46 protein-coding genes, 1 tRNA gene and 1 riboswitch (1 of these 48 running past the window's edge) are annotated in these 57,671 nt (G+C 63.1%); of the genes, 25 read left to right on the forward strand and 22 right to left on the reverse strand.

Annotation, left to right across the window (positions count from 1 at the left end; genetic code table 11):
• Positions 1 to 182: 182 nt before the first annotated feature.
• The 3 genes from LD110_RS13145 (at position 183) to LD110_RS13155 (ending at position 2,725) form a co-directional block, all read left to right on the forward strand.
• On the forward strand, positions 183 to 695 hold the full coding sequence (locus tag LD110_RS13145) for an SRPBCC domain-containing protein (protein WP_225499281.1): 513 nt from the start codon (positions 183 to 185) through the stop codon (positions 693 to 695).
• Between the two features lie 20 nt (positions 696 to 715).
• On the forward strand, positions 716 to 1,231 hold the full coding sequence (locus tag LD110_RS13150) for a GNAT family N-acetyltransferase (RefSeq protein ID WP_225499282.1): 516 nt from the start codon (positions 716 to 718) through the stop codon (positions 1,229 to 1,231).
• A 66-nt stretch (positions 1,232 to 1,297) separates the two neighbouring features.
• Positions 1,298 to 2,725, forward strand: coding sequence for an FAD-binding oxidoreductase (locus LD110_RS13155; protein ID WP_225499283.1), 1,428 nt, complete (start codon positions 1,298 to 1,300; stop codon positions 2,723 to 2,725).
• 91 nt (positions 2,726 to 2,816) lie between these two features.
• On the opposite strand, the gene LD110_RS13160 is transcribed toward LD110_RS13155, so the two are convergent.
• From LD110_RS13160 to otsA, 4 genes are all read right to left on the reverse strand, one after another.
• Positions 2,817 to 4,229, reverse strand: coding sequence for a DUF4032 domain-containing protein (locus LD110_RS13160; RefSeq protein ID WP_225499284.1), 1,413 nt, complete (start codon positions 4,227 to 4,229; stop codon positions 2,817 to 2,819).
• Between the two features lie 179 nt (positions 4,230 to 4,408).
• A complete protein-coding gene (locus LD110_RS13165; protein ID WP_225499285.1) occupies positions 4,409 to 5,491 on the reverse strand; it encodes an ABC transporter ATP-binding protein in 1,083 nt (360 codons plus the stop codon).
• Between the two features lie 193 nt (positions 5,492 to 5,684).
• Positions 5,685 to 6,524, reverse strand: coding sequence for a trehalose-phosphatase (otsB, locus tag LD110_RS13170; RefSeq protein WP_225499286.1), 840 nt, complete (start codon positions 6,522 to 6,524; stop codon positions 5,685 to 5,687).
• A complete protein-coding gene (gene otsA, locus LD110_RS13175; protein ID WP_308012436.1) occupies positions 6,514 to 8,031 on the reverse strand; it encodes an alpha,alpha-trehalose-phosphate synthase (UDP-forming) in 1,518 nt (505 codons plus the stop codon). The genes otsB and otsA overlap by 11 nt, the downstream gene beginning before the upstream one ends.
• A gap of 206 nt (positions 8,032 to 8,237) precedes the next feature.
• Here otsA and LD110_RS13180 point away from each other — a divergent pair, with 206 nt between their 5' ends.
• Both LD110_RS13180 and LD110_RS13185 read left to right on the forward strand, forming a co-directional pair.
• Positions 8,238 to 9,128, forward strand: coding sequence for a thioredoxin domain-containing protein (locus tag LD110_RS13180; protein WP_225499287.1), 891 nt, complete (start codon positions 8,238 to 8,240; stop codon positions 9,126 to 9,128).
• Positions 9,129 to 9,373: 245 nt separating this feature from the next.
• Positions 9,374 to 9,447: transfer RNA gene (locus LD110_RS13185), tRNA-Thr, on the forward strand.
• A 658-nt stretch (positions 9,448 to 10,105) separates the two neighbouring features.
• On the opposite strand, the gene LD110_RS13190 is transcribed toward LD110_RS13185, so the two are convergent.
• Genes LD110_RS13190 through LD110_RS13200 form a run of 3 tightly spaced genes read right to left on the reverse strand, consistent with a single transcriptional unit; the run spans position 10,106 to position 13,756 of the window.
• Positions 10,106 to 11,578, reverse strand: coding sequence for an aldehyde dehydrogenase (NADP(+)) (locus LD110_RS13190; RefSeq protein ID WP_225499288.1), 1,473 nt, complete (start codon positions 11,576 to 11,578; stop codon positions 10,106 to 10,108).
• A 20-nt stretch (positions 11,579 to 11,598) separates the two neighbouring features.
• Positions 11,599 to 12,921, reverse strand: coding sequence for an MFS transporter (locus LD110_RS13195; RefSeq protein WP_225499289.1), 1,323 nt, complete (start codon positions 12,919 to 12,921; stop codon positions 11,599 to 11,601).
• Positions 12,922 to 12,976: 55 nt separating this feature from the next.
• The gene (locus tag LD110_RS13200) at positions 12,977 to 13,756 is read right to left on the reverse strand and encodes an enoyl-CoA hydratase/isomerase family protein (protein ID WP_225499290.1); all 780 of its coding nucleotides are present in this window, start codon (positions 13,754 to 13,756) and stop codon (positions 12,977 to 12,979) included.
• A 224-nt stretch (positions 13,757 to 13,980) separates the two neighbouring features.
• Between LD110_RS13200 and LD110_RS13205 the strand changes: the two genes are divergently transcribed.
• Together LD110_RS13205 and LD110_RS13210 are read left to right on the forward strand one after the other, a co-directional pair.
• Positions 13,981 to 14,946 (forward strand): hypothetical protein, encoded by a 966-nt coding sequence (locus LD110_RS13205; protein ID WP_225499291.1) that lies wholly within the window; start codon positions 13,981 to 13,983, stop codon positions 14,944 to 14,946.
• Between the two features lie 66 nt (positions 14,947 to 15,012).
• Positions 15,013 to 16,191, forward strand: a complete 1,179-nt coding sequence (locus LD110_RS13210) for an alcohol dehydrogenase catalytic domain-containing protein (RefSeq protein WP_225499292.1) — start codon at positions 15,013 to 15,015, stop codon at positions 16,189 to 16,191.
• Here LD110_RS13210 and LD110_RS13215 read toward each other — a convergent pair.
• Entirely contained in the window at positions 16,122 to 16,970 is an 849-nt protein-coding gene (locus LD110_RS13215) for an IclR family transcriptional regulator (RefSeq protein WP_225499293.1), read from the reverse strand. The two genes, LD110_RS13210 and LD110_RS13215, sit on opposite strands and share 70 nt — an antisense overlap.
• A 94-nt stretch (positions 16,971 to 17,064) precedes the next feature.
• On the opposite strand from LD110_RS13215, the gene LD110_RS13220 reads away from it, so the two are divergent.
• The 7 genes from LD110_RS13220 (at position 17,065) to LD110_RS13255 (ending at position 26,693) form a co-directional block, all read left to right on the forward strand.
• Positions 17,065 to 18,219 (forward strand): glycoside hydrolase family 88 protein, encoded by a 1,155-nt coding sequence (locus LD110_RS13220; RefSeq protein WP_225499294.1) that lies wholly within the window; start codon positions 17,065 to 17,067, stop codon positions 18,217 to 18,219.
• A 49-nt stretch (positions 18,220 to 18,268) separates the two neighbouring features.
• Complete coding sequence (locus LD110_RS13225; RefSeq protein ID WP_225499295.1) at positions 18,269 to 19,486, forward strand: CaiB/BaiF CoA-transferase family protein; 1,218 nt, start codon at positions 18,269 to 18,271, stop codon at positions 19,484 to 19,486.
• A 71-nt stretch (positions 19,487 to 19,557) separates the two neighbouring features.
• Positions 19,558 to 21,255: a class I adenylate-forming enzyme family protein gene (locus tag LD110_RS13230; RefSeq protein WP_225499296.1), complete on the forward strand. Its 1,698-nt coding sequence runs from the start codon at positions 19,558 to 19,560 to the stop codon at positions 21,253 to 21,255.
• Between the two features lie 127 nt (positions 21,256 to 21,382).
• Positions 21,383 to 22,594, forward strand: a complete 1,212-nt coding sequence (locus LD110_RS13235; protein ID WP_225499297.1) for an acyl-CoA dehydrogenase family protein — start codon at positions 21,383 to 21,385, stop codon at positions 22,592 to 22,594.
• Positions 22,595 to 23,360: 766 nt separating this feature from the next.
• Entirely contained in the window at positions 23,361 to 24,728 is a 1,368-nt protein-coding gene (locus tag LD110_RS13245) for an MFS transporter (RefSeq protein WP_225499298.1), read from the forward strand.
• Between the two features lie 156 nt (positions 24,729 to 24,884).
• A complete protein-coding gene (locus LD110_RS13250) occupies positions 24,885 to 25,868 on the forward strand; it encodes a DUF6282 family protein (protein ID WP_225499555.1) in 984 nt (327 codons plus the stop codon).
• A gap of 126 nt (positions 25,869 to 25,994) precedes the next feature.
• Positions 25,995 to 26,693, forward strand: a complete 699-nt coding sequence (locus LD110_RS13255) for a GntR family transcriptional regulator (protein WP_225499299.1) — start codon at positions 25,995 to 25,997, stop codon at positions 26,691 to 26,693.
• Between the two features lie 12 nt (positions 26,694 to 26,705).
• Here LD110_RS13255 and LD110_RS13260 read toward each other — a convergent pair whose 3' ends face one another.
• The 6 genes from LD110_RS13260 to LD110_RS13285 all read right to left on the reverse strand — a co-directional run bounded on the left by LD110_RS13260 (position 26,706) and on the right by LD110_RS13285 (position 34,645).
• Complete coding sequence (locus tag LD110_RS13260; RefSeq protein ID WP_225499300.1) at positions 26,706 to 27,011, reverse strand: DUF1905 domain-containing protein; 306 nt, start codon at positions 27,009 to 27,011, stop codon at positions 26,706 to 26,708.
• A 49-nt stretch (positions 27,012 to 27,060) separates the two neighbouring features.
• Positions 27,061 to 28,185: a VWA domain-containing protein gene (locus tag LD110_RS13265; protein WP_225499301.1), complete on the reverse strand. Its 1,125-nt coding sequence runs from the start codon at positions 28,183 to 28,185 to the stop codon at positions 27,061 to 27,063.
• Positions 28,186 to 28,268: 83 nt separating this feature from the next.
• Positions 28,269 to 30,653, reverse strand: coding sequence for a DUF5682 family protein (locus LD110_RS13270; protein WP_225499302.1), 2,385 nt, complete (start codon positions 30,651 to 30,653; stop codon positions 28,269 to 28,271).
• Positions 30,654 to 30,666: 13 nt separating this feature from the next.
• The gene (locus LD110_RS13275; RefSeq protein WP_225499303.1) at positions 30,667 to 31,776 is read right to left on the reverse strand and encodes an AAA family ATPase; all 1,110 of its coding nucleotides are present in this window, start codon (positions 31,774 to 31,776) and stop codon (positions 30,667 to 30,669) included.
• A complete protein-coding gene (locus LD110_RS13280; protein ID WP_225499304.1) occupies positions 31,773 to 33,320 on the reverse strand; it encodes a DUF5691 domain-containing protein in 1,548 nt (515 codons plus the stop codon). Before LD110_RS13280 ends, LD110_RS13275 begins: the two co-directional genes overlap by 4 nt.
• Complete coding sequence (locus LD110_RS13285) at positions 33,317 to 34,645, reverse strand: SWIM zinc finger family protein (RefSeq protein WP_225499305.1); 1,329 nt, start codon at positions 34,643 to 34,645, stop codon at positions 33,317 to 33,319. Before LD110_RS13285 ends, LD110_RS13280 begins: the two co-directional genes overlap by 4 nt.
• 39 nt (positions 34,646 to 34,684) lie before the next feature.
• On the opposite strand from LD110_RS13285, the gene LD110_RS23905 reads away from it, so the two are divergent.
• Positions 34,685 to 35,890 carry a diguanylate cyclase gene (locus LD110_RS23905; protein ID WP_225499306.1) on the forward strand — a complete coding sequence of 402 codons (1,206 nt, stop codon included), beginning with the start codon at positions 34,685 to 34,687 and terminating at the stop codon, positions 35,888 to 35,890.
• 56 nt (positions 35,891 to 35,946) lie between these two features.
• Here the strand turns inward: LD110_RS23905 and LD110_RS13295 are convergent, their stop codons facing one another.
• Together LD110_RS13295 and LD110_RS13300 are read right to left on the reverse strand one after the other, a co-directional pair.
• On the reverse strand, positions 35,947 to 36,105 hold the full coding sequence (locus LD110_RS13295; protein WP_225499307.1) for a hypothetical protein: 159 nt from the start codon (positions 36,103 to 36,105) through the stop codon (positions 35,947 to 35,949).
• A 9-nt stretch (positions 36,106 to 36,114) separates the two neighbouring features.
• A complete protein-coding gene (locus LD110_RS13300; RefSeq protein ID WP_225499308.1) occupies positions 36,115 to 37,824 on the reverse strand; it encodes a thiamine pyrophosphate-binding protein in 1,710 nt (569 codons plus the stop codon).
• Positions 37,825 to 38,065: 241 nt separating this feature from the next.
• Here LD110_RS13300 and LD110_RS13305 point away from each other — a divergent pair, with 241 nt between their 5' ends.
• The 3 genes from LD110_RS13305 (at position 38,066) to LD110_RS13315 (ending at position 39,548) form a co-directional block, all read left to right on the forward strand.
• Positions 38,066 to 38,245, forward strand: coding sequence for a hypothetical protein (locus tag LD110_RS13305; protein ID WP_225499309.1), 180 nt, complete (start codon positions 38,066 to 38,068; stop codon positions 38,243 to 38,245).
• A 170-nt stretch (positions 38,246 to 38,415) separates the two neighbouring features.
• On the forward strand, positions 38,416 to 38,718 hold the full coding sequence (locus LD110_RS13310; protein WP_225499310.1) for a DUF4193 domain-containing protein: 303 nt from the start codon (positions 38,416 to 38,418) through the stop codon (positions 38,716 to 38,718).
• Positions 38,719 to 39,002: 284 nt separating this feature from the next.
• Positions 39,003 to 39,548, forward strand: a complete 546-nt coding sequence (locus tag LD110_RS13315) for a hypothetical protein (protein WP_225499311.1) — start codon at positions 39,003 to 39,005, stop codon at positions 39,546 to 39,548.
• A gap of 80 nt (positions 39,549 to 39,628) precedes the next feature.
• On the opposite strand, the gene LD110_RS13320 is transcribed toward LD110_RS13315, so the two are convergent.
• From LD110_RS13320 to LD110_RS13335, 4 genes are all read right to left on the reverse strand, one after another.
• Positions 39,629 to 41,176, reverse strand: a complete 1,548-nt coding sequence (locus LD110_RS13320; RefSeq protein ID WP_225499312.1) for an APC family permease — start codon at positions 41,174 to 41,176, stop codon at positions 39,629 to 39,631.
• Between the two features lie 32 nt (positions 41,177 to 41,208).
• Positions 41,209 to 42,234 carry an agmatine/peptidylarginine deiminase gene (locus LD110_RS13325; RefSeq protein WP_225499313.1) on the reverse strand — a complete coding sequence of 342 codons (1,026 nt, stop codon included), beginning with the start codon at positions 42,232 to 42,234 and terminating at the stop codon, positions 41,209 to 41,211.
• Positions 42,231 to 43,250, reverse strand: coding sequence for a nitrilase-related carbon-nitrogen hydrolase (locus LD110_RS13330; protein ID WP_225499314.1), 1,020 nt, complete (start codon positions 43,248 to 43,250; stop codon positions 42,231 to 42,233). Before LD110_RS13330 ends, LD110_RS13325 begins: the two co-directional genes overlap by 4 nt.
• 247 nt (positions 43,251 to 43,497) lie before the next feature.
• On the reverse strand, positions 43,498 to 44,526 hold the full coding sequence (locus LD110_RS13335) for a LacI family DNA-binding transcriptional regulator (RefSeq protein ID WP_225499315.1): 1,029 nt from the start codon (positions 44,524 to 44,526) through the stop codon (positions 43,498 to 43,500).
• Positions 44,527 to 44,681: 155 nt separating this feature from the next.
• Here LD110_RS13335 and LD110_RS13340 point away from each other — a divergent pair, with 155 nt between their 5' ends.
• A complete protein-coding gene (locus LD110_RS13340; protein WP_225499316.1) occupies positions 44,682 to 45,869 on the forward strand; it encodes a Gfo/Idh/MocA family protein in 1,188 nt (395 codons plus the stop codon).
• Positions 45,866 to 46,885 (forward strand): sugar phosphate isomerase/epimerase, encoded by a 1,020-nt coding sequence (locus LD110_RS13345; RefSeq protein WP_225499317.1) that lies wholly within the window; start codon positions 45,866 to 45,868, stop codon positions 46,883 to 46,885. Before LD110_RS13340 ends, LD110_RS13345 begins: the two co-directional genes overlap by 4 nt.
• A gap of 66 nt (positions 46,886 to 46,951) precedes the next feature.
• Here the strand turns inward: LD110_RS13345 and LD110_RS13350 are convergent, their stop codons facing one another.
• The gene (locus LD110_RS13350) at positions 46,952 to 48,325 is read right to left on the reverse strand and encodes an aldehyde dehydrogenase family protein (protein WP_225499318.1); all 1,374 of its coding nucleotides are present in this window, start codon (positions 48,323 to 48,325) and stop codon (positions 46,952 to 46,954) included.
• A 212-nt stretch (positions 48,326 to 48,537) separates the two neighbouring features.
• Positions 48,538 to 50,076 (reverse strand): MFS transporter, encoded by a 1,539-nt coding sequence (locus LD110_RS13355; RefSeq protein ID WP_225499319.1) that lies wholly within the window; start codon positions 50,074 to 50,076, stop codon positions 48,538 to 48,540.
• A gap of 86 nt (positions 50,077 to 50,162) precedes the next feature.
• Here LD110_RS13355 and LD110_RS13360 point away from each other — a divergent pair, with 86 nt between their 5' ends.
• The 5 genes from LD110_RS13360 to glyA all read left to right on the forward strand — a co-directional run.
• A complete protein-coding gene (locus tag LD110_RS13360) occupies positions 50,163 to 50,702 on the forward strand; it encodes a TetR/AcrR family transcriptional regulator (protein WP_225499320.1) in 540 nt (179 codons plus the stop codon).
• A 172-nt stretch (positions 50,703 to 50,874) separates the two neighbouring features.
• Positions 50,875 to 50,970: riboswitch (glycine riboswitch) on the forward strand.
• Positions 50,971 to 51,156: 186 nt separating this feature from the next.
• Entirely contained in the window at positions 51,157 to 54,048 is a 2,892-nt protein-coding gene (gcvP, locus tag LD110_RS13365; RefSeq protein ID WP_225499321.1) for an aminomethyl-transferring glycine dehydrogenase, read from the forward strand.
• 11 nt (positions 54,049 to 54,059) lie between these two features.
• Complete coding sequence (gcvT, locus tag LD110_RS13370) at positions 54,060 to 55,223, forward strand: glycine cleavage system aminomethyltransferase GcvT (protein ID WP_225499322.1); 1,164 nt, start codon at positions 54,060 to 54,062, stop codon at positions 55,221 to 55,223.
• Between the two features lie 770 nt (positions 55,224 to 55,993).
• Positions 55,994 to 56,377, forward strand: a complete 384-nt coding sequence (gene gcvH, locus LD110_RS13375) for a glycine cleavage system protein GcvH (RefSeq protein ID WP_225499323.1) — start codon at positions 55,994 to 55,996, stop codon at positions 56,375 to 56,377.
• Positions 56,374 to 57,671, forward strand: the 5' portion of a protein-coding gene (glyA, locus tag LD110_RS13380; protein WP_308012437.1) for a serine hydroxymethyltransferase. It continues 25 nt past the right edge of the window; 1,298 of the gene's 1,323 nt are visible here — the first part of the coding sequence; its start codon is at positions 56,374 to 56,376; its stop codon lies beyond the right edge, outside the window. The genes gcvH and glyA overlap by 4 nt, the downstream gene beginning before the upstream one ends.

Here is a 57,671-nt window from a genome sequence, read left to right on the forward strand (position 1 = left end):
GAACCCGGAAGCTAAGACCCACAGCGCCGATGGTACTGCACCCGCCAGGGTGTGGGAGAGTAGGACACCGCCGGACATAACCACAACGTAGTCCCCGGACCAAAGACGGCCCGGGGACTACGCATTTAAACCAACAAACGCCCATGGCGGGGACCAGCACCGGGACCGGTAAGGTGGCAGATATGGACAACCTGTTTAGCCATCCGGATCCCGGCATGCAGCCAACTCCTGGGCCTCTTGAGATCCTGGACCCCGTGATCAACTCGGTGGTTGTGCCTGCTACGGTTGCCCATGCCTTCCTGGGATTTACTGACCACACCCACCTGTGGTGGCCGCTTGAGAAACACGCAGTCTTTGGTCCCGGCTCGCACGTCGAGTTTGAGGAGAACCTGATTCTGGAGACCGCCGAGGACGGTCGAACCGCAGTGTGGGGCACCATCGACGACTGGCAGCCGCCCCTGTCCTTCCACGCGAGTTGGTACCCCGGAAGCACTGCCCTGTGGTCAACGGAATTGCGCGTGGCCTTCCGTGCCGTGGACGGCGGCACCGAAGTGCGTGTGGTCCATGATGGCTGGGAGGGGGCCGAGAAGCCGTCAGCCATCAGGGCAGAGTACGACGCCGGCTGGCCGCTTGTGCTGGCTTCGTATGTAAGGTTCATGGGCGGAAGCCCGGAAGCCGCTGAGGGCCAGGCGTAGTGAGTAGGAGCTCGACTGTCGTGACTAAGGTTCGACGGCTTTCTGCCGGGGACTGGCAACTGCTGAAAGCCATCCGCCTGGAGATGCTGGCGGATACCCCGATGGCCTACGTCGAAAGCCTCGAAGCCGCCGAACGACAGACGGATACGCAGTGGCAGGCCCGGGCCGAATCGATGACGGGTCCGGATAGCGTAACGCTCATTGCCGAAACAGCTGAACGCCAGGAAGCGGTGGGTCTCATGCGCGTGGTACTGAGGCACCCCCAGAGACCGGAACCTCCCGTACAGGCCGTGCTGACGGCCGTCTACATTGCCCCTAAGATGCGCGGCCTGGGAGTGGCAGATGAGTTGCTCCATGCTGCTTTGTTTGCCGCCGTCGAACTCGGCGCCGGGACCTTGGAGCTTGCTGTGCATGAAGATAACGCCCGCGCACGCTCGTTCTACCATCGTCACGGGTTTGCGCTCACGGGGGAGAGTCATCCTTATCCGCAGGATCACAGCCGTAGGGAACTGGTCATGGTGCGTCCGCTGGATTAGCACTTGATTCATCTCGTTAGGAAACAACAGGCATGCAAAGAACACTGCAAAGGAGCAGGAACGACCATGGAGCTTGAAGGACGTTCTGTGCTTACTGAGGCCTCGGAAGATTTCCGGCGCTTCGTCGCGCAGTTGGAGGAAGGCCTCACACCAGGGCAAGTGAGTCATGACGAGGGCATCCGGCGGCGCTATGCCACTGATGAGGCTCCGGTGCTGGACTTCCACCTGCCGCTCGTCGTGGTGTGGGCAGAGTCCGTGGTCGATGTCCAGCACTCCGTTCGATGCTGCGCGGCGTTCGGGATCCCCGTGGTTGCCCGCGGTGCCGGCACCGGGGTGTCAGGCGGCGCCCACGCCACGCAAGGCAGCATCGTCCTTAGCCTCGAACGGATGAACCGGATTTTGGCGCTGAACCCGGACGACGAGACTGCCGTCGTCGAACCCGGCGTTGTCAACGCCGAGCTGAACGAGGCGGCCGCAGTCCACGGCCTGATGTACGCGCCGGACCCGGCGAGCTACCGGCGGTCCACCGTGGGTGGGAACGTCGCCACCAACGCAGGTGGACTGCGGTGCGCCAAATATGGGGTCACCCGGGACTCAGTGCTGGCGCTCGACGTCGTTTTGGCTGACGGCTCGCTGATTCACACGGGACACCAGACTTTCAAGGGTGTGGCCGGTTATGACCTGGCCTCGCTTTTCGTCGGGTCCGAGGGGACTTTGGGCATTGTTGTTGGCGTGACTGTCCGGCTCAGGTACCTTCCCCGCGACGTGCACACCGTGGCCGCCTTCTTCCCCGACTTCAAGGCCGCGGCGGCCGGTGTCCTGGCCGTCGGCCGCGCCCGAGTTCAGCCCGCCATAATGGAACTCCTCGACGGCGGCACGCTCGCACAGCTCGACGAACTGCACGGCTCGGACCTCAGCGTTCGTGGCACCGCACTGCTTCTGGTCCAGACGGATGGATTCGGCGCAGCGGCGGAGGCCGCCGTCGTACGTGAAGTCCTCGCCGCCAGCGGTGCGGTGGTCACCATGGAGGTCAGCGAGGAAGCGGAGCGGCTGGTTGAGCTGAGGCGGAGCAGCCGCGGTAGCGAGGTCGACGACGAATTCCGGGTGGGTGAGGACGTGGCCGTGCCGCGGTCGCGGCTGGTGGACTATGTTGCCGAACTCGAGCGGTTGGCCGAGGTCCACAACGTTCGGCTCAAGGTGGTTGCCCATGCGGGTGACGGGAACCTGCATCCGACGTTCTGGGTGGATCGTGAAGGTCGGCAGGACGGATCGCGGGCCTATGTGGATGCGGTGTCCCGCCTCAACGCCGCGCTGGACGAGTCCGTGACGGTGGGTCTTGCCATGGGCGGGACCATCACTGGAGAGCACGGAGTGGGGCAATACAAGCTGCGCTGGCTGGGCTTGGAACAAGCTGAACCCGTCCGTGAACTGCAGCGCCGGATCAAGGAGCTATTCGATCCCGCTGGAATCCTGAACCCCGGGAAGGCGATTTAGCGCAAGGACACTGAAACAGCCAGCGATCCGGTGCTGCACAGCGATCCGGTGCTGCCCTGCGACCCGGGCTGCACGGTGGGCTGGCCGCCCGTTAGTCGTCGACGTCCGGGTACTCGTCCAGGTCACTATAACGGGACTCCTCGGTCTCTGCCTCGAGGATTTTCAGCATCTGTGTGTCCGGGTTGAGGATGATGGCGGCCTCGTCCCTGCGGTGGCGAAGCACGGTGTCGATGTACGACTGCACGGCCTCGGCGAGGGGAGTGTGGCGTTCCTGCTTCTCCGTCATGTACCAGCGGTGTTCCAACACTTCGTGGACAACCTCGGCAGGTTCCAGCTTTCCGGCCAGCTCACGCGGGATGGAGCGGACGATCGGCTCGAACACCTGGCTGACCCAGGCATGGGCGCTGATTTCTTCGTCGAGGTCCGGGTTGTTGTCGGCACGGAACGAGTCCATGTCGTTGAGCAGCCTGCGGGCCTGGTTTTCCTGCGCATCCAAACCGGTAAGCCGCAGCAAACGGCGCTGGTGGTGTCCGGCGTCGACCACTTTCGGCTGAAGCTGAATGGTGGAGCCATCCGCCGTCGTTTTGATGGCGTACTCCTCGACGTCGAAACCCAGTTCGTTGAGGCGGCGGATACGGGCGCTGACGCGCCAGCGTTCGCCGAGTTCGAAGGACTCCTTTTCGGTAAGCTCCGCCCAGAGCCTGCGGTAGGAGTCCATGATGAGCTCGCTGGTGGCCACGGGATCCACCTTGTCCTCGATGAGGCCGCCGTCCAGCAGGTCCATGAGTTCACCGGCGATGTTGACCCGTGCGATCTCCAGGTCGTACTCGCGCTGTCCGGTGGAGAGGTCCGGGTAGAGTTCGCCGGTTTCGGCGTCCACGAGGTAGGCGGCGAAGGCTCCCGCGTCCCGGCGGAACAGCGTGTTGGATAGCGAAACGTCGCCCCAATAGAAACCGATGAGGTGCAGGCGCACAAGCAGGAGGGCCTGGGCATCGATCAGGCGGGTCAGGGTGTCCTTGCGCAGCATCTGGGAGAACAGTGCGCGGTACGGCATGGAGAACTTCAGGTGCCGGGTCACAAGGACCGGATTCAGGGGCTTGCCATCGGGCGTGGTGCGGCCCGTGATGACGGCAACGGGTTCCACACAAGGCACGTCCAGCCGGGCGAGCTTCCGCAGCATGTGGTACTCGTGCCGGGCAACGTGCTCCGACGTTTCCTTGATGGCGATGACAGAGCCGCCCAGGTGTGCGAAGCGCACGATGTGACGCGAGATGCCTCGGGGGAGCGCCGCGAGGTAATCGGTGGGCCAGTCTTCCAGGGCAATGTGCCAGGGGAGGTCCAGAAGCTCAGGGTCTGTTGCAGCGGCAGTGATGTTCAGTGAGCCGATGACGCTGGCCGGGGGCGCGGAGTCCTTGGCGCTGGCCGGTTCGGTGCGCGGCAGCTTGCCGATCTGTTCGTAATCGGTGGGTTCGTCATGCCACTTGGCGCCGGTCTGCTCGGTCATGGCTCAATTCTTCCGTAAGGGGCGTGGGCTCGCACAAAGTTGCCTTCTTCGAGACCGAGGCCGTTGGGTTCTTGGCGGGAAAAGGCACCATGGCGTTAACCCGCACTGGCCGGGCTGCCGGGACCGAAGTCCACGGCAACCCGGCCAGTGCCGGATCAGTTACCTGGTGCCACGGGCAATTAGTCGCCCAGGCGCAGGCCCGTCTTGGTGTCGAACAGGTGCACGTGGCCCGGCTGAGGCGCAACGAAGATGGACTCGCCCTTCATCGGGGGGCGGCGACCGTCGACGCGTGCAACGATGTCGTGGCTCTTGCCGTCCAGCGTGGTGTGGCCGTAGACGTAAGCGTCGGCACCCAGCTCTTCAACGACGTCGACCTCAACCTGCAGGCCCTGGCCGGTGCTGACCGTCTCAAGGTCTTCCGGACGAACACCCAGGGTCACGGTGCGGCCGTGGGCCTCTTCAAGGACGTCGTGCTTGACCGGGTAGACAGTGCCACCGAACTGGACGCCGTCGCCGACGACCGGGAGTTCGAGCAGGTTCATGGCCGGGGAGCCGATGAAGCCTGCAACGAACACGTTCTGCGGCTTGTCGTAGAGGTTGCGGGGGGTGTCAACCTGCTGCAGCAGGCCGTCCTTCAGGACCGCCACGCGGTCACCCATGGTCATGGCCTCGACCTGGTCGTGGGTCACGTAGACCGTGGTGACGCCGAGGCGGCGGGTCAGGGAAGCGATCTGGGTGCGGGTCTGCACGCGGAGCTTGGCGTCAAGGTTGGAGAGGGGCTCATCCATAAGGAAGACCTGCGGGTTACGCACGATGGCGCGGCCCATGGCAACACGCTGGCGCTGACCACCGGAGAGTGCCTTCGGCTTGCGGTCCAGGTACTGCTCGAGGTCCAGAAGCTTGGCTGCTTCCCGAACGCGCTCGGCGCGCTCTTCCTTGGAGACACCGGCGATTTTCAGGGCAAAACCCATGTTGTCCGCAACAGTCATGTGCGGGTACAGGGCGTAGTTCTGGAAAACCATTGCGATGTCGCGGTCCTTCGGCGGAACGTCAGTGACGTCGCGGTCGCCGATCAGGATACGTCCGGCGTTTACATCTTCGAGGCCGGCAAGCATGCGGAGGGAGGTGGACTTACCACAACCAGAGGGTCCAACGAGGACCAGGAATTCACCGTCTGCGATCTCGATGTTGAGCTTGTCGACGGCGGGCTTATCAGTGCCCGGGTACAGACGCGTAGCGTTGTCAAAAGTAACTGTAGCCACAGTTATCGTTTCCCTTCACCGGCAGGTACGTGCCGGACGATCCGTTGTGAATGGTTCATTTTGTTCAGTTGAACTCCCCGGCCGGCAATGCCTAAGCCGAGGAGTATCGCGTGACGCCGCACGGTTAGCTGTGCGCCACGTCACAGAAAGAGTATGTCAGATTATTTGCGGTTGCACGCAAATGTTACGGATGTCACATGTGATCCTGCTCGCCGTCAGCGCCTGCGGCACCACCATTGACTGCCGTGCGTCGTTCGCGCAGAAGCGCTTCCAGCAGCTCGGCAACGTGGATGGGGTGCTCCACACGGAACTCCGCCTGAGTGAAATCCAGGCCGACTTTGACGCCCACATCGCCGGGGGCGAGGTGGGCAATCGCGTCCTCATCCGTGACGTCGTCACCGGCAAAAACGATGGCCGTTGCGCCGGTGGCCTGGCGAAGGAACGTGACCCCCTCGCCTTTGGAAGCGTGCACCACGGACGTTTCCAAAACGCGTTTGCCGGTCTTCAGGTAAACACCGGGACGGTCCTGAAGGACCGCCCGGGCAGCAGCCACGGCGTCCTCGGCGACGTCGTCGTCCGCCATCCGGGTGTGCAGCACGACTCCCGCCGGCTTCTCCTCCAGGACGGTTCCCGGCGCTTCGCTGACGATTTCCTCAAGGACCGTCCGCACCTCATGCAGGCGCTGGCGTTGTTCCGCGTCCAGCTCGAGGCCCGGGGAGCCTGGGCCAAGCCACGCCTCGGCGCCGTGGCTGCCGACAAGCAGCGTGTCCTTCGGTGGTGATGCCACAGCACGCAGGCTGGCGAGGGCCCTGCCGGAGATGAGTGCCGTCGTCGTACGCGGAAGGCTGGCGAGTTCAGCGAAAGCGGATGCTGCACGGGGGACTGGCCTGGCGGCGTCGGCATGGTCAACGATCGGTGACATGGTGCCGTCGAAGTCCATGGCGACAAGAAGGCGTTCCGTGGCTGCAACGCGACGCAGGGCGTCCAGCAATGCCGGGCTCAGCGTCAGGGGGCTGGCCTGCTCAGGAGTCATCCCGGACCACCTTTTCAGCGAGGGCTGAGAGGAAGTCAGCGGACCAGTGGTCGACGTCGTGGTCCAGGATCTGCTTCCGCATGGCCTTCATCCTGCGACGGGACTCCCTAGCGGAAATGTCAACGGCCTTCATGATGGCGTCCTTGAGTCCGTCGATGTCGTGCGGGTTCACCAGGAGGGCCTGCTTGAGCTGGTCCGAGGCTCCAGCGAACTCGCTGAGAACCAACGCGCCGGTATCCTCGGTGCGGGCAGTGACATATTCCTTGGCGACGAGGTTCATGCCGTCCCGGAGGGCGGTGACCAGCATGACGTCCGCGGCCAGGTAGAGCGCCACCATTTCCTCAATCGGGTAGCTGTGGTGCAGGTAGCGGATCGCCGTGTTTTGGATGGTGTCGTAGGTGCCGTTGATGTGGCCCACGGTGCCCTCGACTTCCTCACGCAGGAGCCGGTACTGCTCCACACGCTCACGGCTGGGGCTGGCAACCTGGATCAGGGTGGCGTCTTCCACTTTCAATGAGCCCTCGTCCAGGAGCTCTTCGAAGGCCTTGAGCCGGTGGCGGATGCCCTTGGTGTAGTCGAGCCGGTCCACGCCGAGCAGGATGGTGCGCGGGTTGCCCAAGTCCTCGCGGATCTGCCGGGCGCGTTCGATGATCGCCGGGTCTTTGGCTAGCTTGGTGATCTGGTCCACCGCGATGGAAATCGGGAAGGCCTGGGCCCGCACGACGCGGCTGACACCGCCGTCGGGACCCTTGACGTGAATCTGCTGCTGCTTGATAGTGGCGCCGGCGAAGCGGCGCGCGGAACGTGTGAAGTTTGCCGCGTCACTTGGGCGCTGGAAGCCGACCAGGTCTGCGCCAAGCAGGCCCTCCAGGATGGACTGCCGCCAGGGGAGTTGGGCGAAAATCTCGGGGGAGGGGAAGGGGATGTGGTTGAAGAATCCGATCCTTAGGTCCGGCCGGGCCTGGCGCAGGAGGCGCGGCACCAGCTGGAGCTGGTAGTCCTGCACCCACACCGTGGCACCCTGGGCGGCATGGCGGGCGACGGCGTCCGCGAACTTCTTGTTGACCTTCCGGTAAGCATCCCACCAGGTGCGGTGGTACTCCGGTTTAGCAATGACATCGTGATAGAGCGGCCACAATGTGGCGTTTGAGAACCCCTCGTAATAATGCTCAACATCGTCTGTGCTGAGCTGCACCGGAACCAGGTCCATGCGCTCGTGGTGGAATGGATGGACGGTTTCGTCCGGGGCGCCGTGCCAGCCCACCCAGGCGCCGTCCGTTTTGGTCATCATGGGCGCCAGGGCGGTGACCAAACCACCCGGCGAGCGGCGCCAGCCCTCGGTGGGATTTCCGGCGTCGTCCGTAGTGCTGCAGCGGTCTACGGGCAGGCGGTTGGACACCACCATAAAGTCGTAGTGCGACTGGTGTTGCGCCGCGTTGGCAGAGCGCTCAGGGGCGGTTTCTTCCGCCCCGCTGGTTCTGAGTTTTTCGCTTTCCGGTACTTGCATTTCTGCTCCCTGGTGTTGCTGTGACTCACATCCCACCCTATCCGCCGGGAAACTCGCGGGCTATTCGTCCGTTGGTTTTGCAGGGTGCTTGAGGGCTTTGGTGTCGGCCGGACTCGATTGGTTGAAGCGGCAAGCTCCCAGCTTTCTCACCTAAACTGGCCCTATTGCCCTGCCCGCTCCAAGACGCCGATCGACACGAGGAATTGATGAGCCCCGCAAACGAACCGCGCCTCTCCAAGGCCGAACGCACCGCCCAGGCCCGCGAAGCCGCCCGCAAGATCCGGGAGGAACAGCTGAAGAAGCAAAAGCGCAACAAGCTGCTCATTGGATGGGGCATCGTGGTGCTCGTCGTGGCCATCCTGGCTATTGTGGCGTTGATTGTTACCAATACCATCCGCCAGAATGCGCCAATCGCCGATTCGGGCCCGACGCCGGCCAACGGCAACGTCCACGGCGGCGTTACCCTGCTGGCCAATACCGACTTGGTGAAATCCGACGCGAAAACTGTCAATGCTTCCGACGTACCGCCTGCTCCGGCCTCTGCTCCGGCGGAAATCAAGCCTCCCGGGGCCGAAGCTGAGGCCGGAAAACCGGTAAAGGTTGTGGCGTACATCGACTTCATCTGCCCGGTTTGCAAGAACTTTGAATCCACGTACGGCCAGAAGCTCAATGAGTTGCGGAACGCCGGGAAGATCACCGTGGAGTACCGTGCGTTGGGCTTCCTGGACAGTCGCTCCACCACAAACTACTCGTCCCGCGCGGCCAACGCTGCTGCTTGCGTGGTGAACAGCTCCCCGGACAAGTACGCCGCGTTTGTTGACGCCCTGTTTGCCAAGCAGCCAGCCGAAGGTGGTCCGGGCATTTCCGATAACGACCTCAAGAAGATGGCAAGCGATGTGGGGGCTGCCAACATTGATTCATGCGTGGACGACAAGAAGTTCCGTCCCTATGTGAAGGTGGCTACCCAGGAAGCTGCGGCTATCGGTGTGACGGGTACGCCCACCGTGTTTGTGGATGGTAAGCAGTGGGGCAAGGGCGACACCGCCAACATTCCGTTCGACCAGTTCCTGCAGACAACTGTGGACGCCAAGAAGTAGTTTCTGCTCCTGCTGAAGAGGCGGCCCGCTCCGGTCTATTCCGGGGCGGGTTGCTTTGGTTCTGGGACCGATTTTGGTTCTGGGACCGGTGCTGCCGCCGGGGTGTGGGTGCGTTGGTTCCGGGCCCGACGGCGGTGCTGCCGCCGTCGGGATTTCCGCGCGCGGGAGGTCCTGGTTTAGGCTTAGTTAGCGCCCTTTTACGGGCGGCTCCGGGTTTCCGGAGAGGTCCCGGCCCGCCGGGACGCGCCTCCTTAGCTCAGTTGGCCAGAGCACCTGTCTTGTAAACAGGGGGTCGCCGGTTCGAATCCGGCAGGGGGCTCCGATTGTGGCTTTGATCTGCGGTTTTATTCTCCGGCTGGTGCCGGATTTGGGATCATTCCAACAAGGACTCACTATAAACTCACCATAATCAGTTGCCCAGTGGTGGGCTGGCTGCCTCTTTGAGAGGCCAGGGCCGTCTGCTAGCTCAGGCGTGAAGACCATGAGTGCGGCCCGCTTATCCAGCGCTTCCTTGTATTCCGTCCCGCCGCAGCGTTCCTAGTCACTCTTAACGCCTTTGAAGGTCTCAACGCGGCACGTTGCATCATGCTGGATAGATCCGCGCAGTATGGCTGTCTCTTGGGCGCAACACCATCATGGTCAGTGCCGAAGCGGTGAGGCTTACTTGGCAGAGGCCCAGCAAGGCCCTTGAGAGCCAGATCATCTCCATCGGATCGAAGATAATGAGGGCGAACCCTGCTCCCGCCAAGAGTGCCGCAGCTGAATTCGGCCAGTTGTCGATGTCATGAGGACCACATAGTTGTGGGCGAATTCGGCGTAGGCAGTGGTGCCCAGCCGCCAGACCTGGGCCCTGGTGACGTTGATAGCCGGTGTGTTGGGTTCGGACTTTGTTTTCATGGCGTGTGCATCTCGTTGTGCTCCAGGGTGCTGCTCCCGGGACCTGTGTCGTGGTCCCGGGAACAGTCTGTCTTTTCATGTCAGAGTTGTTGGACGCCGTTGACGCGCCTGCTGATCTCCAAGGGGTTGCCATCCTGGAGTTCCTGGGGCAGGAGGTGCTGGGGCATACCCTGATACGCCACGGGCCGGAGGAACCGGAAGATTGCCGCCGTTCCAACGGACGTCGATGACGACGAGGTTGATGCCGGATAGGGTCCGCCGTGGTGTTGCGCGTATGTGACCGAGACGCCTGTCGGCCACTGGTTCCAAAGGAGGCGGCCTGCCTTCCGGGACAGCAGCCGGATCAGTTCCGGGGCTATCTCGTCGTCCTCCTCGCCGTGAATGGTTGCTGTCAGCTGTCCATCGATGACACGTGCCACGTCCAGGAGTTCTGACTCGTTGTAATAGCTGACGACGAGCGCGGCTGGCCCAAAGCACTCAGCGATCAGGGCCTGAGGGTCGGCTAGAACGCTCGCGGCGGTGGTGTGCATTAGGGTCGGCGCGGGCGGGGCATCGTAGGCGCCTGAAGCTGTGACGAGCGGAGTGACGTCTGGGTGTTGGGCGAGTCGTTCGAGGGCGTCGACGTATCCTGACTGGATGCGGTCATTGAGCAGAGTGGCCGGTGCCGGGTGTTGGATGTCGGCGAGGGACTCCACCATGCCGGAAGCGGCCGGGACAAGCAGTATGCCGGGTTTTGTGCAGAACTGACCGGCCCCGAGAGTGTAGGAGTCTACGAATTCATGGGCGATCTGTTCCCCCCGGGCCTTGGCTGCCTTCCTGGTGACGAAGGTGGGGTTGACGCTGCCCAGCTCACCATAGAACGGGATGGGTTCGGGACGTGCATTGGCAATATCCAAAAGCGCACGCCCGCCTGGGATGGATCCTGTAAAGGAGCTTGCTTTCACTCGTTCGTCCATGAGCGCCACGCGGCCGGATTCCGTGCCAAAGATAATGCTGAAAACTCCGGCGGGTGCGCCGGCTTCTTCCAGGGCGCCCGAAACGATGGCCGCGGTCATCGCCGAAAGCCGCGGATGTCCGGAATGGGCCTTGAGGATTACCGGGCAGCCTGCCGCGAGTGCTGAGCTTGTGTCTCCGCCGGCGACGCTGAAGGCAAAGGGAAAATTGCTCCCGGCGAATACGAGTACGGGACCCATGGGTTCCAGCCTGCGGCGGATATCGGGTCGTGGTCCCATTCCCCAGTCGGGATCTGCATAATCGATGCGGGCATCCGTGTGGCTGCCTTCGGCCACCATCTCGGCGAACAATCGAAGCTGGAAGGTCGTCCGCTTCAACTCGCCCTGCAGCCGTGCCCCGGTCAGATGGGTCTCCTCGTGGGCGACCTCGATCAGACGCTCGGCAGCGTCGTCCAGGCGGTCGGCGACGTGATGGAGGGCGGAGGCGCGCTCTTCGGCTGTGGTTTCCGCCCAGATGGGAGCCGCGGTTTCGGCGCCGGTGAGGATGGCTTCCAGGGCTTGGGCGGTGGTCGGCCCGGGGAGGGTGGTGGTCAGTGCCATGTGCAGTGAATCCTTTTGGTTTAGTTTGCGACGTAGACGTGGCCGCGCTTCTTGGCTGCCCAGTACACAAGGACACTGAGCAGGCAGACCACCCCGCCGTAGACGGAGAACATCCACAGGAGGTGCTGCTGCTGGAGCCAGACCAGGAGGTACGAGGATGTGCCGCCGAAGATCGAAACGCCAAGCGCATATCCCACGGCTACGCCTGTCGTACGGATGTTCCGGGGCATCAGAGTGACTGCGATGTAGTTGTACAGACTCATGTTGATCCCCACGACAGTGCCGCCGAGAAACACCACCAGGGCGAATACTCCGATGCCGGGTTCGGTGTAGAGGAGAATTGTGAAGACAGCGGGAATCAGCAGCAGGCGGGTGATGATGAACGCCCGCGAGGGCCTGATGTGGTCGGCGAAGCGTCCAACGAAGGGGCCCATGATGATCCAGAGGACGCCCATGGCGGTGATGATTCCGAAGACGGCGGTGCTGTTTTCCTTGTGGACCGAGTTGGCGAGGTTTGGCAGGGCAGTTGTCCAGGCATAGTTGGCGATCTGCACGGCTCCAATGACCAGAACAACGCTCAGCAGGGCCAGCCGCGCTTTCCACAGGGCCTTCCACACGTTGCCTGTGGTTGCGTGAATCCGGTCGTGTTCGCTGGCGTGGTGCATGGCCTTTTCGACCAGCGTCTCCGGCAACTCCCGCCGCAGAACGATGACGAAAATTCCCATCAGTCCTCCGATGAGGAACGGTATGCGCCATCCCCATTCAGCCATGGTTGCGGACGGTATCGCCGCGCTGACGAAGAAGCTGATGAGGCTGGAGCCGAAAATTCCAGCTTGGATGAACGAGCCGCTGATCAGCCCTAGGAATCGCCCCTGCTGGCCCGGCGGTGCCAGTTCGATGGCGATCGCATTAGCCACCCCGGCTTCCGCGCCGGTTGCCAGGCCCTGGGTAAGCCGGATGACCAGGAGCACGATGCCGGCGATGATCCCGATCTGACTGTACGTAGGCAGCGCGGCGATGATCAGCGATCCGATCGCCATGGCGGATACCGAGAGCATCATGATCTTTTTGTGACTGAACCTGTCCGCGAGGGGACCGAGGATTGCGGCGCCGAGCGGGCGCGCGAAGAATCCAGCGCCGAAGACTGCCAGTGCTGTCAGGGTCGAGGCCACTGGATCTCCGGAGGGGAAGAAGTGCGGGCCCAGGAAGGCGGCCATGAACCCGTAGACGCCCCAGTCGTACCATTCCAGGAGCACACCGCCCCCGAGCCCGGCCGTCATTTTCCTGGTCGGCGCGGGTCGAGCTGTTGCCCGCTCGGCGTCATTGCTGAGCTGTGTATCCATGAGAGTTGCTCCTTGTTGTTCCGCTCTAAGAGTGTTCTGCGTATGGGAGAAGGATTTACTTGCCGGCAAATTGCGCGGCAGTTCCTGATTTGGCGAGGAAGTGTTCCATGCCGGTCGATTTGTCCTGGCTGTCGAAAAGACGGGCAAAGAGCCGCCGTTCCAACGCAAGTGCCGATTCCAGGGGCGTGTCGAGGCCGTCGTCCACCACCTGTTTGATGGTTTGCAGTGCCGCCGAGGGTCCAGCGCTGAATTGCTGCGCCCAGTCCATGGCGTGGTCCAGGACCTCGTCGGCGGGCACGACGAGGTCCACCAGCCCAATGCGGTACGCCTCGTCAGCGGAGATCTGCCGGCCCGTGAGCATCAGATCCTTGGCCCTGGCCGGCCCGATCAGCCGCGGTAGCCGCTGCGTGCCGCCACATCCGGGCATTATCCCCAGACGGACCTCGGGTTGTCCGAAGACTGCGTTGGCGGCGGCATAGCGCACGTCGGCGCACAGTGCCAGTTCGCATCCGCCGCCTAACGCGTAGCCCGTTACCGCCGCGATCAGTGGCTTCGACAGCCGGGCCAGGTCGTTGAATCCGTGCTGCAGGCCGCAGCTTCGCTTCCGGAGATCCTCCGGCGTCATCTTGGACATTTCTTTGATATCGGCGCCCGCGGCAAAAGTCTTTTCACCACCGTAAATAACGGCACTCCTGATCGCGGGATCAGCCTCTATGGCCTTTGCCGCCACGGCGAGTTCGTCCTGCGCCTGAAGATTGAGGATGTTAAGCGGCGGCCTGTGCAGGCGGAGCACGCCCACGGTTCCTCGGATCTCAACGCTGACAAACTCACCCATCAGACCATTCCCTCTTCGTGTCTTATATATCAGACGCATTCCGATATGTAAGCAATGTTGACATGTGATGGAACCCACGTCAAGAAGCGCAAACTGCGACATCCGGGCGCGGGCAGGGATGTGCTGCCCTCTTGACCTGGAGCTACCCTCCGGTTAGCGTTGTATGTCATAACAGACGTTGTCCGATATATCGACAACCAAGCAGTGATGAAAGACGGTTACGGATGAATACGAGTCAGGCGGCCGGGCCATACTCTCCCGGCGCGGCGTCCTTGGCGGGTTTGGGCTACGTCTCAGGGGCAGCAGCGATTGCCTCATCAACGAAATCCTTTCCCGACGGCGGGGCATGGAGGGTAGAGATCCCGTCCGTTGAAGGACCGGAATCAGTGCGGGCGGCGCTTGATGAAGCCGCCCGTCTGGGTGTTCCCCTGCACCGAATCTCTCAGGGTTCAGGCGTCACGATGCTCACGGACGCTGAAATTCTGGACATGGTGAAGATGTGCCAGGACAGCGACGTCGAGCTGTGCTTGTTTGCACGCCCGGGGGCAAACTGGGATGTGGGAGGAGCGCACCGAAGCGCGGCCGGGTCGATCGGGGCGCGCTCGCGCGGAATAGTCCAGCTCGGTGCGGCCGTCGCAGAAGTGGAGCGCGGTGCGGCGCTGGGGGTCCGCAGTTTCCTAGTCTCTGATGAAGGGCTGCTTTGGGCACTCCAGGGGCTTCGCGAGGCCGGCGCCATTCCAGCTGACGTCCAGTTCAAGACGTCCATCATGTCCGCCCCTGCCAATCCCGCCTCATTCCGGGTGAATGAACTTCTCGGAGCCGACACCATCAACGTGCCCTCGGATCTGTCGATAGCGCAACTGGCAGAAATTCGGGCCTCGAACGATGCCACGCTGGACTTCTATATTGAAGCCCCCGACAACATTGGCGGTTTCGTCCGTCATCACGAGATCTACGAAATCATCCGGGTCGCGGCCCCCCTGTATGTGAAATTCGGCCTGCGCAACGCCCCGGATGTCTATCCGGCCGGGGCGCAGCTGAATTCGATGATCCTTGACTCGACCAGGGAACGTGTCCGGAGGGCGCGCCTTGGATTGGACGAACTAGAGCGCAGTCCCTTCCTTCTGCCGATGTCCCCCACCGGCCGCAGGGACCAACCCCTCCCGAAACGGTTCCCCACAGGAGCCTAAATTCCCGATACAGACTATGTCACCGCCCAAATCCAATGGGCAGGAAATCATAAGGAAAGAGCCTCCATGAAAGCGGCAGTCTTATTTGAAGCCCAAATGCCCTTGCGGATCGAAGATATAGATCTTGAAAATCCAAGGCGGGGCGAGGTAAAGGTGCGGATCCAGGCCGCTGGCGTATGCCACAGCGACCTGCACTACATGAACGGCGACCTGCAGGGGAAGCTGCCGGCAGTGCTGGGCCACGAGGGCGTCGGTATCGTGGAGCGCGTGGGCGAAGGCGTGACACGCGTTGCTCCAGGGGATTCGGTCATCCTGACATGGCGTCCCCGGTGCGGGGACTGCGAATTTTGCACCAGCGGGCGCCCCGCCCTTTGTGCTCTCGGCCGCGTGCAAGGCGCAACCGGCGGCCTGCCCGACGGGACATCACGCCTAAGCCTGCAGGGGCAGAAGATCCACCACCTGATGGGCGTTTCATGTTTCGCGGAAGAATGCGTGGTCTCCGAGCGGTCCGTGATCAAGATCTCGCCCGATGTTCCGCCCGAGATAGCTGCGATTGCCGGCTGCGCTGTGGTGACCGGCGTCGGTGCTGCATTGAACCTGATGAAGGACGCCACAGGAGACGCCGTTGTGGTCATTGGAGCAGGCGGCGTGGGGCTGAGCGCGATGATGGGGTTGAACCTGATCGGCGCTTATCCCATCATTGCGGTCGATACCGTTGACGCCCGACTGGACCTTGCGCGCGAGGTGGGCGCAACTCACACGATCAATTCATCCGACCGTGACCTTGGCTCTGCCCTCGCCAAGATATGCCCCAATGGCATTAAGTGGGCGATGGACGCTGTGGGCATCCGCCAAACGCTGACGCAGGCTGTCGAAAACGTCGGTATTTCGGGAACTGTGGTGGCCGTTGGGCTTGGCAAAGTCGGCGCCACCTTCGAGGTTCCCATCAATGCGCTTGTGCAGCAGGAGAAGCGCATTATCGGGAGCCTCTATGGCTCATCCAATACCCTCGTGCAGCTACCAAAGATCCTGGATCTGTATATGGCCGGCAGGCTTCCCCTCGAAAAGCTGGTCGGGGAGCAGTACGCCCTTTCGCAGATCAATAAGGCCTATGGTGCACTGCAGTCGGGAGCCCCGGGGCGTTCGATCATCCTTCCCTCGTTCACCGGAGAAGACTACCTAGTGGAGAGCCAGCCCAAGTTGGTCGAAAGCTCCGCCGCCCCCTTGACCACCAGGTCAATGTAGTCCGCCTTCTTGCTGTCATCCAGGCGCAGGGTCGGAATGGAGATACTCATGGCTGCAACGCATTTGCCTGATCGGTCGTACACCGGTGCGGAGACACAGGCAACGTTTTCATTTGACTCGCTGTTCTCTTCCGACCAGCCGCGTTTGCGCGTGAGATCAAGCTCTGCGAACAGCCGCTCCCTGGTGCTGATGCTGTTCGCGGTCATGGGTTTGAGGGCCTCATCGTCGGGGAACAGCAGGTCGATTTCTTCGGCAGGCAGGGCCGCGAGGAGGGCCTTGCCTCCTGCGGTGCAGTACGAGGGGAGGCGGCTGCCAACGTCGGACACCAGACGGATCGAGTGCGTGCTGTCGACCTTGACGATGTACACGACATACCGGCCGTCGCGAACAACGATTTGCACAGTTTCGCCGCACTCCGCGGCGATCCGCCGGGCGCTTTCACGGCCCAAGGCAGCAAGGTCCAATTCCCGTTCGTACGCTCCACCCAACTGGAAAGCCCGAACCCCAAGCACGAATCGGCTCGGTGGCTCGGAAACTGCCTGCAGGTATCCCCGTTCGGCCAGTGTCCCTACCAGTTCGTGGACACTGGCCCGGGGGATGCCCAGCCTTTCCGTTATTTCCGGCACCCTCAGTCCGTCATTGTGCTCAAGGAACAGTTCGAGGATGTCCAATCCCCGCCGAAGGGCAGGGGCGGTAATGCGACCGTTGGGTTTCTCCGCACCCTGGGACACCGTTCGAGGGGTGGACGGCGTGGGGGCGGGAACAGTAGAGTTATACATATAAGACATTGTCTAACCCATCAGACAAAACCGCAAGCGTAGATGGGCAAGACACGCGGGCCGGATACCGGCTGGCGACTGACAAAGGAGTTACATGTCGTCTCTGCAGTTTAAAAACGCCCAGGCCCGGATGCTTTCCCGGATCGCGGCTACCAAAGAAAGCGCCGTGAACGGGCTTCCGCACTGGGCCGATCCAGAGACCGGCGAGTGGACCCTAACACCGGACGGGGACTGGACAGGCGGCGCCTACGTCGGCGAACTTTGGTTGGCGCACATCATCGATCCGTCCAGCTGCAGCCTCGAAGATGTTCACCACGCAATGGCCCTCATGGCCCCGCGGATCGAGATGAAGACAGCCTTCAAGGGCTTTGGCTTTTACTACGGCGCGGCCATCGGCAACATTCTCCTCAAGGATCCGAAGGCCCGGGAAACCGCCCTGAACGCCGCTCGGTCCCTGGCAGACATGTTCGACGAACGCCTTGGGCTTATACCCCTCGGCCCAGACGCCGAGGAAGCCGCCGCCACAGGGCCCGCAGAAAGCAGCATCGATTCCCTGCAGGCCAGCGGGCTGCTCTTCTGGGCCGCGTCGGAGCTCGCCGATCAACGGCTGGAGGAGATCGCAGTCCGCCACACGCGGCGTGTGCTGGAAAATCACGTCCGCGCAGATGGCAGCGTCATCCAATCCTCCACGCTCGACCCGGAGTCCGGTGCGGTGGTCAGAACCCACACGCACAAGGGGTACAGCGATACCAGCGTCTGGGGACGAGCCCAGGCCTGGGCCATGATCTACAGTGCGCAGGCCGCTGTTGTTCGTCCCGACGAGCCGCTGTGGCGGGAATACGCAAGGCGTACTGCCGACTGGTGGATCGCCAACGCCCCGGCCGACAAGGTTTCGTTCTGGGACTTTGACGATCCGGCCATCCCCGATACCAACCGGGACACCGCTGCCACCGCCATGGCGACGGCCGCGCTCCTGAGGCTCAGCTATGCACTCGGCGATGATGCATCAGGTTCCACCTATGAATCGTTCGCCCGCGAGAGCGCCGAGGCCTTGATCGCGGGATACCTCACACCTTGCCGGCCCGGCGACCAGCGGCCCGTCGGCATCCTCACCGGCGGCTGCTTCACGCGCAGGGGCACTGTAAGGAGTGTCGATGCCGCAACAGACGTTGAGCTCATCTTTGGCAGCTACTACCTGTTCGAGGCCCTCGCCGTCCTTTCCGGATCGGTTCCGGCCGGCCTCATCTAGCCAAAAGGCGCCGTCAGGGTAGGTTCTTTAAGAAGGAAGCACAAACACCATGTCCCACAACAGATCACTCCCGTTGGCCGGTATTCGGATCCTGGATTTTACCCAGGTCCAGTTCGGGCCGATGGCTACGCAGATCCTCGCCGATTTCGGCGCAGAGGTCACGAAGATCGAGCGCCCGAGGCTCGGAGACATCAGCCGAACTATCGACACCAAGTCCAATGGCATTGACGACAGCGCCAGCTTTCTGTCCCTCAACCGCAACAAGCGTTCCCTCGTCCTGGATATGAAGCACCCGGACGCCATGGGGATAGTCCACCAGCTGCTCGAGAATACTGATGTCATCGTGTCGAACTTCCGCGCCGGAGTCGCGGATCGAATGGGCCTCGGGTACGACGCGCTAAAAGAGAAGTACCCGGGCCTTATCTACGCATCCGGCACCGGCTTTGGTGAAACAGGCCCCCTGAACGGAATGGGGGGACAGGACATGGTGCTCCAGTCCATCTCCGGGGCCACGTGGCATAACCGCGACGTCGATGGCCGCCCAGCCATTTTCCCGACGCCATTCGTTGATTTTGGTTCAGGCATGGCGCTGGTGCAGGGAATCCTCATGGCACTGCTCGAACGGAATACCTCCGGCCTAGGTCAGCGAGTGGATGTCTCGCTCCTGGATACCGCGTTGTTCGCTCAGATGCAGGAATACACGCAGTGGATGATGCGACGGTTCGAGAACCATTGGGAGAGGGACAACCTGGTCGGCTCCTTCAAGACAGCAAACGGTTGGATCACCGTCGTCGGACTGTTTCGTCCGGATCCCCTGGAGGCAATTTGCAAGGGACTCGGCATTGAAGACCTCACCGCCAAGCCCGAATTCGCGACCGCGGAACTGCAGCTAGAGAACAGGGCTGCGCTCTGGACACTCCTTGACGAGCAGTTCAGCCGCTTCACCACGGACGAAGCAGTCCAAAAACTCAGCGCCCATGGAGTCCTGTGCGGGCCTGTCCTGGACTACGACGGCGTCCTGACGCATCCGCAGGTCGTTCACAACGACGTTGTGCGCACATTGGACCACCCGGTCCTTGGACCCACGAAGGTGATCGACAATCCAGTGCGCTTGTCCGCGGCCACCGACAGGCCGTACGAAACCGCGCCGCTGCTGGGCCAGCACACGGAACAAATTTTGGTGGAGCTCGGATACTCGCTGGAGCAGATCGACGAGTTCGTCGGAAGCGGCCTCGTCGGTCGCCCCTCCAACGCGACTCTCGTGTAGCGGGGGTGGCCGCTTTCCTTGGCCGAGAGCCTTCGGCAGCGCCGCCATTTTGAGATCAGAGAAGGCATGACATGAAGACTGAACAGCGTGGTGCGACAACGGCAACAGAATACGTTGCACGGCTCGATGTCGACGGATATTCACCACCTTGGGACGACTTTGCTTCGTTCTTCGAAAGCCGGACAGACGACGACAGGACCTACCTCATCGCGATCAGCCGGTCTCAAGGAACACGGTCCGAGTGGACGGTGGCGCAATGGAGGAATGCCGTCTACAGCGTGGCTGACGAGGTGACACGCCATGGGGTAAAGGCCGGGGACAATGTTGCCGTCCTGGCGCACAACACGCCCGAGACTCTTGCCTTCACCTTCGCAGTATGGCTACTGGGTGCCTGCGTCGTTCCGCTGGATCCTCGCGAAGGCGATGGGCGGCACAGGGAAATCTTGCAGGATTGTGCGGCCCGGTGGATCGGTGTGGACGCAGGACCCGAATCGGTCGCCCGGGCACGGCGCCAGGAATCGGTGGAACCGATCGTTATCAGTGGACTTATGTCCACCCAGCGCAGGGGCCGGCCTTGGACCCCTGCTACGTCGCAGACGCTAGAGGCCCCTGCCCTTCGGATGCACACCAGCGGCACCAGCGGGCGGCCCAAGGCGATCGTCATTCCCATGCGCAGCATCCTGCTCAACTCAGATGCGATGAAGGAAGCATTCGGCTGGACCGCCGAAACCAGGGTCCTGACTGTCTTGCCCATCAGCCACGCAAACGGCCTGCTGATCAACAGCTTCCTGCCCTGGTTCGCCGGGGGATCAACGGTACTGGTAGACAAGTTCAGTGGCAGCACGTTCTGGTCCATAGCCAGCGAGACCCGCGCGACGACGAGCAGCATTGTGCCCACAGTTCTGGAGTATCTGCTGGCGGCAGAGGGCGACCACGGGAGATCCGTGATGAAGGAAGTCATCTCCGGGAGCGGCCCTTTGCGGGCTACGGCAGCATCCGAATTCGAGCAACGTTTCGGGATACCCGTCCGGCAACTGTATGGGCTCTCTGAGACTACAGCTGTACTGACGGCTACGCGACGAGGGCCTGACGGATTTCTTGAACCCCGCCTGCGAAAGTCCATTGGGACAGCTGTACCTCACGCCGAGGTACAGGTAATTGATCCGAGCGGCGCTCCTTGCGGGCCGGGTGAACGCGGGGAAATCGTGGCCCGCGGCGGCATGCTCATGACCGAGTACGCGAACAATGATAATGCCAACGCGGAAGCGTTCGCGGGCGGCTGGTTCCACACTGGCGACCGCGGCTACTGGGAACTCGGCTCTGACGGCAATATCTGGTTCTTCCATGAAGGGCGTCTGCGCGAAAGCATCGTACGGGGCGGTCTGAACATCGCCCCGCAGCTGATCGATGAAGTCGTAGCCAACCATCCGTTGGTGCAGAGTGCTGCAGCCATTCCCTTCGCCAACCGCTGGCAGGGGGAGGAGATCGCCGTTTTCGTGATCGCCAAGGGAAACCTGACGGAGCCGGAGCTTCTGGCTTGGTGCGCCGAACGGCTTGAGCCGCACATGTGCCCCAAAGTGGTCATCTTCGGAACAGAAATTCCATCTACCACCGTGGGCAAAATCCGCCGCACCACTTTGGCCCAACAGCTTGCGGGTGAACTCGCACGCTTCTGGGACGCGTCCTTCCGCTCCGGCGAAACCCAGGAGATTAGTGGGCCAGCAAACGCCCGGCCGATGGAGGGACCAAGCGGATCGGCAAGTTCGTGACGGCGGCCCACCAAAAATCAGTGGCTTCGGGCCACCGAACAGCCGCTGTCAAAGCAAATACAACAAATCAGGAGATACAAATGGGAACCCTCAACCGCACCATACCGGCCCAGTACGGAGCAGGCTCATGAGCGTCGCAACCGAAATCGGAGCACGGCACATACTGGCCAACGCTGAAGGATTCGCAGACCGGCTGGCAGCAAGGGCGGAAGCCATGGACCGGAGCGGAAAATTCGACAAGGAGATCCTAGACGAAGGCGCGGCTCTTGGCTTCGTAAAGTTGATCTTCAACGACGACCTGGAGCTCGACCTGTCCCGCATGCCGCTGGTACATGAAGTGACTGAGCGCATCGCCAGCGTCTGCCCCCCGGTAGCCATGGAACTTGGCGTCATGCGGCTCGTTTCGTACTTGCTCTCGCGCTTCGCGCGGCCGGAAGTCAGGGACCGTTGGCTGAAACCGACCATTGAAGGCCAAGCGTATGGATCCTTCGCCCTGACCGAACCGCACGCCGGAACGGACCTCCGCGGCATGACTACGCTAGCCCGCCGGGAAGGCGATAACTACATCCTCAACGGACAGAAGTGCTGGGTCGGCTTCGCGCCCGTGGCCTCCTACGCCATCGTCCTGTGCAAGCAGGAATCCACCGAACGGGATGCCCCTACCCTGGCCTTGGTGGTCGATATGTCCAGCCCGGGCGCCAAGGGCGAGCCTGGACCGGAGCTGTCGGGATTCCGCGGGCTCTCCAACGGCAAGCTCTCGTTTGACAATGTGGTTGTTCCGGTCGGCAATGCCCTGCAGGTGGACGGGTTCGCTGGAATGATGGATGGTTTGAACATGGCCAGGATCGACGCAGCCTCCTATTCCTGCGGCATCCTTCGAGCAGCTCTCGAAGTGAGCGTGGAGCGGGCCACCACACGAAGCGCGTTCGGCAAGCGCATCGGCGATCTCCCAAGCATTCAGATCAAGCTGGGCCGCATGCGCGCGGCCTACCACGCGGCCAGGGAGCTGGCCATGCGCGCTACGGAGACCTACATGCTCGGCAATGGCGGCGACCAGGACATCATCTCCATCGCCAAGATGACAGCCAGCGATCTTGCCCGTGAGCACACCGATCAGGCGATGCAGATTTTCGGTGCCACTGGACTCATCGCCTACTCCCGAGTTGAGCGGCTGCACAGGGACGCAAAAGCCACGCAGATCTTCGACGGCACCAGTGAAATCCATGAAACCATGCTCGGACGGCGGCTCGTGAACGCCTTCGCCAAGGATGGCCACAGTGGTTCGTTCATGCCGTCTTGGGAGACCGTGCGCACAACCGAGACTCCCACCGGCGCCTGACTCTATTCGCACTGGGTACGCGCTCTCTCCCTTACGGCCACATGGGGGGGGTGGGGGAGAGAGCGCCCTTGCGGCCGCACAGAAACCGGCACCTCCGTTACCTTGATTCAGGCCCCGGTTACCACGGAGCTGGTCGTTGGCAGCATACGACCAACCACAACGGCCGTTTTCCTGAGTTCCCCCCCACAACCCAACGGGTCAGATCCTGGGTGCTGACGCCCTGATCAGGATCGCAGCGGAGCTTGCGGTGACCGGCGCGCTCCTTGTCGTTGATGAGGCCTATCGGGGGATGCCCTTGGGATTGTCGCAGGTCCCTCCGGCCGTTGCCGCCCTCGTACCCAACGGAGGGAAATACAGAATGAGGAACCCTCCACCAAGGTAATCGCGGCGCCCAGCGGCCCCGCAGCGGTGCCAGCATTCCATCCAGCCATTTCCGGCTCCTTCAACCGCCAAAATCCGGGCTGGGGCCGTGCATCGCCGCCTTGCCGCGCTGCATAGACGCTACGCTCATGCACTTGTTGGTGCTGGGGACTTGCCTACTTGCCCGCGCACCGTTGGTGCCCTTCGTCGTGGGGACAGCGGCACGTCAAGCGGGCAGATTCCATGACCAAAATCACGTGGGATCCCAATTGCGGTTTTTCATTGACCACCGTAGTCTACGCGCTTACGGTGTTCGTGTAACGAAATCGCTCTCTCGCATCATGGAAACCAATGCAAAGGCGCCATGGTTGGACCAGGAATTGCGGAAGATTTTTTAGGAGCAACGATGCCCCAACCTGACTCTCCGCCGCTTACAACCACCTCGACCATCGAGGACCGCAACCGAACATTTAGGCGAATCGCGCTGCGAATCCTCCCCTTTGCGACCGCGGTGTACATTCTTGCCTGGCTCGATCGTGTCAACGTCGGTTTCGCCAAATTGACCATGCTCGACGACCTCGGATGGAGCGACGCCATCTATGGTGCCGGCGCCGGGATCTTCTTCCTGGGCTACTTCTTATTTGAAGTACCGAGCAATCTGCTCCTGCAGAAGATCGGTGCACCCAAGACAATCCTCCGCATAGCCCTCGGGTGGGGCGTCGTGTCCGTGCTGATGGCCTTGTGTTCAGAGCCCTGGCATTTCTACGTCCTGCGATTCCTTCAGGGTGCCTTCGAAGCTGGCCTGCACCCCGGCCTCATCCTCTACCTCACATTCTGGATTCCGGCCCACCGCCGTGCCCGGTCCATAGCCATTTTCATGTCCGCCTCTCCCATAGCCCTGTTGGTGGGCAGTCCCTTGGCCGCGTACATCATGACAAGCACGGATGGCCTACTGGGACTTGCAGACTGGCAATGGCTTTTCATCGTGGAAGGCTTCCCTTCGATCATTCTGGGCATCTTGGCCGTGTTCGTCATGACAGACAGACCGAGTAATGCCAAGTGGCTGACGCCAATCGAACGTGCGCACGTGGCCTACGAATTGGACATGGAATCCGCACATCTCGATGGACGCGAGCACAAGTTCAGCGGCGCCCTGCGTTCCAAAACTGTCTGGGTTCTTATCCTGACGTTGTTCTGCATCATCACGGGCAACGCCACGCTTTCCTTCTATGGCCCTAGCTTGATCACTGCTGCGGGGTTCGGTGACATCACCAGTGTCGGCTGGATCATGTCCGGGGTCTTCCTCTTCGGATGGCTCGGGATGATGGTCAATGGCTGGCTGTCTGACCGCCACCGTGAATCGCGCTGGCACGCCGCCTGTGCAGCAGCCCTGGGGGCTTCGGGCCTCATCGCCGCCGCAATGGCTCAAGAGGCCGGCAGCGGTGTGGGCGTAATTTTGGCTCTTGCCTTGTCAGCGGCCGGAACCATGGGCTCAATCCCGGTTTTCTGGAGCTTGCCGCCGCGTTTTATGTCCGGTATGGCATTGGCCGCCGGCCTGGCCCTGATCAATTCCATTGCCAACCTGGCAGGCTACTTCGCTCCACAGTTCCTGGGAGCAATGAAGACGGCTACAGGTTTCTACTCAACTGGCCTCTACGTCATCGCAGGGGTTGAGTTCGTAGCCGTGGCATTGATTCTGCTCTTTATTCGCAAGCAATCGACCGTGGCGAGTGAAGCTGATTCATCTGAAGCCAGTGAAACGGTAGCGCCATAGGAGGCAGAACCCCATGGAATTTCCCCGTAAGAACACCGTTTGCGAGCCCTAGACAATCGCAAAAAAAGCAAAGGAGCGATGAGTTTGACGATCTTGAATGACACCCTTTCGGAGTGGAACGTGGAGCTTCCACGGGAAACCTTTTCGAACAGGTCCATGGAATTGCCCGACGAATTGATCCACGGAACAAGCGATGTGCACGTCCACAGTGGTCCTTGGCTGAAGTCCTGCCCCGGACGCCTGGACCCGTTTCAGATAGCGGAGCAGGCCAGGGCAGCCGGCATGAGGTCGCTTGTCTTCTACGACCACACCCTTGGCATAAGCAGCGGAACCGCATTGCTTGCCAGCCGGCAGGTCCCCGGAATCGACATCTTTGGAGGAATCATCCTGACGAGTGTCCTCGGAGGCCTGAATCCACGGGCGGTGAAGACGGCGCTCGGGTACGGTTCCGGCGCGAGGTTCGTACATTTCGGTGCTCATTGCACGCACTACATGGCCAGCCACGAGGGCAGTTATGTCAATGGCAAACCCGTTCGTTTCAAGGACCAATACCCGAAATTCGCCCGCGACGAACTGTCCAAGGCGATCCGAATTCCGTTGGATGGGCTCATTCCGGACGAACTGAAAGAAATACTGACGCTCATAGCTGAGCAACCACACGTCCATCTGAATACCGGCCATGTTTCAGTTGACGAAGCCATTCGCCTTGTCGAGCTGGCGATCGACTTCGGAATCAAAAAGATCGTTGTGGCGCACCCCTGCAGAAGTCGCATGACTATTGACCAGCAGAAAGAACTTGCACAGAAAGGCGTAATGCTGGAAGGCGCCGTATCCGATTGGATGTTCCACCGAGGCCTGCCGCGTACCAACTATTACGTTGAGCGGGAATGGGCCGACGAGATCGCCGGGATTGCAAGCACGCCAGAGCTAAGCGGCGGGGTGGTGCCTTGGGCCAAGCAAATCAGGGAAATCGGCGTGGAGCATTTTGTACTCGGAACGGATTACGGCATCCGCTCCGGCCCCACGCCGATTGAGGGGATGCGCACACTCATCAGCACCTTGCTCGACCTTGAATTTACCTCAGAGGAGATTCATACGATGACCAAATGGAACGCAGAGCGCCTGCTGGACCTCGATTAACAATCCCAATTCCGTGGGGCGGTTGCCGCAGGCTGTTCCGGGTCGCGCGGCCCAATGAGGCCCGGCGCGGCAACCGTCCTACCCTCCGGATTATCACCAAAGATCACGATCTGATCGGACCAAGAAATGTCTGTCGCAGAAGATAACTTCCACCCACTCCGGGAAACTGTGTGGGAAACGCTTCGAACCAGGATTTTCGAAGGGCGATATCCACCTGGGACGTATCTGGTGGAGCGGGACCTCGCAGCGGAGTTCAACGTTTCCAGGCTGCCTGTCCGGGAAGCCTTGAGGATGCTCCGCCAGGAGGGTCTTCTGGGCGATCCCGGGCATCGCGGTGCTCCGATCAAACCGCTAAAGGCCAAAGAAGTGGAGGACCTCGCACATCTCCGCAGGTCCCTTGAAGTTCTGGCGTGCCAGCTGGCAGCACACCGGGCAACACAACAGGACCTTGCAAGATTGGCCAGCTATCTTGAGCGCGCCGGCCTCTGCCTGGTCCGGGGAGCTGAGGCCGAGGCGTACGAAGCAAACATTGAATTCCACGCAGAAATCGTCAAGATCGCCAACAACGACTTCCTAAGTTCGGCGTTTGAACCAGTCCAGGGCCGGATGAATTGGCTTTTTCATCAACCGAGAGACCTTCAAGAACTCACCAAGGACCACCGTGAGTTGTTTGCGGCCTTAGCCAGTGGCCGGGTGGACGTTGCTGCTGCGGCGTCGGCGGCACACATCTCCAAGTACCCGGCTCGGTTTCCGCGCTCGCCGCATCAAAGGACTCAGTTCGAAATGATCTCCTCAAACAACAAGCTTGTGCCCAAGGTCAATTAGAGCCACGAAGCCTCAATCGAGATCCAGGACCTCCAAAACAACCTCAACAACGTCCCCTTCAATAACACCAGCAGCGGTACGCACGGATTTTTTGACCGGGAGCAAATAGGAATTGGTTTTGCTGTCCGGGAAAATTGAGGTGGACCATTGGTGCCCGGAAATTGACGCAACGACCTTGAGCGATCCGAAACCGCGACGGAGCGGCGGCGATTCCTCCCTGATCTCGGTGGCGACTGATTCCGGCAGGGTGACAAAATGCCAACCTCCTTCCTCCCGATAACGCCACAACTCGGAATCAAAGGTATAAGAGACGGCCATTTGCCGAGTATTTCAACTGTGGCCTGGAGGCGCACCCCCTCTGCACCGGCTAGTCTTCGTGGGCCGCCGCTTCATGGCTCGTCGGAATGTCGTGCGCGGCGGCCCATTCACTCACATCGTGGCGTTCGATTGCGGCAGCCATGAGCTCTGGGAACAGGTCCGGTGTGCAGGCGAACGCGGGAACACCAATACCCGCCAGGGCCGCGGCATGGTTGGCATCGAATGCCGGATGGCCGCTGTCACTCAAAGCCAGCAGGGCGATCATCGTGGCCCCGGAGCCCACAATTGAAGCTGCCCGACGCAGCATTTCTTCCGCAATCCCGCCCTCGTAAAGATCGCTGATGAGCACCAAAATGGTTTCTGTTGGCTGGGAGATCTGGCTTTGGCAATAGGCCAGTGCCCGGTTGATGTCAGTGCCCCCGCCAAGCTGAACTCCAAAGAGCACGTCCACCGGGTCGTCCAGCTCGTCCGTCAGATCAACAACTTCGGTGTCAAAAACCACCAAGCGCGTACGCACCGAACGCAGCGAACTGAGCACCGCCCCGAACACACTGGAGTACACCACGGATTCAGCCATCGAACCTGATTGGTCGATGCAGAGGATGATTTCGCGTTGAACCTCTGTGCTTCGCCTGGCATATCCCACGAGCCGCTCGGGAACTATGGTGCGGTATTCGGGCTGATAGTGCTTGAGGTTGGCTGCGATTGTTCGGTTCCAATCGATATCCCGATGCCGGGGACGCCGAGTCCTCGCCGCCCTGTTCAGTGCCCCCGTGACAGCCTGGATTGTCTTGGCGCGCAACCGTTCCTCAAGTTCGTTGGTCACTTGCCGGACCACTGCCCGGGCCGTCTCGCGGGAATGCTTCGGGATCACCCGACCGAGTCCAACGAGCGTGCTGACCAGGGAGATATCCGGTTGGACGGTGCGCAGCATTTCTGGTTCAAGGAGCATTTGTCTCAGGCCAAGCCGTTCCATGGCATCGGATTGCATCACCTGCACCACGGTGGACGGGAAATAGCCACGAATGTCGCCGAGCCAACGTGCCACCCGCGGACTGGAGGACCCCATGCCGCCACGTCCTTGCGGCGTAGAGTCGTACAACTCAGCCAATACCTGATCACGCCGCGCGTCGTCAGCGGACAGCGCCACACCCTGTCCGTCAGCCGTAGTCACGCCGTCGGCCTCTTGTCCGCCAAGCACAAGGCGCCAACGGCTTAACCGGTCACGTCCAGTCGCCCGTCCGTCGTTATCGGATATCACGCGCTCGCCTCCCATCCCAGATACCGTGCCATCGCACGAATCGCAGGCCCTGCCGCCGCAATGTCCAGCGAACTTGTGTCGCCCGGGCGCTGGGCCGGAGCTGTGCCGCGGCTCAACTGCTCGCCGATCTCCCTCCGCTCCGGGCGGCTGAATACGGAGAACGTCCTTCGCAGCAAAGGCAGGACGTCCTCAAAGACCTCATCGTCCACTCCGGCTACCCAGTCATCGACGATCTGCAGCAGGCGCCGGTCGTGGATGAGAAGCACAGCATCCCCGGACAGGAATCCGTCCAGCCACGCTGCTGCCTGGGGAGCCGGGGTGGCCACTGACAAGCTTCGGCTGAGCCGGGACGCAACGTCGTCCCGATCCAACAAACCCGCATCCAGCAATAGTCGGGTGGCGCGCCCCGCAACGGAACCATGAATCCGATCAGAACCAGCAACAGCCGCCAAAGCCCGGTGCCAATCCTCCAAGGACAGCTCAGGCAGGAGAGACAGGCCATGTTGCGCGGAGTCGACGGCGCGGCGCATCACGGCTGCGGCATCGTCGTCGAGCCCTGAACATGCGGTCGGCAAGCCAACCGAGGCACGCACCACTGCCGCATCCAGGATCCGCCGCACCTCAGTAACATCGACTCCCCGGACATTCCCGTAGCGACAGGTTCGGGCCAGTGGCGCAATGGATTCCAGCAGCGGGGGAACATCCTGCTGCAGTGCCGTGCGTTCAGCCAGCACCTTCACCACGCTGCTGATTCCGTCCGGGAGATCAGCCAGGAGGCAGTCGGCAAGCAATTCGCTGAGGTCCGTTAAGCTGTCCGCGTCCTGGGCGCGTTCGGCCACAAACGTGGCGGCGGCCGAGGCCACGGTGGTGCCATAGCGACTGGCCTCCACAACGGCCACAGCCAGTTCCGGCTCCCAAGAGAGTGTCCAGGCCTCCTTGAACGTACCCGTGGTCCGGCCGGTTTCAGTGGGCGTACCCCAGTGGATTCCGAGCAACGCCAGCCTGTGGAGGAGCACCGAGCGGGCCAGCTGATTCGGCTTGCGCAGGTCGATGGCTATCACCTCCTCCAATGCGCTGGGCTTCAGCCGGAGGCGGCTCTGGGCGGCAGCCAAATCAGCGGCCAACGGAACCGTCGGCGCAGACTCCGGCACGCTGCCCAGCTGATGGCCAACGGTGAGTTCGCGGTGCACCAGTTTCATCGGCAACGGAGAGCCTTCACAGAGCACGGCTTGTGCGGCGTCGTCCAGCTCCGCGAGTCCCGGGCTCGGCCGGCCCCGGACGGCGGCAAGGGCATCCGCCATGCGGCTGGCCTCCACCACAGAAGCCGTTGAAGCGTCCAGTTTCTCGCGCCGCAGTGTTTGGGCAACCCGCACAAGCCAAGTGCTCGCGACGTCGGCGGTGGAGCCTCGGGTGGTCCAGTGGGCAAACAAATGCTGGTACCAACCGGGGGCAGTGACGCCAGCACCGTAGCCGCTTTGCAGGCTGAGCCGGCCGGAAGTCCAAGGAACCCAAGTCGCGGACACTTTGGTTTTCGGCAGTCCCGCCAACACTTTGTTGTCGGCAGCGGCCGGCGGAAAATTCGCCGGTACCAGGGCGGGTGCGTGGTAAGCGCCGCAGACGACGACGATCCGTCCGTGACCTTCCCGGATCGCGGCACGCAGCAGTCGCCGCATCGCCGCTTCCCGTCGGACATTTTCGACGACGTCAGGATGGTCCGCTGGCCGATCGTCCACTGCGCGGATCTCGGCTATGGCGTCGGTGATCGCCTCGAAGCGGTCTGCGGGACCGGCGTCGCGGTGTTCCACCGCATCCTCCCACCAGCGCTCGGCGTCGCTGTAACCGGCGGCCTGAGCCAGCATCCCAATGGCATCGGGGCGGTACGGCCGCTTGGGGCGGGTGTCGCCGTCGGGGGCTTCCGCGACGGGGACCTCCGGAGGTGACCCACTCTGGGACGGGTCCGACGACGGTTCCGCACCTGACGGCTCCTCCGTCGACGACGGCGGCGGGGACGTCGACGACGGCGGCGAAGGCGGCGCTGCGGCGGGCCCGCCGTCGATATGAAGCGCCAAACTGTGCGCCGCCGGAAGGTCGATCGCCCGGACGGGAGTCCCCGTAGACAAGGCCCAGCGGATCGCCACCCACTCGGGTGAAAAATCGGCCACGGGGTAAAACGAGGCCAGCCGCGGTTCGTCGCTCGCATAGATCAGTGCAGCCACCGGCGGCGACATTCCAACTTCGCCGGCCAGCGGCAGGACAGCGTCGAGCTCCGGCGGACCCTCCACGAGCACAAGGTTGGGCCGAAGTGAGGCCAGGGCCTCGGCCACCGAACGTGCCGAACCGGGCCCGTGGTGCCGGATCCCTAGGACATGGACGTCAGTCATGGGTCAGTGCAGCTTAGTTGGACGATTCAAGGTCTCGGCAGGCCCGGTAGAGATCTTTCCAATCGGGCCGGTTTCGGACTACGGTCTCCAGGTATTCCTGCCAAACCACCTGATCCTGCACAGGATCCTTCACCACTGCCCCCACCAGTCCGGCAGCCACGTCCTCGGCGCGGACGGTACCGTCCCCAAAGTGTGTGGCCAGCGACAAGCCGTTGGTCATCACGGATATTGCTTCCGCCGTCGACAGCGTAGCGGTTGGTGATTTGAGCGTGGTGCGCTTGTCCTGTGTCACCCCGGAACGCAGTTCCCTCATCACGGTGACAACCCGGCGGATTTCGGAGAGCGCTGCCAGATCGGCGGGGAGTTCCAGCGCCGTCCCAAGACTGCGCACCCTGGTGGCAACGATCTCCACTTCCTGGTCCAGGCTGTCCGGCAGGGGGAGCACAACGGTGTTGAAGCGGCGACGAAGCGCGGACGACAGATCATTGACGCCCTTGTCCCGGTTGTTGGCCGTGGCGATAACGTTGAAGCCTTTACGAGCCTGGACTTCTTCGTTGAGCTCGGGAATCGGCAGGGTTTTCTCGCTCAGGATAGTGATCAGCGAATCCTGCACGTCCGAGGGAATGCGCGTCAGCTCTTCCACCCGGACCAGGCTGCCGGTCTCCATGGCACGCATTACCGGACCAGCAACCAGGGCAGCGCGGGAGGGGCCATCGGCGAGCAGCCGCGCATAGTTCCAGCCGTAACGTAGCGCCTCTTCCGGTGTGCCCGCCGTGCCCTGCACCACCAAGGTAGAGATTCCAGAGATTGCAGCCGCAAGGTGTTCGCCCAGCCACGTCTTTGCCGTCCCAGGTACGCCAAGCAGCAACAGGGCCCTGTCCGTGGCCAGTGTGGCCACGGCCATCTCCACGAGACGGGCAGAACCAAGGTATTTCGGCGTAATCTGCGTGCCGTCCGGGAGCGTGCCGCCAAGGACGTAGGTGGCTACAGCCCACGGGGACAGTCGCCAGCTGGGCGGCCTGGGGCGGTCGTCGACGGCGGCCAGCGCCTGGAGTTCGTCGGCGTACGCGTCCTCGGCATGCGCACGCAGAATGTTCGCGCTGGAGCTTTGGGCATCGGTCATCGGAAGGCCTCCGTCAGCGATTGTCGGAACGATTGGTATTGCACCACATCACGAAACACACGACGCCGAGGCGCGTCGTTGTCGGCACGTTCTAGCAGGCGTCGGCACTGTTCGGCTGCCTCCGGCGGCAGAGCCGAGGGGAGGAAATCAGCCACCATGGCAGCGAGATAGCCGCCCTTTTTCGAGGTGATCAGCGCCAGTACTTCATTGGCCAAGGGCGTGCCCCAGGGCCTGGGCAAATCACGCAGCAGAGGCATCACTGCCAGAGCCTGCTCCGTACCTGACTGGATGAGGCGCACTATGGCGTCCTGGCGCTCGCCTGGGGGCAGGCACTTCAGCAGGCGTGCATCGGAACGGACGTCCAGGAGGGCACGTACCCAGTCGACGTCGGCGCGCAGCACCGCCGCCTCGACAATCGCGTTTATCACGCGGGCCTCCCCGCTGAGCAATGTAAGCGTTCCTTCGGGATCGCGGCCCGACGCTGAGGTCCAGACGTCCAGCGGGGCTCCGCGGATGATGGTATCCAGGCGCCCCAGCCTGTCTGGCTCACGGGTGCGGGGATCAGCTGCGATTCCGTCCCGGAGGGCTGCGGCGTCCGGCGTTCCGGGCAGTTCGATCTCGAACTGCTTTCGCAAGAGTCCTTTGACGTGGAGCAGCGGGCGCAAACGTGCCGCCATTCGCTGGGCACGGGAGCTGCCCGGAAGCCGATCGAGAAGACCCGCGGCGATTTCCCGAACCGTCTTTGCTTTGTCATCCAAAGCCCTTTCCAACAGTTCTTCGTCCGCGGCCTGGATGTTAAGGGCGAAGACTGCCAGGTGGGCTGCGCGTTCGCGGGCGCCGAGGTTGTCCCAATGCCTTGTCAGAAGTTCTCGCGCAACATTCGGATCGTTCCGCCGAAGGCGTTGGAGAACGGCAGTGGCCTCGGCGCTGCCCAACTCAATCCATTGTTCGAACTGCGATGGACTGCTCATCGCAAGGCTGCTCTCCGCAGGGCTGCTCGCCGTCGTGCCGCTCGCCACGGCACTGCTCGCCATGCCACCGCTCGTCATTGACGGTCGAGTGCGGGCCCCGGCGGGGCCTGCTAGATCCTGCAACCATCGGCCCCGCGTTCCTATAGCGGGGTCCAGGCGCTCCGCGATAACCGCCTTGTTTTCCGCCAGTGTGAGCAGCGCAGGAAGCAGCCGGTGGGGAACCCGCCGTCGTGCTCTTTCCGCAAGACCCAGCCAGTCCGCCACCAGTTGGTTTCGTAATTCCAGTCCCACGGGCGGCTGCGTAAGCAGCAGGTCCAGCAACCGGGCCGCATCGCCGTCGGCCTGCGGGACGTCGTCCGGCCCGGCGGGCTGCGGCAAGGCGGAAGCCTCGACGTCGAGGGGCCGACGGGCAGCACGCGTGGCGACATCCGCCAGGGCAGCTTGGTCCAGCAATGATTCTTCGCGGGACAGGCCATCGGGTGGGCGGACTCCCAATTCGGCAGGCGGCGCGGGAGCCGCATGCCGGCCTGTGCCCACAAGCGCCGCAGCCCTGAGGTCGTCCAGCCAAGTCATGGAACCACCACCGAACCATCCACCACCAACGACAGCGGACGCACGCGTCCCTCGTCCAACTCACAAAACACGTCCACCGGATGGCCACCCGTGAGCGCCAACAGTGAATCCAGGCTCGCATCGACAACAGGCAGGGCATCACCAAACTCGTCCTGCAGCCAACCGGGATCGCCGGGGCATACACGCACTCCACTAAGCAATACCGGCCTACGGTCGCGCCAGGGAGAGAGGGCCACGGCAGCCGCTTCCGCGTCCAGCGCCTGGGCAATGCTGCAACCCTCGCCGAGGCTGGCCGCCAGTCCCCGCGGTGATATCGGACTGGTGAACATCGCCCGCCGGGGCGCCGAACCGGGGTAACGCGCCACGGTAACGTCCAGAACCGCCCCTGCCAGCTGGGGCACCGTGAGTGCCTGTCCTTGGGCAGCGAAGTCCAGTACGACGACGAATGATCCGTCCGGTGCGCGTAGCCAGGTGCGCTGTTGCTGAAGTCGCCCGTCATCGCTGCGGTGGGCACCGAGAACAAGCCACGGACCGGGAATGGCCTCTGTCTCCTGAACGTCCGCGGACGCCGTGGCCCACCCCAGGGTTGCCCTCAAATCGGCAAACTCGCTGGGACTCAATTGATCCCGCAAGGTCCAGGCCTTGGTTAGCGCCCACCAGCGGCCTGCGCGCAGCAGCAGGTGATCGGCCCAATCGGGGCGGGCATGAACATCCGATCCCATGGCGCGAACCTGATCCGCCAGGCCCGGAAGCTGAGCGTCCACAAGGCGCGCCGCCACACCGTCCCACCAGGAATAGGGCTGCGTCCGCGCGGAGGCGAGGCCCGTTCGCACCAGGTCCGTCAGCCACCGGGCAAAGTCCGCGATGCCGGCATCCATCAGCGTCAGCCGCTCGGCGAGGCGCTTGGCCTGGGCCGCTGGGTCCGCTGCTTGGTCAGACTGGCGCTGCTCGCGTGCGGCCGAGCGGCTGGCCCGCTGGGCAGCCCACTCCTCAGCAAAATCGGCAGTCTCGGTGCCGGACTCAGCTGCCTCGCCGCGGGCCCAAAGAAGCAGCAGGGCCAAGGCGTGCTTGCAAGGGAATTTCCGGCTGGGGCAGGAGCAGCGGTAGGCCGGGGCCGCGATGTCCACGCTCACCTGATAAGGGGTTTTTCCGCTGCCCTGGCACTTACCCCAAACCAGCACGTCATTGCTGCCGGTGTCAGACCACGGCCCCGGCCGGGCAAGCTTGCGGGCAGCCGCAATGGAGGATTGATCCGGCGCAGCGCCGATCACCCGTTCCTCGGTCCACCGCGCCATAGTGGACATTCTGCCCGATGCCACAGACATTCCACTATGCTCCAATTCGGGACAGTGCATTGGGGGGCCGTGGACCGCTGTTCAGACGCCGCCGGCCGCAAGGCCTGCGGCACGTCTACGTCGGAGGATGCCCAAGTGGAATTGGACAGGCCCACCCTGCTAGTGGTTTTCGGAGGCACCGCCTTGACCATGGCGGTGCTGTTCTATTTCGATGTCTATCGCCGCGGCCGAGCGGAGATCGCCGGCTGGTGGTGTGCCGCCGTCGGGTTTTTTGCGGTGACGGCCGCTGGTTTTCTACTCGATGAGCTCCTAGGGCTCGAGTGGGCCTATGACGTCGGCGTTGGATTCATGGTGGCCGCGAACGCCTGCATTTGGGGCGGTGCGCGGTCGATTTCCGGCCGATCGGCTCCCAAATTCGTGCCGGTGGCGCTCTGGGCAATCGTCACGCTGGCCGCGTTCGGGGCGGGTGAAGCTCCCAGTAACCTGGGCCGGGCCATCGTGGTTGCACTTATGGGCATCGCGCTCGCCTGGGCCGCCCTCGAGATGCGGCGTGCGCCGGCAGTGGCCAGGTCCAAAGCGATATTTGTCCTGGTCGCCGCGGCCTGCTCCGCCTACTACTTTGCCCGCACCATTGGGCTGTTGGTGCTTGGCCCGGAGCACCACATCTTCCAAGGACTGTTCAGCCCGGGGGTCAGCCTGGTGGCAGCCATGCCGGTGCTGATTGTCGCGTCTTACAGCATGACCTCGTTCGCCACTGCCCAGCTCACGGCGGAGTTGACGCTCCTTGCCAGCACGGACCTGCTCACCGGACTCCTTAATAGGAGGGCGTTTATGGAGGCAGCAGCCCGCCGCATGGCGGCCGTGGCGGATCCCGACGACGGCCTGGTCCTGGTTATTGCCGACCTGGACCGGCTAAAGGCCGTGAACGACACCTTCGGCCACCCTGTGGGCGACGAAGTGATCAGCCTCTTCGGCTCGGTATGCCGGCAGACCGTCCGTTCCACTGACCTGGTGGGACGTTACGGGGGCGAGGAGTTCATCCTGCTGCTGGACGGCGCCGACGCGGCTTCAGCGGAACCTGTGTGTCAGCGCATCAACGACCTGTTGGCCGCCGGGAGCGAGGGAACGGCACAGGGGCGCGTTTCCGCGAGTTTCGGTGCGACGACCGTCCGCCAACATGACACGCTGGATGGCACGATCCGGAGGGCGGACCAGGCCCTGTACGCCGCTAAGCGGAGCGGCAGGAACCGCTTTGTGAACGCCGAGGACGGTTAGGAGTTTGTGTACGTACCCTACTGAGCGTTAAAGGGTATTAGCTGTACACAAACTCCTTAGAGGCCGGGAAGGGTTGGCGCCACCGTCGCCGGGTTGGAAAAGTCGTCGAGGGAATCCGGGATGACCACGTGCTCCACGGGAGCTTCGCCCATGGCAATTAGCAGTTCGTTGATTGAGATCTGGCCTGTGAGTTCGCCCGGACTGTCTGCGCTCATAAATCGACCTTAGGTGACTGAGTGGCGGAGCCGCGGGTGTGACACGGCAGCAGTGCGTCCGGCGGCCGCGGCTTCCATCACTTCCTCCATGTACGGGGCACGGACTGAACCGCTGATCTTGCAGTCCAGGAGGAGAACCCCTTGGGCTCCGGCCTCGGCCCAACGCGACACAGCTGAAAGATCCTCCAAACTCCGCACCGTGGATGCCTGCGCGCCTAAGGCCTGGGCGAGTCCTGCGAAGTCGACGTCGGGGATCAGCATTGGCTGTTCCGTCACCCCGAGCGACCCATACTGGTGGATTTCGGCGCCGTAGGCAGAGTCGTTGAACACAACGATGACCCCGCTCCGAACTGTACGAATTACCGACTCCAGGTCCGCCAGCGCCATCAGCAGGCCGCCGTCGCCCGTTGCCAATACCACCGTGGACTCCGGTGCCGCGGCGCCGGCCCCCACTGCGCTCGCGAGTCCCAGCCCTATGCTCTGGAATGCCGTGCCCACCATGTTGAGCGCATGGGGGCCGGGCACGTCCCAAAACATCGGTGCCCAGCCGATGAAATGGCCGCCGTCCTGGACCACCACACGGTCCTTAGGCAGTAGCCCATCCAAGGCAGCAGCCACGGACCGCGGGTCGAGCCGTCCATCACCGGCGTACCCAGTCCCGGCGTGGCGGTGAAGGGCTTCAGTAACAACTTCCGCTGAGACACCGGGCCACGTGTAGGAACCGTGCCGATGGTCCGGAAGCAGATTGATCAGCTGCTCGGCTATGCTTCGGGCGTCGCCACGGAGGAACAGATCGACTCGTGGGTGCGTCGGCCCTGATGATACGTCCACCTGAATCACTGTGGCGGCCGGACCGAACAGCTGACCGAAGCGCATAGTGAACTGGTTGAGCCCGGCACCGGCAACCAGTACCACGTCTGCATCCGCCATGATCGCCGCCGCCGACTCGGTGCCAAAGCCGCCTGCAATGCCAAGATCCCTGGGTCCCTCCGAGAAAAACCGGCGGGCGAGCGCCGTACCTGCAGTCAGAGCGCCGAGCCGCTCAGCCAGTCGGCTCAGCGCGTCGCCTGCCTCGGATAGTCGCGCGCCGCGGCCGGCCAGTAGCAGTGGACGCTTTGCGCCCGCCAGCAAGGCAGCAGCCCGGGCCAGCGCTCCCGCGTCCGGCGCAAACTGCTGCGGGGTCGGATCCACAGACGGCGACAGGCCGTCGTCGTACTCCACCACCGGCTCGGTGGCGAGGTTGTAGGGGATGGCGAGGACGACGGCGGTGCGGTTCGCGAGGGCGTGTCGGACCGCCTGCTTGGTGACGCGGCCGGCGTCGTCCGCTGTTGCCGTGAAGGTGGGGACACCAACGGCGGCAGCGAGCCCGGTTTGGTCGACGTCCCAGGCGCGCACACCGGCGGACGGTGCGTCCCCGGCGACCAGGACCACTGGGATTCCGGCACGGGCAGCTTCCGCGAGGCTGGTTACGGCGTTCGTGAAACCGGCGCCGTATGTGGTGGTGGCGATGGCGAGCCGACCGCTGACCCGATAGTAGGCGTCGGCGGCGGCCACAGCGGCAACCTCGTGGCGAACGGCGTGAAACGTCAGGCCGGCGGCCTCCGCGGCGTCCAGGAAATAGGCATTGCCGTTGCCCATGAGGCCAAAGACATCTTTGGCATGGCGGGAGAGAACATCGGCAATGCGGGCGGAAATGGACAACGGAACAAATGCGGTCACGGAATCTCCTGACGGACATATGGTTTGCGAATTCCATATGTGTCTGCGGAGTTGTTCCGTTATTGCCCCTTTTGAGGACACCGGCATTCGATGAGGCCTGACCCGATGAAGACTAAGCCAGGATGGCGGGGACGTTCAAGTGCTTTGAGCGATCGAGCCCGTTAGTGGATTCCGGGCGGTGTTTACGTGGACGTGACAGCGGGGAAACGGCGTCACAATGGCACGAGGCTAGCTTGGGTCCATGTTCACGGCATTGCTGGGGCGCGTGGTCGCCTGGATCGAGACAGCGTACTTCCACGACATTGTTGAGGAATCCTCCCAAGGAATTCTCGAAGCGACCCGGTGGGGATGGCTTCCGGCACTCAGCGGCGTCGCAATCGCCCGCGACACGGTGGCCGCGCGCCCGGATGGTCGTGACTGAGGGCGGCTGCATAGCTGGCGTGTCGCCCCGTCGTTCCGGGGGAAAGCGGCCCGATTTGTATTCTTGAACACACTATTCGTGGATTGCCTGTACTATGCCCTAAACTGCTTCACTGAGGTGCCAGATTTGGTGCCTGGATTGGCACTATGCAGCAACGAAAGTGAACCCAAATGGCTACCGATTACGACGCTCCACGCAAGACAGAAGAAGATTCTCCCGCTGAGTCGCTGGAGGCCCTTCAGGCGTCCCGTGGCGCAGGTGCCCAGACCGCGGTGATCGACGTCGACGAAAACGACACGGCTGAAGGAATCGACCTCCCGGGTGCCGACCTCTCCGGAGAAGAGCTCACCGTCATCGTTGTACCGGAGCAGTCCGACGAATTCACTTGTTCCTCCTGCTTCCTGGTCCGCCACCGGTCCCAGATCGCACTGGAGAAGAACGGCCTCAAGTACTGCGTCGAGTGCGAAGGCTAGGTCCCACGGCCTGCAGGCCCCGTCAGATCACATGCGGTCTGGCGGGGCATTTTTGTACCCGGCGAACTGTGCCCGGACGGCCCGTTATCGCACATTACGATCGGGTCTGTGACGGCCTCGCAAAAGGCCCTTCCGTAACCGTTTAGATGCCGCTCAATAATCGCTCCGTGACCACCACCGGGCCTCATTAACGGTTGTGCGCCGAAGCGGATACAACCCATCTTTTTGCCCTTTCCCGCTCCTAGTCTTGACGTATCAGGACACACAAAAGGAGGTGGCCCGGCATGAGAAAGATTCATGCTTTGCTGGTGGCACTTTTGATGGCTGTGGGACTTGGCCTGGTTGCTCCCGGGCCCGCTTCGGCAGCCTCCTTCTGCGGACTCGTCTGGGGTTCGTTGCAGAAGTCGGCCCCAGGGTTAAGCCAGGCACAGGTAACCAACGTCCGGACCGGTCAGCATGAGTGCTACGACCGGCTGGTAGTGGACCTCAATGGAAAGGTTGCGGGTTACACCGTGAAGTACGTACCAGCGGTGGTCCAGGATGGTTCCGGGCTACCGGTCCCGTTGCGCGGCGGAGCGTTCATCCAGGTAACGGTTAACGCGCCGGCGTACAACAGCAGTGGACAGCCCACGTACAGCCCGGCCAACCCCAAGGAGCTGAGCAACGTGAATGGCTACCGGACTTTCCGGCAGGTGGCGTTCGCGGGCAGCTTTGAAGGGTACACAACCATCGGGCTCGGCGTCCGCGCCAGGCTTCCGTTCCGGGTCTTCACCCTGGACGGGCCGGGGACAGGTTCCCGGCTGATAGTTGACGTAGCTCATCTTTGGTGAGCTGAGCAGCTGGCCCCATCAGCAAAGAGGCCTTGTTCCTGATGGATCAGGAGCAAGGCCTCTTTGCTGATGCGCCTAGCCTATTCAGGCACCACCAGCGCCGGAGTGTCCCTGCGGATGGTCTCCCCACGGAAGAAGCCAGGGCGGACACGGGACATGATGAGCATGAACACAGCACCCATCGCCAGGATGCCAATGCCCAGCACAAACACCAGGCCTACGCCAAAGATTTCCGAGCCGCTGCCGAATTCCGGCGCCCAGCTGTCCACAGCGGTCTGGACGAAGACAACAAATAGTCCTATGCCTCCCACCAACGGGCAGACGAACCGCAGCATGAGGTTGCGGAGGCTGCTGAAGGCTGTCTGCCGGAAGTACCAGGCACAGGCGATTGCGGTCAGGCCGTAGTAGAAGCAGATCATGAGGCCGAGGGCCAGGATGGTGTCGTTGAGGACGTTCTCGCTGACCACATGCATGATTGCGTAGAAGCCCGCGGAGAGGGCGCCGGCTGCGATGGTGGCGAAGCCCGGCGTCGAGAATTTCCGGCTCATGTGCGCGAACGGCTTGGGCAGTGCGCCGTAGTGCGCCATGGCCAGGAGGCTGCGTGACGGCGAGGTGAAGGTCGACTGCAGGGACGCGGCGGAGCTGGACAGGACCGCCAGCGACATCAGGATGGCGAATGGGCCCATGACCGGGGACGCCAGCGCCGTGAAGACATTGGCATGGTTCTCCTCGTTGTTCAGCCCGATGCCGTCTGTGCCGACGCCGGCGAACATCATGGTGGCGATGGTCACCAGCAGGTAGATGCCCAGGACAACGACGGCGGTCAGCGTGCCGGCCGCGCCGGCAGTCTTTTTTCCATTGGCGGTTTCTTCGTTGACGGTCAGGCAAACATCCCAACCCCAGTAGACGAAGATCGACAGCGAAATTCCGGCTGCAACTTGTCCGAACGTCTCGATTTTGGTGACGTCAAACCAGTCCCAGCTGAAGGGAATGGCGGTTTCCGACGTCGACCAGTTGGCGAAAGCCATGGCGACGAACAGTCCCAGGACCAGCAGCTGGAAGCCGACCAACCCGTACTGCACGATCTTTGTGGTGTGCAGGCCGCGGTAGCTGACCCAGACTGCGAGGCCTACGAAGACAAAGCACGTGGCAACGTTGAGCGGCTTGTTCGCCGAGAGGTCGGCAAGCTCCGGCGAGCCGGTGAGCTGGGCCAGGAAGAGGTAGAAGAAGTCCACCGCCACGCCGGCCAGGTTGGAAAGGACGATGATGTTGGCTGCCAGGAGCCCCCAACCGCCCATCCAGCCAATCCACGGGCCGAACGCTTTGGTAACCCAGGTAAACGTGGTGCCACTGTCCGGCGAGTCGGCGTTGAGCTCGCGGTAGGCCAGGGACACCAGGATCATCGGAATGAATCCGATCAGGAAAATCACGGGAAGCTGAAGCCCGGCCTGGGCCACCGTTGGCCCAAGTGCGCTTGTCAGCGTGTAGGCGGGAGCGATGGTTGAAATGCCAAGGACTACGACGGCGAGGAGCCCCAACTGCCCCGTCTTCAGTCCTTTGCCGGTAATGCCGTGTGCGGAGCCGGGGGCGTCCACCACGGCGTTGTGTGTGCCGATTGTCTGGCTCATGTGAGGGCCCTTCTGTTCGTGGCCGGAAGTAGCTAGCCGGCCGCAGGCTGTTGCTGCGTAATGCAGTGGATGCCTCCGCCGCGGGCGAAGAGCGGACGTGCGTCGACACTGACTACGCGCCGCCCGGGGTAGGCATCGGCGAGAATGCGCAAGGCCTTCTCATCCATGGGGTCGTTGAAGCTGCAGGCGATCACGCCGCCGTTCACCACGAGGTGGTTGATGTAGCTGTAGTCCACAAAACCTTCCTCGTCGCGGAGGATAGTGGGAGCGGGAACTTCGATGATGTTCCAATCCCGTCCTGCGGAATCCTGCGTGGTGCGCAGGAAGCCGATGATTTCCCTGGACACCTCAAAGTCCGGGTGTTCCGGGTTCTGCTGGCAGTGCACAAGCAGGGTTCCAGGGCTGGGGATCGCCGCCACTATGTCCACGTGGCCACGCGTGCCGAACTGCTCGGAATCGCGCGTCAGGCCACGGGGGAGCCAAATGACTTTTGTGGCGCCGATCGTGCGGGCCAGTTCAGCCTCGACGTCGGCCTTGCCCAGCCCCGGGTTGCGTGCCGGATCCAGCTGTACTGTCTCCGTGACCAGCACCGTGCCGTGGCCGTCCACTTGGATACCGCCGCCTTCGTTGACCAGCGGCGACGGAACGTGGCGTGCGTCGGCGCGGCCCGCGATGTCCTTGGCGATCAACCCGTCTTTGTCCCACGCCGCCCACTCCTGGGCGCCCCAACCGTTGAAGACCCAGTCGACGGCGCCCAGCCGGCCGCCGTCGTCGAGGACGAACGTTGGCCCGATGTCCCGCATCCAGGCGTCGTTCAGCTCCGCGGTGACGATGTCGACGTCGGGCCGCAAGTATGCGGCGGCGACGTCTTCGTCGTCGGGATGTACGACGACGGTGACCGGCTCGAAATCGACGGTTGCGTTAGCGACGGCGGCCCAGGTGGAGCGTGCCTCATGGGCCGCGTCCGGCGTGTCGCCCAGGGTGTAGCCGGCGTGCGGGAAAGCCATCCAAACGCGCTCCTGTGGAGCTGTTTCTGCCGGCATCCGCCAGGCTGTCATGCCTTGACCCCCGTCGGCAGGGCCTCGATGCCAAACGGCGCGTTGTGGTTCACCGGCTCTGTCAGGCGGGCGTAGGTGTCCGGCCGACGTGTGGTGAGGAAGGGGAAGAGGGTCAGCCAGTCCTTGCGCTGGTCAAGGTCCAAGTCCGCCACAAGAACGGCGGATTCGTCCCGTGGAGCCTGCACCAGGATGCGGCCATAAGGGTCCGAAATGAAGGATGAACCGTAGAAGTTGAGTGTCCCCTCGCAGCCCCAGCGGTTCGGCGCCACCATAAACAGGCCGTTTGCGATGCCGTTTCCTACGATGACCTGCTGCCAAAGCGGCTGCGTGTCAAAGTCAGGGTGATCCGGTTCTGATCCGATGGCCGTTGGGTAGACCAGGATTTCCGCGCCGCCCAACGAGTACATGCGGGCCAACTCTGGGAACCATTCGTCCCAGCATGTGGGCATGCCGAGTCGGGCGCCGCCGAGTTCGGCGGGGGAGTGGACTTCGTAAGCGTCGGACGCGGCGGGGCCCTGTCGGAAGAACTTGTCCTCGTAGTAGCCGGCGGTTACGGGGATGTGCAGCTTGTGGGTGCGGGCCAGGAGTTCGCCTTCCGGGGACACCAGGATGGCGGTGTTGAGTCCAAGGCCGTCGTCGCTGCCGTCCGGGTTCTCGGCGCGCTGGTACAGCGAGGCGTGGACCGTTACGTTATGGGCGCGGGCGGCGGCCGCTGCGAAGGCGAAGGTGGGACCGGTGAGGAGGTCCTCGGCAATGTCGGATGGTCGGATGCCTTCGCCCGGCTTGTTGTCCGGGCGGGTGTCTGCCGGGTAGCGGGAGAGCGTGAGTTCGGGCAGGAAGACGACGGTGGCGCCGAGTGCGGCGGCCCGGGCAATGCCCGCGTTGAGTTCGGCGTGGAGGACGGCTGTGTCCTCATGCCAGCGGTGCTGGACGACGCCGACACGAAGGGGCGTGCGGGTGGAGGCTTCTGTGCGGGCCAGGGAAACGGGAGCTTCCAGGCTGGTGACTTCAATCATGGTTTTGCTTGTTTCTCCGTGTGAGACGGTGGTCACTAAATGAATGACGTTCATTTAGTATGGACGGAGAACGGCCCGGGCGCAAGGGCTAAAAATGAACTTGGCTCATTTTTGGCTTTGTCCTGTCACTTTCCTCGGACAAAGTGGAGGGACTGGGCTCGTAGATCACAAGCGCAGAGCCCAGGAGTTGATGCGCTCCAAATTTGGCGGAGCTGCGTAGCGCCTGAGCCAAGGGTGATGTCGGTGTTTAGTCAGCCAATCGGGCGGTAGTACCGCGGACCACAAGGGCGGGCTCGATGAGCTTGTGTTGGGGTGCGATGCTTGGGTCCTGGATTCTGGCCAGCAGTGTCTCCGCCACGTCGATTCCCACCAGATCGCTGCGGTTGTCCACTGACGTCAGGTCCAGGTAACGTGACTTGGCCAAGGGGGAGTTGTCGTAACCGATGACGGAGAGATCCAGGGGAACGGAGAGTCCCCGGGCCTTGGAGGCCGCGAACGCGCCAAGCGCCATGGTGTCATTGGCCGCGAAGATGGCGGTGGTGTCCGGGTATTCGTCCAGTAGCCATGAAGCGGCCGCGTAGCCGTCTTCTTCGGAGGTTCCGCCTGTTTCACCCGCGATTCGCAGTTCCAGGCCGGCGTCGAGCAGTCGGCTGCTGAACCCGGCGCGGCGGTGCGCCGCCGCGCCGTCGCCGCCGGACGCGTGGGCGATGCGAGTGTGTCCCAACGCCAGCAGGTGTTCGGCCGCCATCACTCCGCCGCGGTCGTCGTCGTTCGTGATGAGGTCCGCGCCCAGAGGGACGCCCTTCCGCCAGCCCGCGACGACGGTGGGCACCCAGGGCGCGACGCCCGCCGTCGGTTCGAGCATCGATTCGCTGGGCTCTGCGGCGATGACCAGCCCTTCGACGTGCATTGCCAGCAAGGCGTCACTGGCCTCTTTGATGCGGTGCTCGCTGGGGCGTGAATCAGCCAGCGTCACTTGGTAGCCATGGGGCGAGAGGACGGACTCCATTCCCCGCAGGAGATCCACGAACCAGGGGTTCCGGTAGTCGTCAATGAGCAGTCCGATGCTTTTCGTGCGACTGCTGGCGAGCGTTGTGGCGGCGCGCGAGGGCCGGTATCCGAGCTCCGACATTGCCGTCAGGACAGCGTTGCGCCGCTTGTCGCTGACCTTCGAGGGATTCTGGAGCACGAGCGAAACCAAGGAGGGAGATACGCCTGCTCGCTTGGCCACGTCGTAGATCGTCGGGCGACGCGTTCTTGAGCTGTTCAACGTCATCAACTGACCCCTTCCTCTCCGCTTTTGAGGATAACCTCCAGAGGATTGACAGGACATATGGACATTAGTAATCTACTAGTCCAGCGCAAGATTGTAGCGCTCCAAAAACTGCCGCAACGGGCTCATGCCCGGGCTGATTTTCGAAGGAGAAATCAATGGCTGAAAGCCTAGGCGTCGCCGTCATCGGTGCAGGGATGGCCGGGAAAGCCCACGCTGCGGCCTACCGCGCAGCGTCCACTCTCTACAACCCGGTGCTTCCTCCGGTGCGACTCGTTTCCATCGGCGACGTTAATGCCGAATTCGGCTCCCTCGCCGCCCGGCGCTTCGGCTACGAACGGCACGACACCTCATGGCAGGCCATCGCGGAGGCAGAGGACATCGACGTTGTCAGCGTCGTCATCGCCAACTCCCTGCACCGCGAAGTGGTGGAGGGCCTGCTGGCAGCCGGCAAGCACGTGCTGTGCGAGAAGCCCCTGAGCGACTCCATCGAGGATGCCCGCGCAATGGCAGAAGCAGCCCATGCCGCCGAAGCAAAAGGCAACATCGCGCGCATTGGGTTCACCTTCCGTCGCACTCCCGGCATTGCCGCCATCCGACAGCTCATCCAGAACGGCACGCTGGGCCGGCCGCTGCACTTCAGCGGCCGCTACTGGACCGACTACGGCTGCAGCCCGCAGGCGCCCATGAGCTGGCGCTACAAGGGAGGGCCGGGTTCAGGTGCGCTCGCCGACGTCGGAAGCCACCTCGCGTATGTTGGCGAATTCCTTTGCGGTGACATCAAGGCCGTCTCCGGCGGCCAGCTGTCCACCGCCATCGCCAAGCGCCCGCTTCCGCTGGGCGCGGTTATGGGTCATGACCATGCCGCAGTCAGTGACACTTTCGAGGCTGTGGAGAACGACGACGTTGCCTCCTTCTCGGCCGAATTCGAGCAGTGCATCGGCTCGCTCTCAGTCTCCCGGGTTGCTGCAGGGCACGCGAATTCGCTGATGTTCGAGGTGTTCTGCGAGAACGGAGCCGCGTACTTCGACCAGCGCCGTCCGGCTGAAATCGGGCTCTTCCTCTCTGAAGGTCCGTACGCGCAGAACGGCTACCGCCAGGTCATCCTCGGCCCGGACCACCCCTACATTGCCGGTGGTTTGGCCATGGATGCGCCCAGCGTTGGCTTCGGCCAGAATGACGCCTTCGGCTACCAGGCGCGAGCCTTCCTGGAGGAGGTGGCCGGCAGGCCCGAGTCCGAGTCCCTGCCCCGTTGCGCCACGTTCGACGAAGGCGTGCGGAACATGGAGATCCTTGGCGCTGTGGCAGCCTCCGCCGGGAACAATGGAGAGAGGATCACGCTGTGAAGCTTGGTGTCTACAACGCAATCCTGCACGACCGTCCCCTTCCGGAGGCATTGAAGGTCATTGCAGACCTTGGGCTGACCGGAATCGAAATCAATACCGGCGGCTTCCTGCCCGCGGTCCACGTCCCAACCATGGACCAGATTCTGGAAAGCGATGCAGCCCGGGACGACTACTTGGCGATCTTCGATGGCACCGGTGTGTCCATTGCTGGTCTCAACTGCAACGGCAACCCGCTGCATCCCAAGCCCGAGATCGGGGAGAAGCACGCCGAGGACATCCGCCGGTCGATCCGCCTCGCTGAACGCCTGGGCCAGAACCGCGTGGTGACCATGTCCGGCCTTCCGGGCGGCGAGCCCGGCGCCACCGTCACCAACTGGGTGGTTAACGCTTGGAATTCCGCGGCGCTCGACGTTCTGGATTACCAGTGGGGCGTTGCGGCTGAATTCTGGCGGCAGACGGACCGCCTGGCCGCCGATCACGGCGTCAAGGTCGCCCTGGAACTGCACCCGCAGAACATCGTGTTCAACACAGCGGATGTCTACAAGCTCATCGAGCTGACCGGTGCCACCCATGTTGGCGTGGAGCTGGATGCTTCCCACCTGTTCTGGCAGCAGATGGACCCGGTGACAGTTGTCCGCGAACTCGGCTCGCTGGTCTTCCAGGCCGCAGCTAAAGATGTCAGGGTAAATAAGGACAACGCAGCGCTCTACGGTGTGCTGGACAATAGCTTCCGCCGTCTCTCGCCGGGGGAGAACCGCACCAACCTCGGCGGAAACGAGTGGGCCAACGAGTGGCCCAAGAATTCCGCCTGGGACTTCGTCGCGCTGGGCCGTGGCCACGATGCTGCCTATTGGACGGAGTTCCTTCGCGCCCTTCACGACGTGGACCCGGGCATGCTGGTCAACATCGAGCATGAGGACGTTTCGCTCGGCCGGATCGAAGGGCTGGAAGTGGCGGCTAAGGTCCTGCTGGAAGCGGATGCGGCCTTGGAGGCTTCGTTGAACCCCGCGGTCTAACCATCCGCGAGATGACAGTTAATGCCCGTGTCGGGACCAGACATTGGCATTAACTGTCATCTCGCGCTACCGGCGGCGGGTCAACATCTTCAGCACGCTCTCCTTTACTGCGTTGTACGGCGGATAAGCGAAGCGGAGCGTGTCCGGGCGCAGCGGTTTGTTGAGGGTGGACCGTTCGTGCGAAAAGGTCCGGACGGAATGTTCCCCGTGATAGGCGCCCATTCCGCTGCCCCCTACACCGCCGAAAGGGAGTCCTGGAACGGAAAGGTGGGCAGCAGGAACGTCGTAATTCAGTGCGCCGGAGGATGTCCTTTCGGCGAAAGCCCGCCGGGTTTCGCTCGCGGCTCCGAATAGATACAGCGCAAGGGGCTTAGGGCCGGTGTTGATATGGCGGATAGCCTCGTCCTGCCCGTTGACCGCCACCAAGGGCAGGATTGGTCCAAAGATTTCTTCCTTCATAACGGCGTCTTCCGCATCCGGCCGCACGAGCGTTGGGGCAAAGTAACGGGTGGCCGCCTCTCGCTGACCGCCGTGGACCACAGTGGTTCGGTCGACCAGGCTAGACAGCCTGTCGAAGTGCCGCGCGTCAACGATTCGTCCGTACGAAGCACTGGAGGCGGGATCGCTCCCGAACAGGCGGGTGATCGCCAGCTTGAGTTCCCTTTCAAGGGAGTCGAGGAGTGCCGGTTCCGCCATGACGTAATCCGGAGCCACACACGTCTGTCCGGCGTTCATGAACCTCGCCCAGGCTATCCGCGTGGCAGTTTGTGCCAGGTTCCTGCTGTCGGCTACATAAGCTGGGCACTTTCCTCCCAGCTCAAGGGTCACTGGGGTTAGGTTCTCTGCCGCCGCCCGCATGACTGCACGCGCAGCGTCATGGCCTCCGGTGAAGAAGACATGGTCAAAGCGTTCAGCGAGCAGAGCCGTCGCCTCGGGGACCGCACCCTCCACAACTTCCGCATACGGAGCCAGGTATTCCCGGACCAGCCGGGCCAAGATGGCAGAAGTTGCCGGAGCGAGTTCGCTTGGCTTAAGAACGGCGGTATTTCCAGCAGCCAACGCTCCGGCAAGTGGCGAAAGTGTCAGGTTGACCGGATAGTTCCACGGTCCGATGACCAAGACGGTTCCCAAAGGTGTCAGTTCGGTCCATGCCTTCGCGGGCAGCAGCACCCGCGGTACGGGAACCGGGCGGGGGCGGAGCCAACGCTCCAGGTTTCGTTCGATGTGCGCAATCTCGCTCAATGTGAAGCCGATTTCCGTTGCCAGCGACTCGCCGCGGGGCTTTCCCAGGTCTTCCTGTAGTGCGCGGACAAAATCGTCTTGGTGCTCGGTCAGCATCTTGCGCATGTTGAGGAGGACTTTTAGCCGGACGGAAAGCGGCTGGCCACTGCCGCCCGCAAATACAGCACGGGCACGGGAAACGGTGGAAGCTGCATCCATAGGGAAAATCTACGCCGGCCGTTCCAAGGAATCTCTTGACTTCCGAATACTTAAGCGAACACTCAAACGGCCTCCTCGACGCGCTGCCGGCCTACGTGGAAAACGTCTAGGACCAATCCACGCTGGATGCAAGGGTTCGGGGGACCATGCCCCCGAACCCTTCGGCGTCAGCAGGCCTTGCGCCATCGGCGGGACGGACCTCGTCGCCTAAGTCACTTTGCCACCGGCACCTGCCGCAGCTTGACCGCGCACAGCAGGGCCGCCGTCGTCATTAAGGCCAGCGCGATTGCAGATGTGACGTGGACGCCTGATTCAAAGGCTGTGCGGGCAGCTGCCTCGAGGGCGTGGCGGGCCGGATCCGGCAAGGCGTTGGCCACGTCCAGCGCGCCGGCCAGGGTTTCCCTGGCGCGGCCGGCGTCGGCTTGCGTAAGTCCGGCGGGAAGCGCGAGGTTGTGCTGGTACGACGCCGTCAGCAGCGATCCCAGCACGGCAGTACCCATGAGCGAGCCCACTTCGTATCCGGTTTCCGAAATCGCCGAAGCGGCCCCCGCCTTCCCAGCCGGTACGGACCCGAGGATGAGATCGTTGGAGATGGTCTCGGCGGAGCCAACCCCGACGGCGAGAATCACCATGGCGGTCAGCAGCCACACCGGGCCGCCGGAATGGTCGCCGGCACCGGCTATCAGGTAGCCGCTCGCGCTGAGCGCGAGCCCGCCCGACACCACGGCACCAGGCCGTACGTGCCGGACGAGTGGGACAACCACAAAACCGGCAACGATCATGGCGATCAGAGCGGGCACCATGGCGAGCCCTGCATTCATTGGTGAGCGGCCCTCGACGAGTTGCAGGTGCTGGGCAAAAAAGAAAATGAACCCGTTGAGGGAGAACAGGGACAGCACATTCGCAATGATCGACGTACTGAAGACGCGGTTGCGGAACAGCGCCATGTCAAGCAAGGGGGAGTCCGCCATGAGCTGCCGGCGCACAAAGGCCCATCCCATCAGGATGCCAAACAGGATCAGCGCCGCGGGCAGGAGGCCGAAGCCCTCTGTGGCGGCGACCTTGATTCCATAGACGGCAGGAGCCATCGCCAGCATCGACAGCACAATGCTGGGAACGTCTACGCGTCCGGGATTCGCATCCTTGGATTCTGGAATAAGGGATGGTCCGGCAGCCAGCAGCGGGAGCAACAGCGGCACCGCGACGAGGAACACCGCGCCCCACCAGAACTGCGCTACAAGCCAGCCACCCAGTATCGGCCCCAGGGCTGCGCCGCCGGAGAAGCTCGCAGCCCAGATGGCGATAGCAAGCCGACGCCTTCCTGCATCAACAAAGATGTTCCGGATCAAAGACAGGGTAGACGGCATCAGCATGGCACCGAATAGGCCCAGGACCGCTCGTCCGGCAAGAAGCCATTCGGCTGTGGGTGAGAACGCCATGGCCACCGATACTGCGCTGAACCCAGTGCTCCCGATCAACAACAGCCTGCGCCGGCCGATCCTGTCACCCAGATTGCCCATCGAGACGAGGAGCGCCGCAAGTACCAGGGCGTAGGCATCCACAATCCACAGCAGTTGCACCCCGCTTGCCCGCAGGGTCCGGGCAATTTCCGGAAGCGCGAAGGTGAGCGCCGTGTTGTCCACGGCAACAAGCAAGACGGGAAACATCAAGAGCGCCAAGGCGGACCAATCCCGCCACGAAGCTGAACTGAGCGTGGTCGGTGAGTGCTGACGGATGGACTGTACGGACATAATCGAAACTATACCGTCTGGACGGTATAGTTTCAAAACGACATGAGGTTTCCGGTTCGACGCCGCGCACGAGAGATGATGGAGCCATGCCACGTAAACCGGTTGCCAAGGACGCCGTACTGGACGCCTTCGAGGCGCTCCTGATCGAAGTGGGGGAGCGCGCCGCCACGCTTGACGCAGTTGCGCGACGGGCAGGTGTCTCCAAGGGTGGCCTGCTCTATCACTTCCCCAACAAGGAAGCCTTGATCGGCGCCCTCCTGGAACGAATGGAACTTCTGGCCGCCCAAGACGTCCAGGAGATGGCGACGGCGGAGGAAGGGGCAGCGGCGTACTTCATCCAGTCCTCCCTCTGGGCGAATTCGCCGCTGGACCGTGTGCTAGTGGCAGCCACAAGGCTGGTGGAAGTGGCCCATGAAGAGACGCGGATCCGCTTCGCCCGCGTTCAGCAACAATGGTTGGACCTTCTGGTGGACGACGTCGGACCGGACACTGCGGCGGCCGTCCGGTACATGGGGGACGGGCTGTATTTCAACGCGATGCTGACCGGCGGCCCCGAGGGCCCGGCGCCTGAAGCGAAGGCCGACGTCGGACGCCTCCTTGCCGCCGTCGAGCGCCTCCGCCGCTAGGCCTTCCGGGCGGCAGGCCAAGCGAGCGGCCAGGGTCTTCCGGCAGGAGCGCTAAAGATTGGTTCGCATTTGCGGAGCGGTCACCGGCGTAGGACAATTAGACCTTGTGACAGCCGTCTCGCGGCTGGACCGCGCCAACGCCCAGTTGGCAACCAACAACTACATATGCCTTTGATCTGCGGCGGGAGAGTCCTGTTGCATTGCAGCAGGCGCCGTAGGAGCAAATCCTCCCCAGGAATCTCTCAGGCCCCTGTACCGCCGCGGCAAGGCAACTCTGGAAAGCAGTTCGCATTCAACCCACGCCTCAGGCGGGGTAACGATGCGCGCTCACCGACGGTGCAAGCGGGCCTTGGCAAGGCCATGAAACGCGGAAACTCTCAGGTCCAAGACAGAGCGGGGAGGAATCCGAATCACTGTGGCGTACCTAACGCCGCCTGAGTAATGGAGTTCCTTCGTGACGGTTAGTTCAGCCTCCACAACTTTCGTCGACCGGCATATTGGCGCGCGCCGCCAGGCCGATATAGACACGATGCTCAAGGCCGTCGGTTATGACAGCGTCGAGTCCCTTGTGGATACCGCGGTTCCCAACGACATTCGCCAGGACAAGCCACTCTCGCTGGTGGGCAGCAACGAGGCCCTGAGCGAAGTTGAGGTGCTTGCCGAGCTGCGAAAGCTTGCGGCGAAGAACAAGACGGCGGTCCAGATGATCGGCCAGGGGTATTACGACACGGTCACTCCGCCGGTGATCCGCCGCAATATCCTCGAATCCCCGGCCTGGTACACCGCCTACACGCCGTATCAGCCGGAGATCTCCCAGGGCCGTCTCGAGGCGCTCCTGAACTTCCAGACCATGGTGCAGGACCTGGTTGGCCTGCCCATCGCCAACGCTTCGCTTTTGGATGAAGCCACGGCGGTGGCCGAGGCCGTGTTGCTGATGCGCCGCGCCAACAAGTCGAAATCAGAAACAGGCGGGAAGACCGTCCTTGACTCTGATCTTCTTCCGCAGACCATCGCCATTGTGAAGGGCCGCGCGGAGGCTCTTGGTTTTGAGGTGGAGGTCGCCGACCTGTCCCAGGGCCTCCCTGACGGCGAGATCAACGGCGTTGTGCTGCAGCAGCCGGGCGTGTCCGGCCGGGTCTTCGACCACTCGGCCGTGATCGCTGAGGCCAAAGAGCGCGGCGCCCTGGTCACCGTCGCCGCCGACCTGCTGGCGCTGACGCTGATCACGCCTCCGGGCGAGCAGGGCGCCGACATTGCGGTCGGTTCGGCGCAGCGCTTCGGCGTCCCGCTGTTCTATGGGGGCCCGCATGCTGCCTACATGGCTGTCCGCATGGGCCTGGAGCGTTCGCTGCCCGGCCGACTGGTGGGCGTTTCCAAGGACTCCGCCGGTGTCCCGGCCTACCGCCTGGCGCTGCAGACGCGCGAGCAGCACATCCGCCGCGAGAAGGCCACGTCCAACATCTGCACGGCCCAGGCACTGCTGGCGATCGTGGCATCGATGTACGCCGTGTACCACGGCCCGGACGGACTGAAGGCCATTGCCGAGACCACGCATGGCCACGCCCGCACCATTGCTTCCTCGCTTCGGACCGCTGGCTTGGAGGTGCTGCACGCCAGCTTCTTCGACACCGTCACCGTCCGTGTCCCGGGCCGCGCTGCGGAGGTGGTTGCCGACGCTGAGGCCCGCGGGATCAACCTGCGCAGCATCGACGCTGACACTGTCGGCATCTCTGCCGATGAGACCACGACGGCGGCAGTCGTCGCCGAGGTCCTCGCCGCCTTTGGCGCGTCCGTGGCTGACGCGGCTGCAGGCACCGACACCGCGTTTGGGCTGGCTCCCGCCGTCGTACGCTCCAGCGACTACCTTCAGCACCCGGTGTTCAGCACGCACCGCTCGGAGACCCAGCTGTTGCGTTACATTCGCAAGCTGTCCGACCGGGACCTGGCGCTGGACCGGACCATGATTCCGCTGGGTTCGTGCACCATGAAGCTGAACGCCACGGCTGAGATGGAAGCCATTTCCTGGCCGGAGTTTGCTTCGATCCACCCGTTCGCGCCGGATTCGCAGACCGAGGGCTGGCGGGAGCTGATCGCTGACCTCGAAGCGCAACTGACCGCGATCACCGGCTATGACCAGGTGTCCATCCAGCCGAACGCCGGTTCCCAGGGTGAGTTGGCAGGCCTGTTGGCCATCCGTGGGTACCACCTGTCCCGCGGCGACGAGCAGCGCAACGTCTGCCTTATCCCGGCTTCCGCGCACGGCACCAACGCCGCTTCGGCGGTGCTGGCGGGCATGAAGGTGGTTGTGGTGGCCACCGCCGCCGACGGCACCATTGACCACGATGACCTGAAGGCGAAGATCGAGGCCAACAGGGATGTTTTGTCCTGCATCATGATCACCTACCCGTCCACGCACGGCGTGTACGACGCCGACGTCCGCGAGGTCTGCGACGCGATCCACGAAGCCGGCGGCCAGGTGTACATCGACGGCGCCAACCTGAACGCGCTGGTCGGCCTGGCGCAGCCGGGCCAGTTCGGCGGGGACGTGTCCCACCTGAACCTGCACAAGACGTTCTGCATCCCGCATGGCGGCGGCGGACCCGGCGTCGGACCGGTTGCCGCGAAGGCGCACCTTGCCCCGTTCATGCCGGGGGATGCCACTAAGTCCGCGCACGAGGACGGTCACGGCGTCGCGATCTCGGCCTCCCGTTTCGGTTCCGCCGGTGTGCTGCCGATTTCCTGGGCCTATGTGAAGCTGATGGGCGGCGAGGGGCTGACCGAGGCCACCAAGTCCGCGCTGCTGGCCGCGAACTACGTCGCGTCCCGGCTGAACGAGTACTTCCCGGTGCTCTACACGGGGGAGGGCGGGCTCGTGGCGCACGAGTGCATCCTGGACCTGCGTGAGCTGACGGCCAAGACCGGCGTGACCGCCGAGGATGTGGCCAAGCGCCTCATCGACTACGGCTTCCACGCCCCCACCCTGGCGTTCCCGGTGGCCGGGACCCTGATGGTGGAGCCCACCGAGTCCGAGGACCTGGGCGAGATCGACCGCTTCATCGAGGCGATGATTTCCATCCGCAAGGAAATCGACCAGGTGGCCAATGGCGACTTCACCGTCCAGGACAGCCCGCTGCGCAACGCCCCGCACACCGCGGCCGCCGTCGTGTCCTCCCACTGGGAGCGTTCCTACCCGCGCGAGCAGGCCGCCTTCCCGGTCCGTTCGCTCAAGCAGGACAAGTACTTCGCGCCCGTTGGCCGCATCGACGGCGCGGCAGGGGACCGCAACCTGGTCTGCGCCTGCCCACCGCTCGAGGCGTTCGAGGACCACTCCGGCGACGAGAATTAAGGACTCCACAAATGACTGAGAATTACACCGCGCTCTACGACGAGCACAAGAAGCTCGGCGCCTCCTTCACCGACTTCGGCGGCTGGCAGATGCCGCTGAAGTACTCCTCCGAGCTGGCCGAGCACCATGCCGTGCGGAAGTCCGCCGGACTGTTCGACCTGTCCCACATGGGCGAGGTCTGGGTCACCGGCCCGGACGCAGCCGCGTTCCTGGACTACGCCCTGGTGGGCAAGCTGTCCGCGATTGCCGAGGGCAAAGCTAAGTACTCGCTGATCTGCGAAGAGGACGGCGGCATCATCGACGACCTGATCGTCTACCGCCGCCCCTCCGAGGTGGAAGGCGCCGGGAAGTTCCTGGTGGTTCCCAACGCGGGCAACGCCAAGACCGTCGCCGCCGAGTTGGCTGAACGTGCCGCCGGTTTCGACGTCACCGTCCAGGACGCCTCCGCCGAGACCTCGCTGATCGCGGTGCAGGGCCCGAAGGCCGAGTCCATCCTGCTGCGCCTTGTCCCGGCGGACAGCCACGAACTGGTCACCGGCCTGAAGTACTACGCCGCCGTTGAAGTGCCGTTCGCGTTCGACGGCGGAGCGTCCGACGGCGGCACGCGGCCGCTGCTGCTGGCCCGGACCGGGTACACCGGCGAGGACGGCTTCGAGATCTTCGTCTCCAACGATGACGCTCCGGCCCTGTGGCAGGCCATCCTGGCTGTTGCCGAAGAAGGAGAACTCACCCCCGCAGGACTTGCCTCCCGCGACTCCCTCCGCCTCGAAGCCGGCATGCCCCTCTACGGCAACGAACTTTCCCGCGACGGTGACCCCTTCGCAGCGGGCCTGGGAGCCGTGGTTTCCCTCGCCAAGGAAAGCGACTTCGTGGGCCGCGCAGCCTTGGAAGCCAAAAAGGCCGAGGGGGCCGGAACCACCACCGGCCGCCGGTTGGTTGGCCTCAAGGGACTCGGGCGCCGCGCCGGTCGCAGCCACTACCCGGTGCTCAAGGACGGCACAGTGGTAGGTGAAGTAACGTCCGGCCAGCCGTCCCCGACCCTCGGGTACCCGATCGCCCTCGCGTATGTCGACGTCGAGCAAGCGGAACTGGGTACGGCCCTCGACGTGGACCTCCGCGGAAAGCCAGAACCCTTCGAAGTGATCGCATTGCCGTTCTACAAGCGCCAAAAGTAAGCCGTTCGCTGGTCGGATGGGCAGCCACAAGGTCACGTTGGGCGCGGGTCCGTGGTCACCTTGGGCCCGTCGGGGCCGACATCCTCTGCATGCTCGGTCGCGAAGACGCCCGCTGAGCGGACGTGACGCTCCCTTAGACGCATGCTGCCGGATGCCGGTCCCGGAGGGGCCGACAGGGTCACCTTCGGACCTGCGCGGCTTGGGCGCCTCGAGCCTCATCGATGCCAGTTGGTCACTCTGTTTTCGGGGCGCTTGATGGACTTGGGCTCAGCGGTTCAGGCGGGTTCGGTCTTTCTAATACAAAGAGTGAAGTGGAGCCACCTGCCGCAGGTCGGGTGGTCGGGTTCGGGTAAGTTCCGGCGTGCTGGGATTGACCGGACTGGATCGCGGGAACCACGGGTCCTCCGTCCCTGAGGGGGCAACTGCTCTTTCCGGTCGGTACGCCCAAACCTGAGGTGACTAAGGGCACGGAGGAGCCGACGCATTCTGGAAGAACGTTTTCTAGAGGCGGATGGCGTGTGCTGGCGGTACTTGACCTCTAGCGGCGGGAAAAGCGGGTTCCGGAAGCGTGCGTCTAAGGGAGCGTCACGTCCGCTCAGCGGGCGTTTTCGCGACCGAGCACGCGGAGGAACTCGCGACCCGCCGCGTAAAGGCGACCACGGTCGGCGCGCAAGGCGACCGCCGCGATAAAGGACCGCATGCAAACTCGCGGCCGGGAGCGACCGCAAACAGTTTTCGAGCAAACTCAAATAACGTAAAGGAAAAGAAACATGGCCAAAGTTGCCCCTGAATTGCTTTACTCCGAGGAACACGAATGGGTTGCCCGTGAGGGTGGAAACCAGTTGTCTATTGGAATTTCTGCTGTCGCCACCGATGCCCTTGGCGATATCGTGTACGTCGACCTTCCGGAGGTTGGCTCGTCGGTGACTGCGGGGGAGACCTGCGGTGAGGTTGAGTCCACCAAGTCCGTCTCGGACCTGTACTCCCCGGTAACTGGCGAGGTTACGGAAGTCAATGGCGCCGTCGTCGACGATCCAGCGCTGATCAACAACGATCCGTACGGTGCCGGTTGGCTGTTCAAGGTCGCAGCAGAATCGGACGGTCCGCTGCTTTCCGCTGAGGAGTACGCGTCAAAGAACGGAGGCGAACTGTGAGCATCGCAGCAGGCACCACCGGGTTTGAACAGGTAGTGTCGCCAAGCCTGGACGCTGACTTGTCCGCGCTGGATCCCGAGATCGCGGCGAAGATCGATGACGAACTGCGCCGCCAGCGCTCGGGCCTCGAAATGATTGCCTCGGAGAACCACACCGCGGTGGCCGTGATGCAGGCGCAGGGCTCGGTGCTGACCAACAAGTATGCCGAGGGCTACCCGGGCAAGCGGTACTACGGCGGTTGCGAGCACGTTGACGTGATCGAGCAGCTCGCCATCGATCGGGTGAAGGCCCTGTTCGGTGCGGAGTTCGCGAACGTGCAGCCGCACTCCGGTGCCCAGGCCAATGCCTCCGTGATGCACGCGCTGATCAAGCCGGGCGACACCATCATGGGCCTGAACCTGGCCCACGGCGGACACTTGACCCACGGCATGCGGATCAACTTCTCCGGCCGCCTGTACAACGTGATCCCATACCAGGTCCGTGAGGACGACCACCGGATCGACATGGCAGAGGTGGAGCGACTGGCCCAGGAGCACAAGCCGCAGCTGATCGTGGCTGGCTGGTCGGCGTATGCCCGGCAGCTGGACTTCGCCGAGTTCCGCCGCATCGCGGACTCCGTGGGCGCCTACCTGATGGTGGACATGGCGCACTTCGCCGGCCTGGTGGCCGCAGGCCTGCACCCCTCGCCGGTGCCGCACGCGCACGTGACCACCTCCACGACGCACAAGACCCTCGCCGGTCCGCGCGGCGGGATCATCCTCACGAACGACGCCGACATCGCCAAGAAGATCAACTCGGCAGTGTTCCCCGGACAGCAGGGCGGACCGCTGGAGCACGTGATCGCGGGCAAGGCCGTGGCCTTCAAGATCGCCGCGTCGGAGGAGTTCCGCGAGCGGCAGGAGCGCGTTCTGGCCGGGGCCCGGATCCTGGCCGAGCGCCTGGCCCTGCCGGACGTGGCGGCGAAGGGCATTTCTGTGGTGTCTGGCGGCACCGACGTGCATCTGGTGCTGGTGGACCTTCGCAACTGCGAGCTCAACGGGCAGCAGGCGGAAGACCGGCTTGCTGCCATCGACATCACGGTCAACCGAAACGCCGTCCCGTTCGACCCGCGCCCGCCAATGGTTACGTCGGGTCTGAGGATCGGCACTCCGGCACTGGCCACCCGCGGCTTCGGCGAGGCTGCGTTCCGCGAAGTCGCGGACATCATCGCCGAAGCGCTCATGGCCGACGCCGACGCCGACCTCTCCGCGCTCCGCGCTCGCGTGGAAGTCCTCGCTGAAGCTCACCCGCTTTA

Origin of the sequence: Arthrobacter sp. M4 (assembly GCF_020251205.1) — a bacterium.
Taxonomy (GTDB): domain Bacteria; phylum Actinomycetota; class Actinomycetes; order Actinomycetales; family Micrococcaceae; genus Arthrobacter.

Excerpts from the sequence above, each read along its gene's own strand:
- LD110_RS13145 (WP_225499281.1), top strand. The coding sequence starts at position 183 with ATGGACAACCTGTTTAGCCATCCGGATCCCGGCATGCAGCCAACTCCT.
- LD110_RS13155 (WP_225499283.1), top strand. The coding sequence starts at position 1,298 with ATGGAGCTTGAAGGACGTTCTGTGCTTACTGAGGCCTCGGAAGATTTC.
- LD110_RS13160 (WP_225499284.1), bottom strand. The coding sequence starts at position 4,229 with ATGACCGAGCAGACCGGCGCCAAGTGGCATGACGAACCCACCGATTAC.
- otsB (WP_225499286.1), bottom strand. The coding sequence starts at position 6,524 with ATGACTCCTGAGCAGGCCAGCCCCCTGACGCTGAGCCCGGCATTGCTG.
- otsA (WP_308012436.1), bottom strand. The coding sequence starts at position 8,031 with ATGCAAGTACCGGAAAGCGAAAAACTCAGAACCAGCGGGGCGGAAGAA.
- LD110_RS13180 (WP_225499287.1), top strand. The coding sequence starts at position 8,238 with ATGAGCCCCGCAAACGAACCGCGCCTCTCCAAGGCCGAACGCACCGCC.
- LD110_RS13190 (WP_225499288.1), bottom strand. The coding sequence starts at position 11,578 with ATGGCACTGACCACCACCCTCCCCGGGCCGACCACCGCCCAAGCCCTG.
- LD110_RS13195 (WP_225499289.1), bottom strand. The coding sequence starts at position 12,921 with ATGGATACACAGCTCAGCAATGACGCCGAGCGGGCAACAGCTCGACCC.
- LD110_RS13200 (WP_225499290.1), bottom strand. The coding sequence starts at position 13,756 with ATGGGTGAGTTTGTCAGCGTTGAGATCCGAGGAACCGTGGGCGTGCTC.
- LD110_RS13205 (WP_225499291.1), top strand. The coding sequence starts at position 13,981 with ATGAATACGAGTCAGGCGGCCGGGCCATACTCTCCCGGCGCGGCGTCC.
- LD110_RS13210 (WP_225499292.1), top strand. The coding sequence starts at position 15,013 with ATGAAAGCGGCAGTCTTATTTGAAGCCCAAATGCCCTTGCGGATCGAA.
- LD110_RS13215 (WP_225499293.1), bottom strand. The coding sequence starts at position 16,970 with ATGTATAACTCTACTGTTCCCGCCCCCACGCCGTCCACCCCTCGAACG.
- LD110_RS13220 (WP_225499294.1), top strand. The coding sequence starts at position 17,065 with ATGTCGTCTCTGCAGTTTAAAAACGCCCAGGCCCGGATGCTTTCCCGG.
- LD110_RS13225 (WP_225499295.1), top strand. The coding sequence starts at position 18,269 with ATGTCCCACAACAGATCACTCCCGTTGGCCGGTATTCGGATCCTGGAT.
- LD110_RS13230 (WP_225499296.1), top strand. The coding sequence starts at position 19,558 with ATGAAGACTGAACAGCGTGGTGCGACAACGGCAACAGAATACGTTGCA.
- LD110_RS13235 (WP_225499297.1), top strand. The coding sequence starts at position 21,383 with ATGAGCGTCGCAACCGAAATCGGAGCACGGCACATACTGGCCAACGCT.
- LD110_RS13245 (WP_225499298.1), top strand. The coding sequence starts at position 23,361 with ATGCCCCAACCTGACTCTCCGCCGCTTACAACCACCTCGACCATCGAG.
- LD110_RS13250 (WP_225499555.1), top strand. The coding sequence starts at position 24,885 with ATGGAATTGCCCGACGAATTGATCCACGGAACAAGCGATGTGCACGTC.
- LD110_RS13255 (WP_225499299.1), top strand. The coding sequence starts at position 25,995 with ATGTCTGTCGCAGAAGATAACTTCCACCCACTCCGGGAAACTGTGTGG.
- LD110_RS13260 (WP_225499300.1), bottom strand. The coding sequence starts at position 27,011 with ATGGCCGTCTCTTATACCTTTGATTCCGAGTTGTGGCGTTATCGGGAG.
- LD110_RS13270 (WP_225499302.1), bottom strand. The coding sequence starts at position 30,653 with ATGACTGACGTCCATGTCCTAGGGATCCGGCACCACGGGCCCGGTTCG.
- LD110_RS13275 (WP_225499303.1), bottom strand. The coding sequence starts at position 31,776 with ATGACCGATGCCCAAAGCTCCAGCGCGAACATTCTGCGTGCGCATGCC.
- LD110_RS13280 (WP_225499304.1), bottom strand. The coding sequence starts at position 33,320 with ATGACTTGGCTGGACGACCTCAGGGCTGCGGCGCTTGTGGGCACAGGC.
- LD110_RS13285 (WP_225499305.1), bottom strand. The coding sequence starts at position 34,645 with ATGTCTGTGGCATCGGGCAGAATGTCCACTATGGCGCGGTGGACCGAG.
- LD110_RS13295 (WP_225499307.1), bottom strand. The coding sequence starts at position 36,105 with ATGAGCGCAGACAGTCCGGGCGAACTCACAGGCCAGATCTCAATCAAC.
- LD110_RS13305 (WP_225499309.1), top strand. The coding sequence starts at position 38,066 with ATGTTCACGGCATTGCTGGGGCGCGTGGTCGCCTGGATCGAGACAGCG.
- LD110_RS13310 (WP_225499310.1), top strand. The coding sequence starts at position 38,416 with ATGGCTACCGATTACGACGCTCCACGCAAGACAGAAGAAGATTCTCCC.
- LD110_RS13315 (WP_225499311.1), top strand. The coding sequence starts at position 39,003 with ATGAGAAAGATTCATGCTTTGCTGGTGGCACTTTTGATGGCTGTGGGA.
- LD110_RS13320 (WP_225499312.1), bottom strand. The coding sequence starts at position 41,176 with ATGAGCCAGACAATCGGCACACACAACGCCGTGGTGGACGCCCCCGGC.
- LD110_RS13325 (WP_225499313.1), bottom strand. The coding sequence starts at position 42,234 with ATGACAGCCTGGCGGATGCCGGCAGAAACAGCTCCACAGGAGCGCGTT.
- LD110_RS13330 (WP_225499314.1), bottom strand. The coding sequence starts at position 43,250 with ATGATTGAAGTCACCAGCCTGGAAGCTCCCGTTTCCCTGGCCCGCACA.
- LD110_RS13335 (WP_225499315.1), bottom strand. The coding sequence starts at position 44,526 with ATGACGTTGAACAGCTCAAGAACGCGTCGCCCGACGATCTACGACGTG.
- LD110_RS13340 (WP_225499316.1), top strand. The coding sequence starts at position 44,682 with ATGGCTGAAAGCCTAGGCGTCGCCGTCATCGGTGCAGGGATGGCCGGG.
- LD110_RS13350 (WP_225499318.1), bottom strand. The coding sequence starts at position 48,325 with ATGGATGCAGCTTCCACCGTTTCCCGTGCCCGTGCTGTATTTGCGGGC.
- LD110_RS13355 (WP_225499319.1), bottom strand. The coding sequence starts at position 50,076 with ATGTCCGTACAGTCCATCCGTCAGCACTCACCGACCACGCTCAGTTCA.
- LD110_RS13360 (WP_225499320.1), top strand. The coding sequence starts at position 50,163 with ATGCCACGTAAACCGGTTGCCAAGGACGCCGTACTGGACGCCTTCGAG.
- gcvT (WP_225499322.1), top strand. The coding sequence starts at position 54,060 with ATGACTGAGAATTACACCGCGCTCTACGACGAGCACAAGAAGCTCGGC.
- gcvH (WP_225499323.1), top strand. The coding sequence starts at position 55,994 with ATGGCCAAAGTTGCCCCTGAATTGCTTTACTCCGAGGAACACGAATGG.